The sequence below is a fragment of the Pseudoalteromonas umbrosa genome (assembly GCF_030125375.1).
In the GTDB taxonomy this organism is placed as follows: domain Bacteria; phylum Pseudomonadota; class Gammaproteobacteria; order Enterobacterales; family Alteromonadaceae; genus Pseudoalteromonas; species Pseudoalteromonas umbrosa.
Map to the genome: position 1 here is coordinate 155718 of NZ_JASJUU010000009.1, position 42356 is coordinate 198073.

Sequence of the window (42356 nt, forward strand, 5' to 3'; positions counted from 1 at the left end):
AGTCGCATGATGGATGCTGCGAAAACCGCAGTCTCTTTCACGCCACTAGGCATGATGGCCACCGCAGCAAGTAATTTGTTCAGTTCGGATGACTCTGGCGCTGCAACAGTTACGGCGGATAGCGACAAGCCTTCTATTGCCAGCCGCATGATGGATGCTGCAAAAACCGCAGTCTCTTTCACGCCACTAGGCATGATGGCCACCACTGCAAGTAACTTGCTGAGCTCAGATGACTCCGGTGCGACCAGCTTGACAGCCGAAGGAGATAAACCTTCTATTGCCAGCCGCATGATGGATGCGGCGAAAACCGCCGCCTCTTTCACGCCATTGGGTATGACGGTAAACGCAGCAAGTAGCTTGTTCAGTTCAGATGACTCCGGTGCGACAAGTTTAACAGCCGAAAGCGACAAGCCTTCTATTGCCAGTCGCATGATGGATGCGGCGAAAACGGCTGTCTCCTATACCCCACTAGGCATGATGGCCACCACTGCAAGTAACTTGCTCAGCTCTGATGACTCCGGTGCGGCTAATTTAGCTACCGAAGGTGACAAGCCTTCCATTGCCAGTCGCATGATGGATGCGGCGAAAACCGCCGCCTCTCTCACGCCACTTGGCATGACGGTCAACGCAGCAAGTAGCTTGTTCAGTTCAGATGACTCCGGTGCGGCTAATTTGGCTACCGAAGGTGACAAGCCTTCCATTGCCAGTCGCATGATGGATGCAGCAAAAACCGCCGCCTCTCTCACACCACTTGGCATGACGGTAAACGCAGCAAGTAGCTTGTTCAGTTCAGATGACTCCGGTGCGACTAATTTGGCTACCGAAGGCGACAAGCCTTCGTTAACTAGCCGTATGATGGATGCAGCAAAAACTGCCGCCTCTTTCACACCACTGGGCATGATGGCGACGACGGCCAGCAACTTATTCAGCTCAGATGAGTCAGGGGCAGCGAGCTTAACAACTGAGGGGGAAAAACCTTCATTAACTAGCCGTATGATGGATGCAGCCAAAACAGCCGCCTCTTTCACGCCTCTGGGCATGATGGCAACAGGGATCAACCATTTAATGACGTCATCGCCAGACAGCTCTAACCGTATTGCTGCCAAAGATGGTACATTTTTTAATCCAGTGCTTTCTGAACAAGCTGATAACGGCACACTGTTTATGGGCGACGACTTTCAAAGTAACGGTAAGCTATCTTCATCGACAGCAGTCTCTACAACCGGGTTGAACAACGCCATGGCAATCGCCAATGAAAGCAGCAATGCATTCAATGCTGAACGCTTATCATCAGGTAAAAATGAGTCAGTTTCTGCCATCACACAGCGCACCCTTAGCACACTTAAAAACTCGGGACTGCTTCCCGTTGATGAGCAATCAAATAGCGCCAATATTGCCAGCCGCCCGATCTCAACAGCTCAATATCAGCAGCTTTTATCTGATACGCAAAATAAAGGCTTAGACGCAACAACCGCCTCGTCTAACAATGCCTCCATTACACAACCTACTGTCAACGGCAGTGAGCTGGTAGCGCATGTAGAGTTACCACCCGCACTTAAAGACGCGGCATTGCTCAGTGACACTCTCCTGTCACCCAATGTACAAGCGCAACTCGCTGGCGCAGCAAAAGCACCTGTTGGCAAGGCGAGTAACAATCGCACTGTTTCAGCCTCACGACCTGCACCAGTGAGAACGATGCCAAGAGGTGGCGGTGGACCGAAACCTTCAAGTTCAGGGCAGAAAGGGTCATTTCATGTAGATGATACCGGTATTGCGATAATGAACTCTATACTCTTTGATTAGGAATTGACATGACAACAGAAAATAATACGCTCGATATCGAGGCACTGGCTTCGGGCCAGTTTGGAAATGCAAAGGTGTCAATTGTACTGCCAGAAGCAGCAGTTGCCTCCGGCGACATTGGCACAATCGTTGGGTTTACAACCGAAAACTTTACCATCCAGGGCTCTGCGACATGGGAAGGAAAAGAAACTGGGGAGTCGAGTACGCTTAATGACGTGATCTCAGGTCTTTCAGGCATTATAAACTCATTTGGCGCCTCAATTCCAGGCGGGTCGACCACTTCACGAGCATCAACAGTCCGGCACTGGACATCAAGCGAGCCGCAACAGTTTCCTGTGAGCTTTGTGCTCCTTGCATATAATGATCGAATTGACGTACGTAAAGATGTCAGCAAGCTGTTACGCTGTTTATATCCAACTGGCTCTGGCGGCGAGTTCTCGATATTTGGTGTCGAATTCGGCATTGGTATGAAATCTCCTATGGGATACATTCCAAAGTTTGGCGAAAACACACCATCGGAAAATACCGCCACACTTAAAATCGGTAAATGGTTTGAAGCTGATGGGCTGCTCATCGATGATGTCGCCGCAGAAATGAGCAAAGAGGTGACCCCGTCAGGGAACCCGCTGTACGCGAATGTCACCGTCACGTTTAGCTCTTACCGTATGCTGTATGCTGATGATATCACCAACCTGTTTTATGGCAACGAGTAGCCTCATAACTCAGCCCGCCTTGCTCATAAAATAATACCGTGAGTGAGGCTTCGTGCGCCTTTTGTAATAACGCCATTGACCTGTTGTACAACGATAATATAAAATATAGCCTATTCAATGACTTTACCATTGATCATCTGTTATTTGGGGTGGTAGTTCAGTTGGTTAGAATATCGGCCTGTCACGCCGAAGGTCGCGAGTTCGAGTCTCGTCCACCTCGCCAATAACAGACAATTGCACGTTAAGGACTGGCTTAGTCTTTGTTGCTAAGCTGGAATGCTTAAACAACGACCTAAGATTGAGACTAAAGATGAGCCGAGCAGCGCAATTACTTACCAAATTTGATGACGCAAAAACCATGGGGGACACCACCTCATTGCAAGTGTCTATGACACAACAAAACAACACCAGATTTTATACCACTCAAGTACGTCAAACGCGCTATACACTTCACCAAGGACATCATGGCGAATGGACCGTGCAATCACAGCGTGAACAGCTTGCAACTTTAGATCAAACCCGTGTATTTAGAAACTTAGAAGCGCTTGAGCAAACCATTCAATGCTTACAAGGCATTGCCCAAAAAATTGCGCAATTGGATGCCACAACGCAAGACGATGCGATGGCAGAGGCGCTTGAAATTGAGCAAACAGCATTTGAATTAGAAATGGCGCAAACTCAACAGCAATCAGCACTTTACCAACTACAGCTGATCGCCAAAGCCAAAGGCTGTAAAAAGAGTGCTAAGGCCTTGGTCGCTTTATCAGATGAAGCCGACAGTGAACGTGCTCAGCTGGACGCCCTACACGCTTATTTCAAGCGCGCTGATCAACCCGAATACGCTGCGGTTGCGCTGGCACTGAAACACAAACGTCCAGATTGGGTTTTAATTGCCCTCTTGGAGCTCAATAAACTGCACTCGCAAGATCCTTCGAACGATGCCTTGCAGAGACTATTACACGCAGTACAAGAACCATTACCCAAGCAAACACAGGCATTGGAGCCTGTCACACTCAACGAGCCCCTAGCCAGTATCGTTAATGCGATCCCCGCCAAAGAGAGAAAGGCACTGGTCAGCGCTTGGCAACTCAGATTTTAAGGTACAGATATGAACAAAGCACAACAGATCATCAATAAATACAAAGAACTATCAGCTAAAGCATCTAACCTAGACGAACATAACCAAATGTCAGAACGACAAACGATCAGTGAATTTGTGATAGCCCAAAGCACTAGATTAGATGAACGCCGCATGTTACAAACAAAATTTATTGCAGGCACCTTGCCAAGAGAAGCCGAATTTTGGCATATGCGAATCAAAGATTTACTTCGACTTATGGGCAGTAAAAAGCTACCAAAAGTTAATACTATTCAAGATATTGTACTGTGGGTGACACGCGCCGCAGAAGCTTGGCGCAATTCACTGCAATATGCTGAACTGATGAAAAAAAAGGGATTAAGCCGAAAAGATAAAAATACCTTTGTGTGGGTTGAAAAAAAGCGATAAAAAAGAGCCCAAACAACACCCAACCATTGTACAACGATGTGTTTTTGCGTATAATCCTTCATGTCGATAAAGCCAAGTATGCACTTGGCTTTATTTTTTAGTGATAAACAGGGAAAAGCAAGTAGGACATCACTGTTGTCCCAAAACTCCAACCTGAGTTTTTATTTTGGACCACAGTAATGACGATACCTTTTGTTGAGGCATTGGCTTGGCTGTCTATGGCAGCAGCAATGATTGCATTTTCAACACGTAACGAATTTATGTTACGTTTATTCACTATTTTTGGCTGTATTTCAGGCTTTATTGTCTATGCGGACAAAGCCCTAGTACCCAGTATGATTTTAAATGCCTATATCGGGGGCATTTGTACTGTGTACATACTGAAAGACTTGTATCAGCGCGGCCGAACGTCGCACCCAGATCAAGATAACAGCTAGCTTTGCGCATTGCGTAACCTCATTTTGCCGACTTAGCTCAGCAGGTAGAGCAACTGACTTGTAATCAGTAGGTCAACCGTTCGATTCGGTTAGTCGGCACCATCATCATACAGGTATGCCCTATGCTTGCCCGTCTGATTTGAACAGGTGTGCGCGAGTTCATACTCAACAGCGACCTCAAAGCCGAGTTAGCTCTGTCCCCCTTAACTCGGTTTCTTTTTTATTACCCACCTCCCTTGTACAATACTTTAATGGTAGAATAAAACTAATTAGCGCCAATTAGGCGAAAATAAATTATATGAGACTTGATGTATGTTGAAGGTAGATGGCCTATTCCAGATCAACTTAGTAATAGATGGCCTGGAAGAACTTAAAACGAACCCACTCAATCTAAAGGGATTAGAACTGATTGAAGTTGCAGGTGTCGGCTTGCCTATGTTGCAAGGCGCAATCGAAATCGATGACCCGAATGTGCGTGCCCTATTTCATGAAGGCAATAAAGTGACCATCAGTTACAGCATTGGTAAAGATGATGAAGACGACACCATAGATACCCGTTATATGCTGACTCGCGTCACCACCTCACGAGTAAATCATCAATACTTAATCAGCTTTGCCGGCCTCTATGATGTGCCCGCTTACTTGATCACCCATAAACAACGCGCTTTTTCTAACATGTCAGCTGTAGAAGCGATTTTAGAAGTTGCCAAAGACCATTTCGGACCCGACTACATTGATTCAAACGTCAAAAAATCAGAAGATCGGATGACTTGGCTTCAAGGTGCTATCACAGATAAAAAGTTCATTGCAAATACGTGGATGCACGCAGATTTACCCGACTCATTCCCAATGATAGCCATCACCACAGATGGGCGATTTCGCCTGCGAGATTTAAAAACCATCGTCAAAGAGGAAGGGGCAAAACCAACTTGGGAGTTTCACCAACGCGCCGACGAAGAAGCAGAAGATGATGGCAATAAAATTTGGTATCACGGTGATTACACGGTTGATAATAACTCAGGGTTTATGAACCATTGGCTAGGGTATGGCAATACGCTTGATATGCGCGATCAGGAACTCAGCGAATACGAAGAAGTACTAGAGCAGTCTAGTCCTCAATTGGCGAAGGCTTCCGCATTTCCACGCCATTCCGATGTGCATGGCCGCAAAGGCAAACCGCGTTATGTTAACGATAATATGTACCCAAGGTACTGGCATGCCTATCAACAAAATACGACGCAACTGGGATTGTACAGCACAATTTCTGTCACGTTGAACTATGACAGCAGGCTCCATAAACAAATGCGGGTACTCGACCTCGTGTACTTCTCAGAAGTAGACAGCTCAGCAGAAAAGTTTGATAACCCATTTACCGGACTGTATTTGATCTCAAAATTAAGTCGTAAATTTAGCCAAAACAAGGTGGTCACTACGGTGCAGTTAAGCCGTGAAACCCTATCTGATATTCAAGGGGAGGTGCGATAATGGGCTTACTCAAACAGGCTGATTGGCTGCGCCCACGCCATGAATTACGTGAGCAATTTGAAGCCGAAGTGGTTAAAAACGATGATCCCCGTATGTTGGGGCGGGTGAAGTGCTCTATTAAAGGCCTGCTGGACATTACTTACATTAGCATTGATGATTTACCTTGGGTTTCGCCACAGTTTCCCGCCGAGCATGGTACCTTAGACGATGGCTCAGCCATCATTGTGCCTGAAGTGGGCTCGACGATTTTAGTTGAGTTCCCTTCCCAAGACATCTATCAGCCAATTTACCGCTGGCGCAAGCTCAATCGAAAATCGCGTCCCAAAGATTTTCACTCTGAATACCCTGAGCGTTACGGTCATCAAGACCGGATGGGAAATAAGTTCATCATAAATAAACGCGATGGTCATTCAAGTAAAGAAACACGTTCACAAGATGGCAGCTTGCACTATCACAACACTGTCAATGGCACTCAGTTAATCACAGATCCGCATGGCACCATCATTGAGATAGACCGACCAAATCAGCGCTTGTTCATCAAATTTGGTGGATTAGAGGCCACCGTTAGCCCAGAAGGGGTAAGTATCAATACGCCTTCTTTAACCATCAATGCAGAAGATGCATTGAGTTTGCTTTCTAGCTCCGGCATGGATGTTAACAGCCTTGCCGATGGTCATGGCGTTGGTAGTTTCATTGAATCTATCGCGGAAGCAATTGAAAAAACAGGAGGATAAACACACGATGAAATACCGAATTTTACACTGCCTTAAACACATACTGGCGTGTGTAAATGCCTCCTACAACATGCACCGTATCAACGTTGTTTGGTCGGTGTCTAATGGCATAAAGTTGGGTGATCATGGCACACGAAAATAGACAGCTGCACAGACGTGATGTCGAGAGTGGGGTGATTGACAATAACCCCTACCCTGCCGACCTCAAGCCGCATAAATTGGAGATTGATAGCTCCTTAGACATGATGACCAAGCCCGTTTTAAACGAGGAAGATGGTGATGATGTCTATGCCAGTGAGCGGACGCTTAAATACCCAAGCTATTCAATTCATGGCAAAAGTGGAAACTTTACCGCAGATCAAGATGGGACATTTCGCTTTGTCGGGTGCACATTAAACACCCTCGAGGTAGAGAGCATCTGTACTATTATCTTGGTTAATTCGAGCGTTAGGCATCTCTCTGGGGATGCACTGGAGGATGCCGACAATAACACTACAGGCCAAGCACGCATTATCTTAATTGATAGTAATTTGGAGCGTGTTGAAGATCTGGAAAACTTTTATTTAAGCCTGCACGGACTCAGTGCATGGAATGGCAATTTAAGCGACTGTAAAAAAGGAGTTATTCGACTCCAGCAAAGTAAAGATTGGATTGCCGAGAATAACATTGATAACTGTGAAGACTTGCGCTTTAGTATCGCGCTAACCGGCGGCTGTAAGGTACGCGCTGTGGGGGATTATTTTGCACACCGCAGCGACCGTCTGAGATTCCAGTGGCATCACACGCCGCTGGTCATGACACAGTCATCAGCAGTCACGTTTGATGAATGTACCGAAGTGCTCACCCAGCACCACAACAGTGATATCACCGCCACAGAAAAATTTGCCTATGACGCAAAGCACATTGCTGTGATTTTACACAGCAGTATTTTAAGCTTTGAAACTTGGTTGTTTGATGAGGTTGAACGCCCAGTTTTATCGGCCACGCACTCACAAGTCAATGCAACATCAGACACTGGCGGCTTATTAAACGACCCTGTACAAAGCCGGATCCATCTGGGCAATCAATCAAGTTGCGAAGCCGCAAACCTCATCATGGGCGAGGATGGTGTGTTGTCGTTGCATCGTGCGAAAGTCAAAACAGCTGGCCCCCTCGGTGATGCACAAAAGGCCACCATCCGACTGGTTGAATCTTCCCTCACTTGCGAGGATGGCGGTGCAGCTATCAAACTGCAAAATTGCAACTTTAAAAGCATCAATTCAACGCTCAAAAGTGACGGTATATGCCTTGATGCACAAAACAGTGTCATCGACATTGAACAAGGCAGCTTTGAGGGCAAAACCAGTGTGATGCGCTTAACCAAATGTAGTACTACGTTAAAGCTCCTCACAGCCACCAGCGATAGCGTGGACCTGCACGCCATTGAAGGTTCATTGACCATTGAGGGGGGCTCTTTAGCTAAATCCTTGCAAGGCGCACAATGCGGCCATATCCGTTTGAGTGATGTTGTCATTGGCGGCGACATCAACCTCAATGAGGTGTCTGCCATGGAGTTATATGGCACACAAACCGATGGGAACTTATCGGTGACAGGTGGCCACTTTCAAAGTGGCGGAAACCACTTTGGCGGGTCAGGCAACGTCAAGACTGGGATCAGCACCTTGGGTGGCGACAGCTTTGACGGCAGCTTAAAGGTCACAGGAATTTCCATGGTCGGTGAGGTCAATGCATCCGATACCACCAACGTCGGTTTTATGCTGGTTGAAGGTGGCAGTGGCTCCAGCCACTTACCCAATACCAATCGTGGCTGGCACGTTACTGAGTCAATGGACTGGGTCATCGACAATGATGTTTGGATAAACGTCGGGGCCAACACAGATTGGAAAATCGGGCAAAACCTGACCAGCGATGTGGGTATCGATATGTCTTATACTGTCGGAGGCAATGCCTCATATCAGATAAGCCAAAATCTGACCCAAGATGCCGGCATGAATGTCGATGTCAATGCAGGCAGTAACCTTACTACAAATGCTGGTTCAGTAAATACTGTACAGGCTGGATCTATGGTGGTCATTAGCGCACCAACCATTGCAGAGAACTAAGGCAGAAGATCACTGCCTTTGTCATTAATATGAGACTGAGAGAACGATAATTATGTTACCTTCTATTCCAAATGGGATGTCCCAAAGCTATGCAGCGGCACGCGGCACACTTACGGCAATAAACAACAGCTCTGTTGCTACATGCGGCATGAGTTTGACAGAGCTAGAGCGTTCGGTATCGCAAAGTGAGAACAGCAATACCCTAAGTATGTCAGAATTTGCAGAGCAATTTAGTGATATGAAGATCTTTTCTGTCGCCGCAGGCTTGGAAGAAGACTTTACCGCAAAAAGCTTAATTGGCGGCGTATGCGGCTTGATGAAAGACATCACCAGTGGGGCCTTATTACAAGAGTTCCTTGACGCCATTAATGCAATCGAGCGGGCAATTATGGACCGCGCATGTGATCAGCTCGCCCAGCTCATCGCCGCAGCCACAGAAGCATTATCCGTGTTTGATGAGTTGGTTGCAGGCATCGCCGCAGTTGCAAAAAGCATCGCACAGCTGGCACAAGATATTATGAATAAGGTCAGTAAAGTAATGATGATGATCGGCAGTGTACTTGAGCACTTTACGATGTTTTCTGATTGCTTTGAGGCGGCCGCTGTACATAACCCAGATGTTGCACAAGCGTATGACTTAGCCACCGACCTTGCTGCGGATTTAAAAGCAGGCACAATCCCACGCGGCCAATTGCCCTTTGCCATCCGTGAACAGACCCGAAAGCAAAATCAATTCGCAACCCGTATCAACGAAGCCAAAGAAAAAATGCCGCAAGGCGCTAGCCGCGATAAATTGGAAGAGTATATGGCTCGCTATGATGAGAAACAGCAAAGCGAAGATGACAAGTTAAATGACGGAGGTCTTGGCAATGTAGGTAATGACACACCCGATGCCACGGTCGACCCAGTCGTTGATCACGATTATGAAGCAGACACTTGGTTTGCTCGTCAAGCGACATGGCAATGGCAAGACAACAACTCTGTCGCCATCAGTGTCGACAGTCCCATGGAACGCGGTGTTATAGAACACGACGCGCTAAGCCGCACATCATGGCAAGGAGAGCTGGCCTTTAATATTGCTTCAGAAGCCACTCACCGCTTCGCCGCAGGCATGATCCTCGGAACCTTGGAAAATGGTAACTACCTTTGTATTTTGAAACGTGGAACATCTGGGCTGGCTCGCTTTGAATTTGCCCCAAATACACTGCTGGCACCGTCCGGATATGAACCAGAAACAGACCATAGCAGTGAGCAAGTCTTTCAAACATGGGCAGAGACCAAAGGCGTCGCCATGCGCTTAGTGGCAGATGATACCTTCTTTACGGTGCACGCCGCAGATATTGATGTACCGGATAAGTTTGACACCTTGCAAATTGCTCGCGCGCAACTAAAAACGCAAAACGTTGGATTTATATCACTAGGAAAAGGCATCGCTTTTCATATTGTCTCACGCAGTGACGAAGCGTAAATTAAGCGTGGCAGGTAGCACAGCGCAACCTGCCCACTTCATTGTCACAAGCCATAATCTTGCAGCTGCTCGACATCTAGCTCCAACGCCTGTGCTATTTTCTTCAGCGTGTCTGATTGCACTTGGTTGCCCACTTTTTCCATTTGCGATAGCGCGGATTGACCTACACCAATCTGCTTTGCCAATGCACTTTGCGACAAACCTTTATAACGCCGCCACGCCGCTATCAAACTACAATTATGCTTATCCTTTAGGGCAATTACACCAATCGGCACGCTGGTGTTTTTGTGCTGTTTTGCCGTCATCGATATCCATACATCATATGGCACAACTGCAAATGCAGGCTTACCATCTTGTTTTATTATTTGCACGTCGTCCATTAGCCAAACACCCAATACATAAGTAACGCACCCGCTACGCCCGCTAACGCCCAAAGCACGGGCGTATAGTCTTTTAATTGCATTTTCATTTCACTCACCTCAATCAATAAAAGCCCCCTATAATGGGAGCTTAGTCCATGCTATGATAAGCGCTGCGATGATCCCGAGTACGTAAAACGCCAATCTTATGTTCTCTCGGACTTCGCTTCGGCGCTGGGATTCAATTTCCTGTTCAAGCTTTTGAATCTCCAGCTCCAGCTTTGTTTTATTGAGTTCTTCTTCTTCCATATAGTTCCTTATGTTGTTTAACTGGTACTAATATTAATCTAATATATTAGTTAAGTCAACATAAAAACTAATAAAAACTAATAAAAACATAAAATATTAGTTTAATATTAGATATTAGCTGATATTAATATCATGTCTAATGCTTCCATACCGTGACAAGTCTAAGTTTAGTCCGATGGTTGACACCTTACTACGATCGGTCTATATTCAGACCACAGTCTAAATATAGACTACTCAATTACATTAATTTTGGAGTTCATATGAATATAGCAACCATCAGCGAAATGAAAGCCAAAGCCGCAAGCTTACCCGATGAATTAGGCTACAGCCCCTTGTTTGTTACTCAAAATGGTAAAGAGTCACTGGTTGTGCAAACCCATGAAGCCTACCAACACCAGCAAGAGAGAATGGCATTTATGGAGCTGTTACTACAAGCTCGAAAAGACATTGACGAAGGTAACACAGTCTCTGTTGATGACTTTTTAAACGACATTTAAGACAGGGATTTTATGCGGGTAAATATCGCTATAACCAAACACGCACAAGAACAAGTTAAAAGCGCCATTCGTTTTCGTGCCCGTTCACAAGGTGAAAGCATCGCAAGAGACAGGGTCAAAGCAGCAATAACAAACTGGAAGGTGCAGCTAGAAACCATGCCAGAAAGTGGCAAAGCCTGCGCCTACTTTGATGACCTGCAATTTAGAGAGATGATCAAAGGCGATTACCGATTGGTGTACGAAATTCGTAAAAAAGAGGATACGTACAACATTTATCTCTTAATATTTTGTCATGTTCGTATGAACTATGAGACCTTAATCAGACAATTTAATCAGATCTAAAACAACGCCCTCGTTTACAGGGCGTCTTTTTCCCAAATCACATACTCCTTCAGCAGCTAAATTGCAGCATATTCAACAAGTTCCTTACTAATTGTACAAAGTCCCTTAAATGCGTGCTGTCATGCACCCAAGTGTTGTACAATTGTTCTATTACTAATTGAGACTTTAGGTTAACGCGATGAGCGCAGCGCGATTAGGTGATGCATGGGCTGGCGTATGTTTTGCTCACAAAACCCCAACCCCAATGGTGGGCGTAATTGTAACAGGTGCCGCGACGGTGTCGGCAGAAGGGATGAGCAAAGCTCGCTTTGGTGATGTTGTCGTAGGTGCTTGTGGGCATGCGGGGTTAGTGGTCAGTAGTTCCAGCTTAACCATCACGGAAGGCTCAGGTGCAGCACGACTTGGCGATGCCGTTGCAGGTGCCATGGCGGGCAGTATTATCAGCTCCGCTGCGACGGTATTAACGACCTAATTGATAAAATAGAAGGTGTATATCAATGTCATTATACAGTGATGTTAATCAATCCAACCCCTTTTCAAAAGAACGTGTTACCGATGAAGACAGTGTACAACAAGCGCTGTATAACTTAGTTCGCACGCGTAAAGGGGAAAGGGTGTATCACCCAGAATATGGCCTAGACATAGAGTATTTATTGTTCGAGCTGATCACAGATGATGTTGCTTTAGAGCTCCAAGTTCGGATTAAAACCGCCATCACCAAGTGGGAACCACGCGTTAAAATTGTCCGTATTACGGTTGACCCAGAGCCTGATAACAATACTTATAATTTAACAATGCACTACAAAATTAAAGGATTAGGTGATCGCCAGTTCAGGTTTAATGACTCATTAAGTACAGCCACAGGTGCAGGATAAGGGGTAGAAGATGTCTGATATGATAAATAAAACAAGCTTCAGTTATGAAGAAATCTTAAATGAACTGAAAAAAGTGCTCAAAGAGCGCTATGCCGAAACAGATGCGGCTTGGGAAGACTTCTATGCTTTTGGTACCGGACAAATCATTCTTGAGCTGCTTGCCGGTTTAGGCTCTTTTACCACCTATTCAGCGGTTGCTAACCGACGTGAGTCGTATTTGACTCATACTGTCCTTGCTAGCTCAGCACGCGCAATTGCTGCCCCGCTAGGTTACTCAGCGTATCGCGGTAATAACTCTGGCTTATCTATAGATGTTCACGCCCATGCCCTTACCAACATTAAACGTTTAGACAAAATTGGTTATTACGAAGATGACTCGGGCGTATACGATATATTATCGACGCAGGATTACACATTAGATCCACCAAGCAGCGGTAATTCAATCCCCTCAAAAGTCGAAGCTGTGATTGGTAACTTGGCAACCACCAGCCAAATTTTCAGCAGCCACAAGCCGCAAATACTGCGCTACACTCAAGAAGGGATCAGTGACCACTTTTATCTCAAACTCAACGGAAAAATAGTCCCACACAGTGAGGATGTGATTGATTTGATCCACGGTAAATATGTCTGTCTGACGAATGCCCATGGCTCACTCGATATCATGGCAATGAATGACTACTTAGCGCCTGAACATCGCTTCCAAGCAGGTTATGAGCTTGAAGTCATCTATATCCCACTTAAAGAAATCGTCAAACCTCAACTGGCCAATACCAATATCTCTATTGGCTCATTAGAAAATCTACAAACCGGTCTGCGTTATCAAGACCCTGATACTGTAGAAGAGATCCAAGTAAAAGCTCCACTTCGTCACGAAACAGGTCGAGTCATTCGCGGCCGCGATGACTATATGAAACGCCTTGAGCAAGAGCTACCCAATGTCATTGATGTCAATGCCCGTGATTTGGACTCTGCAAACCTTGCCCTTGCATATATTCTAGATAGTGATAAAGACCTCACTGATGCTGAATTGACAGCGGTGCGCAATAACATTGCCAATGCAGCAAATCGCCCGATGGGTGTCAAACCCCCTGAGCTTTCATCTGGTAATCGAGAGCAAATAAAACTTGATGTTCAAGTTGTGCTACGCAGTTCTTTAATATCCACAGCCTCAGTTGTAGACGATGTCGTACAATCGGTTAAACCGTTCGAGCGAAAGCTGGGTAAGCGCGTCGATTTATACGACATTGAAGACGCCATCCGAAACGAGCTCCACTATGCAAAGGCTGTGCGTGTGCGCATTACGCCAAATCCAGATTTATCCGATGAAGAACTTGAGACATACCAGCCGCTGAACATTGCTTGGAACCAATATTATGAGTTTCAGCCACGTGTACAATTGCTCGACACAGCTCGCGATTTCTTTGAAGAAACCGCCCCACCAGTACAGCCGGTATAATATTTAACGGGATTGAGACGACATGACAGAACGCTTAATTGATATACATGGGTTAATTCCTGAGCGGCTAAGAGATGAGCCACTATTAAAAGATTGTATCGAGTCACTGGAACACGTTTTTTATCGGCGAGAAGAAAACGTTTCACGACAGATAGAAGCTATTCGAGATAAATATACCACCTATCTCGTGTTGGCAAAAACCCCTGCAAAGGAGTCTTTTCAGATCCGAAGTGCGCCAGCAATTACAGAGGTGACCCCCACCCTGTACATGTCTGAGCCGCTCATTGTTCGCGAGCAAGCCGACTTTAGTTTTGCTGTGGGTAAACACCAGTTTTCCTCGCCAATATTATCACTCGAAAGTATCGATGAGATCTTCGACGCCAATAATATTCATAATGCCACCATCAGACAGATCACACCGCTTTTTCGCAACATGAAAGAGGGCTATTTTGAGGAAAACTGTTTTTATGAAATAGAGTGCGAAACCCCTATCGCTTTCTCTTTTAAAGGGCTGCGCCACGGCACACAAGCCCCCATAGAAAAAATAGTTGAACCCCTCTTTGGCTTGACCTATGAAAGTAGCAACCTGCGAGAGTCCGACCTCTATGCACTGGAGCCCGACTTTACCTATCAGGTGCATGCCACCGCAGACGGCTTTGATTGGGGCATAGATGGCCTACGTCATGATCCCGTAGAACTAGACCTCAGTCGCGAACGAAATGCCCAAGTGGTTAATGAATACGGTTACCAGTATTTAATTGATGCACTGGGTATGACGGCCCTTGATGTCGCCTTGATCCGCTCTTTTATCACTGTAATACACCAACTTAAAGGCTCACGTAAAGGCGTCGATTTGATGCTAGATTTACTCAAACTACGGGACTACGTGCAGCTCATTGAGTGGTGGGAAGATGACCCGACAGGCGAAACGGTCACAGAAATGACCTATCGTGCTGAAGTCGACTTACGTAATCAGGCTAATTTCAATGGCAACAGTTTGCAAGCATTGCGCTTGTTCTTACGCCAATACGTCTACCCTTTAATGACTGACTTTGCGTTGATCATCGATTTTGTCAACGAACGTCTAAAAACGGGCTATAACGTTCTGACCCATCAGACTGTCAATGGTACCGTATCTTCACCGCTGGTTATCACCCCAATTATTCGGCCTTATCAAACCATTCATGCGTCTAACGCCTCACCGGTTATGGCTGGCATGAGTGGTTTGACAGAGCGCGAATACAAAGTCAGTTTTAACAGTGTGCAAGAAGATGTCACCTATCAAATGGTCGACCAAACATTAAATACGGGTTTCAACGTACTGCCGCACATGGAAGTCAAAGGACAAACGACCACACAGGTCATTGTCGGTATGACAGGTATCGGCCATACCCGATATCACGGCCATACCAATAGCCCTATCGTCGTCGAAACCAGCGGGTTGGTGGATAGAGAAATCAGTATGGAGTTTAAGCAGGTCGCAACGGAGTCTGCAATTAACTTTACTTTTCATGTTGCCAATGGCACAAAAGGCTTTGTTAAACAGAGTGTGCCAGCCCAAGGCCACTCGCCAATGATGTTGATGATGCGCGGTATGTTAGATCAAGCCTATGAAGGACAGGTTACCGGAGATATTAACGACGCACCATAATATTGTACAATGTTATTTATAATCTAGCGCTGTCACCATAGCAGGCAGCGCTCTAGAAGGGATATCATTGCTATAAACCCACCTCAATCACCCCATTGCATGGTGTTTTTCATTGCTGTGCAAGAGGCACCGTTGTACAATCTTTATAAGTAGTGCGTTTCAACAACGCACGTACATTCTGTGAAATTAATGACGAGATATCAGGGTGGCACGCCTGCCACCCCCTGTACGCTTTGAGAAGAGGGGTAACTACTATATGGCCATTGTAGGCGTTGTCACTAATAAAGGCTTAACTGAATCGGTTAGAGCGTCCAGCAGTAAAGGCTGGGCTATTCATCCAACTCGATTTGGTATATCAGCTGACAGTGGAGAACTACGACCGACTCGTGAAGACACTAAACTAATTTGGTATGAAGCGCCAATTAGTGATCAAACAGTCGTATCTGAAAACACAATCCAGTTTGTTTGTACCATTCCGCCTCAGGTAATTGAGACAGACCAACACATTAACGAAATCTATCTATTTGGTGAAAATTCAGAAGATCAGTCGGAGTTCCTACTAGCCGTCGGTCAACCAACTGAAACCATCACCTACTTCAAAGATGGTACTATCACACTGCGTATGCATGTGACTTTAGCCAATGTGCAAGCGTCTCAAGTATTTGAAATCAAATACGCGGGCCACCGTAGTATTGAAGATCACAACACCAGCGAAGATGCCCACCAAGAACTATTTGGCGCGCTCTCTGATCAGATAAAATCGCTGGGAGACGCCATCTTAGTTGACAACCAAGTCTCTAGTGGCGGTGCAATTTATATCGACCGCAAAGCAGGCACTGCGCAAATTGATGATGCAAAGTTCTACCACAACGGCATTCTAAAGCGCGTACCTGGTGCCAGTTTTGTTATCCCTTTGAGCGGCAAAATTTCTGTTGGTATTTGGACAGGCAAAAACGATCAAGACGAAGAAACGCTTGTTTGGGGTACCCGCTATCACCCAGCAGGTGATGCATACCACGAAGTACACATCATCCAAGATGGCTTCCTGATGACCTTAACCGAAGGGGTGATCAAAGAAGAACCTGTTCACAGCAGCGTGGTACGTTATGATCGTGAAGCCAATGGCAGCTATGTTGTGCATGGGATGAATGTCGGTATTGCGCAAACAGGTGATGACCATTACATCGTCCAAATCGGGGCAGGTAAAGCGCATATCGATGGCAGCGAAGTTGACCTACCAAGGATCACCGAACGCACCTATAATTTTGACCCAGATACTGAGCGCGTTGTCGCTGAGTTACACCGCTTCTTGCCTGATGAGAAGGGCCAAATGGGTGTGGTTGTAGATAACCAACCTATCGCGACACAAAAACCAGTTAAAGTGACCTACTCAAAGCGCTCAACGCTGGGTATACAGCGCGGTAATGGCACAAGTGCCGGTGGTTCTGATTTCTTAACTGAGAATTTATTGACGGTCCATAGCGTCAAATACGGGACTACGACTTTCTTAGAAGGGCGAGATTATCAGATCCGAGGCGGGCTATTAGATTGGTCACCGATGGGCGCAGAGCCACCTCCAGGCTCACGTTACACAGTTGATTTCGAATATATTCAAGAAATCACACTACCAGAAGATCAGGTTCTTGAATCAGGCTTTACATTTGAAGGCGCAATCATCGGCTCTAACTTCCACGTAGAGTACGAGGCACTACTGCCGCGTAAAGACTTAATTGTTTTAGAGCGCGATGGCTCTTTAAGTCGTATCAAAGGTAAAGGGGATACACGTGCCTTGACGGCACCCAAAGCGCCAGCAGGCACCTTAGCACTGGCTGAACTAGGTCAGCATTGGACCTCTGGTATTGACCCCGCGGTTGAGAACACAGGCGTAGTCGCTGTCAGAGCCGATGACCTCAATGCGATGCGCGACAACATCAGTAATCTGTTTGATATGGTTGCCGAAGAGCGTATTGCACGAATGGCCTCAGGGGATGACCCTCGTCCAAAGCGCGGCATTTTTGTCGATGCATTTGTCGATGACAGCCAACGTGACGGCGGTGCAATTCAAACCGCGATGGTGAATGCCGAAGCTGGTGAGTTAACGCTATCTTCTGATGTACATACAATGGACACCAAGGACATCAGCAAAGCCGATGCACCAAATGGGATTGCCATGCTGCCGTATTCACTACGCACAGTGCTTGAACAAAACTTCTCGACATCATCGATGAAGGTGAATCCATACTCTGCTTTTGATCCGATCCCGCCAACTATCAAGCTATCACCAGCACTAGATAACTGGACGGTATCAAATAACTTGAGAACCACTATCACACAAACGCGTACCCGTCGTGAAATGGTGAGAGCCTCAACATTCCGCAGCCGCTTCAACTCCAATGCAAGCAGCATCACTCGTACCACTGGCAGCACCGTACGTCAGAATACGTTAACTCGTAACAATGAGTTACCGTACCTGCGCGAGCTGCGTGTCAGTTTTGAAATCGCAGGATTCAAGCCGGGTGAAAAAGTGACGGATATTCGATTTGGCTCAACGGATGTGACCCCATCATTAGATTCATTTGGCTTACCGCCTTTGGATACCACCTTACTGGTTGGTGACAATAGTGACTTGGATACACGTCCGCTTTATGACGGTGCCAGTGAAGCCATTACCTCTTGGGTACGCCAGTCGTTCCACGCCAATGGACCTCGCCCAAATGAACTGACACCTTGGAGCTTAAAAGGTGGACGCGTCAATTACGGTGCAAACAGTGGCACGTACGTGACATTAACTTCTCGAGATACTTTCGATAACTTTGATACCACAGTGCGTGTCCGCGGCACCAACGGCGATGATGATTGGATAGGCTTAGTCTTGGCTTCCATCACAACCAATGGCCAAACCCACACACTGAGCGCAGTACGTGCTACTCGTGATGGCAAACTCGCTTGGCGCTTGTTAGTCAATGCTGGTCAAACAGGGGCTATCTCATTATTTGAAGAGCAAAATCGCTTTGCCTCAGTAGATAAAAAAGGCGTGTGGTCTACCTTCCCTGAAGGCACCACAATCCGTGTTATTCGTAAAGGCACAAGCTTTAAAGTGCTCACCTCAAAGATGGGAGAGCTTCTGCTAGATGAAAGCAGTGCATATACATTCGACATCGACGATCACGAAGCATTGAAAGTATTTAAATCGCCGTGTGCATGGGGCTTTGTGTCCTATAGCCAACCTTGTTCGTTTGAAGTGCTATCACACACAAACGCAGGCAACATTGGGTAAGATTGAGTAGGTATTAGAGAAATGGCAGAATTTATTGCAGATGAGAAAGGAGCTATTCGCGGTAGCTTCAAAATACCAGCTAAACAACGTGCTGGTACACACGAAGTCCGTGTGACAGGTGAGCTGGGCACAATTGCCCAGACTGCCTTCACAGGTCAAGGCACAGAAGAGATCACAGAAGTCCAAAATATCATTACCAATACGCTGGTCACCTACCAGCGTTATGACCCACTGGCACAGACATTCACGTTCGATCGTGATGTCGACCTAGCTGCGGTCGATGTGTGGGTAAAAGTCAAAGGCGAAACACCGATGACGCTCGATATTCGCACTTGTGAAAACGGCATTCCAACCCCAAATATTTTACGCCGTCAACGCGTTGAATTAGACGAAGTAAGCAATGTTGATAATAATCAGCATACACGCATTAGCTTTGATCCGATCAGGTTACAGCGCGGTGTTGAATATTGCTTCATCCTCATGGCTGATGACGCGCTATGGGAAGTTGAGGTGGCAACGCTTGGCGAATATGACAGACGTAACGATAAGTGGATCCAAGCACAAGCATTCCAAATTGGTACACTGTTATCATCATCAAATGCCTCCACTTGGACACCGCATCAAAAAACCGATATGCGCTTTAGATTGCATGAAGCAACATACACATCACACACTCGCAGCTACGCATTGGGCACATTCGATTTATTTGAAGCCGACCTAATTCACGCGCAGTTTACCGCGGATCGTGTAGATGAACTGACTGATGCCGCAATTGTATTAACTATGCCTGATGGCCGCACCGAATATCGCTTAAAAGAAGATTCGATCACTTCATTGCCAAACAAAATTACCGGTAAAGCCAACGCGAAAATAGAGCTCAAAGGCACAGCAGATAAATCACCCACGGTCCTTACAGGCTTAACGCTAGTCAGTGCCGGTGTTGTTGAAACAGGTGAGTACGTTACAAAGCATATTCCACTTGGCAATGATGTCGATGTCCGTGTAAGCTTTGAAACGCGCACCGGTTTGAACTCAACCGTGAAAGCATTTTACTCTACGGGCGGTGAGTGGAAAGACTTGCCTCTCAGTGGCAGTGTAAATCAAGATGAAGGCTTTATTGAGCGCAGTTACAAGATTGACGAGCTTAGCGGGGATACTATCCGCATTAAGTTAGAACTACAGGGCACAGCCCGTGATTTACCAAGAGTTCGTAAATTTAGAACAGTGATCATCTAATTGTACAACGATAGAGACTGATACTGTATACTTAACTAAGTAATGAGACATGATACGCGTTGTACAATACCAATGTGCAACGCATGATTAGCAGAGGAATGAGCATGGCCGTAATTGGAGTCATAACAAATGAGGGTCTGAGTCAGACCATCAATGCTGCAAACAAAGAAGGTTGGAATATCTACCCGACTAAGTTTGCGATTTCCACCAACAAAGGTTCACTATCACCGAGCCGTGATACGGACTCCGTTGGCACACTGTGGTTTGAAGCCCCAGTCACCTCAAGACGGGTCATTTCAGACAACTCTATCGAGTTTATTTGTAATATCCCACCTAATGCCACAAACGAAGATAAAGAAATCGGTGAGATTTACTTATTTGGTGAGTCTAGTGATGACACACCGCAAGAATTCTTATTGGCGTTGGGCCAGCCTTCACAGGCATTAACCTATTATTTTGACGGCAGTATTTCACTGCGTTTAATCGTCACCCTGACCAATATCAACATCAGCGACCTATTTGTATTCCAGTATGAAGACTCGGTTGATATCGACGAACATAATATGGACCCAGACGCACACCCAAAACTCATCAAAGCGGTGGCTCAATGGGTAAAAGGACTGGGTAACGCCCTGCTGCGTAACGGTCAGCTTTTATCTGGCGGTTCAATTTACACGTCTAAAGACCCACAAGGCGGGGACATTACGGTCAGCGCAGAAGCGGCAGCAATCTATGTGAACGGTGCTGTGTTGTATGTGCCTGAAAAGAAAAACTTTCAAGCACCGGGGTCAAGCGTCATTAGTTGGGGTGTTTGGGTTGATAACTCAGGCGCAGAAGTGGGTGGCGGAGAAGATTTAACATCGCCAGAGGCAAGTGTTAAATGGGGCATGTCAACCGACCCAGACGTTGATAGAGAGAAAAGTACCTTCTATGAAGTCTATAAAATCTCTGATGGCAAAGTCCTAGAAGAAGAAGCCCTGCTCTCTGACGAAGCACAAGAAATCATTGGCCAAATTATGCGCTATGATGTCGATGCAAACGGCAACTATGCTGTGAATGGCTTAAATGTTCGCTTAGATAGCTTTAATTGGGATGACACTCAAGACAATACGGTTTACTCAGTTTCAAGTGGTCGAGCTCACGTTGGTGGTCGAGAAATCAATGTCCTACATGATCACCGTATGCCCGTTGAAAATACAGCGGTGACTTATACCACAAACGCAGAGCCAGTTGCCTTCATTCCCGATAGCGAAAATAAAATGGACGTAGTGCTGGATTTTGGTCCAGTTGAAGAAGTCATTGAAGTTATCGCTCCTGTCAAAGTAACAGGCCTTAAGTTAGAGCGAAGATCAACCTCAGGCTCACTACTTGGCGATGTGAATGAAAACCCGTTAGGCGTGTCTTCTGTACAGGCTATAACCCGAGTATACAGTGGCGACGGTAGGGAATTTTTAAAAGGCGATGACTGGGATTACAAGCAAATAGGTAACAGTGTCGTAGAGTCGGTGCTTGTATGGCTCTCAGATAGCCTACCTCAAGGCTCTCAGTTTTATGTCGACTTCATTTACAATACCGAAGTGACTGACGCCATTACTTTAACTGGCGATAGAAAAGGCTTTAGCATTCCAGAAACCATCACACCTGCTGATAGCCCTAATAACATGCAGGTCAAAGTTGCAAAAATCGATGAGTTGCAAGGCGACCAACTATACATGGATGTAGACTATAGATGGCGTATCCCGCGCATTGACCGTCTATATCTGGATGCCGAAGGGCGTTTAACGCACGCGCGCGGTGCGGCAAGACCATTCTCTCAGCCAAAAGCACCTAGCTTGCCAGACAAGTCGTTGTCACTGGCGGAGATGTACCACACTTGGTGGGAAGGCCCTGACGTCAAGTTAGACGGTGTTCAAGTGGTTAAAATGTCAGACTTGAACAAGATGCAGCAAAGTATTTATGACCTATATGATCTGGTAGCACTAGAGCGCTTAAAGAACGATACCGCACGTGGTGCCCCAACCGCAACGCATGGCTTATTTGTTGATCCAATGCTGGATGATGATATGCGCGATTTAGGGGCTGAAGCAGACTTTTTGAAAGAGAACGATGATGTCAAAGTCAGCGCAACTATCAACCCTGCACGCGAAGAACTGGTCTTGCCGATACAGATGTCCCCAAATAGCTTGAACCAGAGCAAGGAATCCAGTCCATGGACATTGGAATATGAGCATACTGTTCTAACAGATCAGGGCAACCCCGTTGAGCAAACCAAGATGACAGGCTCAATGAAGGTGAATCCATATGCGGCATTTAAGCCAATTCCAGCTAAAATGACGCTGATCCCAGCTGTTGATATCTGGACTGAAACCAAGATGAACTTAAAGTCTGGTGGTTCAATCAATTCAACCGTAGTGAACCATGGTGTATTTGGTTTTAGATTCCGTGGTAACGTAAGCTCAGCAAAAATTGGAGAAACAACACGCACATTAGAATTCCTTCGTGCGCTGGACATAGAATTTACCATTGAAGGGTTTATTCCAAATACCACTATCCAAGAACTTAAATTTGATAATGTACCAATTACACCACAGCCAATCGATGGTCAGACAGAAGTCAAAGCTGACCAAAATGGCGTCGTTAAGGGGATCATCCCAATCCCAGGTGATACCTTCACGGCAGGCCGTAAACTGGTAGAAGTTACTGACTCAACAGGACAAATTACCGCACAAGCCAGCTTTACTGGTAAAGGCACAGTTACAACTGAAGAGTGGCAAACTAAGTTTACTGGCGGTTTCCAACGCTGGGACCCACTTGCACAAACGTTCACCCTAAATCAAGACCACTATGTTGCAGGTGTGGATATTAAGATGACAACCATAGGAACAGACCAAATTGTGGTTCAGCTAAGAACGACATCGGTTGGTATTCCTGACAAAACCATCGCTGAAGTGCGCCTGAATCCTGAAGATTTATTACTGTATGAAACAGAAAAGCACAATCTTCAAGATCCTATGGTAGACGGAAAGCCTGAGTCTTATAAAAACCCTAACAAGTTTGGTTGGACACGAATTGAATTTGATCCAACATTTGTTGAGGCAGGTACAGAGTACGCATTCGTTGTACTGACGGACGACCCTGATCACGAAATGGCCATCGCAGAGCTAGGTGGTGTCAGTGAAGACGGTGAAGTGATCAGTGCACAGGCTTACCAAATCGGGGTGATGCTATCATCTTCAAACGCCACAACATGGACACCGCACCAGTCAGCTGACTTAACTTTCCGCTTGCTCAGTGCAGACTTCGTCAACACGGAACGAGAAATTGACTTAGCAACCTTAGACCTTGATAACGAAGGTTTCTCAGATGCTATGGTCGTTGGAGGTGCATTAAGGCCAAGTAATGACAGTGATGTCGTGATTACCTTTACTGATCAGGACAATATCAGCTACGACATGACAGAAAATGCACCACTGCGCCTAACTGAGAAAATCAAGGGGACAATTTCTGTTAAAGCGAAACTTAAAGGCAATAAGAGAATATCGCCTATAGTGTGGCCAGAGCTGCTCATGATGATAGGTAAGCAGCAAGACAAGGCCATATACTGTACCCGTACTTTTGCCGCAGGCAGTGATAACAGTACGCTGTCAGTGAAGTTTGAAGCCGAACTTCCTGGTAGTGCAACTGTACAGGTATATTATCGTACTAAAGTGAGTGGCAAAGACGAGTGGGTTGAGATGATCAACCCAGAGAAAACTCAACTTGATACCAATGTTCATGACTGGGAATACAAAGAAACACAGCTCAGCGATGAATCAACACGTATCTTGCTCAAACTCTCTGGCGATGCCTTAAACCGCCCTGTCGTTAGAAATTTAAGAGCCATGGCATACTAAGCTTTGGCCTTTAAATTAAACCTAAACGGGAGGGGTAAGCCAACTTGCTTACCTCTTCCTTTTTCCATCTTAGAACTCATTTAGATAGGTTTTTAATGGCATTATTAAGTGATTTTCAAATATCCCGTAACGGTGGTGGCAGTGGTGCCGCGTACCGGCGTGAGGATAGATTTACAACGGGGATCATTTACCCAAAGCAGTACGAACGCTTACGTATGTCCATGGGAAAATCGATCACCCTACTCAAGCTCAGTGTGAGCGAGCCATGTTTAGTCAGGGTGTTCAGTACCAGTGATTTCTCAGATGTAAATCCCTTTGAATTTTTGGCTTACCCAAATTATTTAAGCTACGAGGGTGGAGTATTCGATACACTCGGCACTGTGTGGGGCAACAACCGCCACCCAACTCTTGCAAACAAAGATCGTTTTCCAAACGACCAGTTTTATTTTGAAATCGCCAATCCATACGACCAACCAATAGAAGTCAGCGCAGAGTTAGTGTGGTTGGTATTGGAGGACTAGATATTGTTTTACATTGATATCAACAAACAAACTGAAAAGCGTTATGCGCCTGAAAAACTGATCCGCTTCGACACCGAAGGCGCAGTTTATGACATCTTAGACTCCCACTTTCTGGTTGAGTTAAACAAGCTGCCGATGGCAGGCACGTACGTCATCGTTGAAGATGAAGGCCGCCCTGATGTCATTGCATACAAGTTATTTGGTTCCACTGAATATTGGTGGATAATCATGGCTTACAATAACTTATTGATGCCAAGTCAGTTAGTCGCAGGCGCTGCCATCAAATATCCCAGCATGCAACGTATAGAAACACTATACGGTAAGCTCGCCGCACAAGAACGCCACGTCAATAACAAACTGATTGAAGCCAATGCACCTGAAACGCGCAGTTTAATCGGTGATCCTGATAGTTTAGGCAAGGTGATCCCAAGCGGTGATGGCGAGACCAATGCCATGCTATTGCGCGCCTATGCCTCGTATGCCGCGCAGCGCTTTAATTTGGATTACGCTGTCATTGATGACTTCCAGACCACCGAAGGCATTAATATTGAGCGCTCAAAAGGCTTGCAACATGCGCCATTTAGAGTCGACCTCACCGCCGGCGGTACTGAAGCGCCTATCCTCACAACCATAGAACACAGGTTGTTAGAACGCACGACAGCCAATGCAATTCATGTTGCTATGCTGCCAGATACCAACAATTTAAACATTGAATACTCTTTAGATGGCGGAACGCGCTGGGAGGGGTTTGACGGCGGTGTCATATTCACCAAAGGCAGCGATACCATCACATTGCGTTTTATTTATACACCAGCGCAAGGAGACCCAATGCAAAGAACATTTAATGGCTATGTTATCGTGCATAACTAAAGTAGGATTTTTACAGTTTGCGGCAGATATTCGGTAGCTTAGCGCAACGCAAACGTTGTACAATAGATTGAGTAGACTTTACTGTTCGGTATAAACCGTCGTGACAGCTCGGTCTGCAAGCTGTAAAAATTGTACGAAACTGATGAGACATCGAGAATATTGAGACATGACCATAAATAGAAAAACCGTTGTGATCCCAGCAAAGGTGGGCAGCCGTGACCACCGTCATGCTAATCAACTTACCCTCGATAGTCTAGACTCAGACGCGAACGACCAACTCAGGTTTAACGGCATACCCATGGTCGATGCTAAGATGCTTGAAAAAGCAATGGAAAACAGAGATTTACTGCTTATACCTTACCTTGTATACAGTTATTCAACTTATGTTTCCTTGTCATCTGGGCTACCGCTACTAGAGCTCATTACATTTGAGGATCAATCAATGTTGGACCTCAATGAAACTCATAATTGTACAATAGAACCTTATAATGCCACATTGGACACCTCAACAAGCCACGCAGAACTTGTGACGCAGCGCCTTGGGGTAACCAGTAAATATTATCGGGATAACAAGCCGCGTAGGTTCTGGATTTCAACCATTCCTAACTACGAAGACTTAATGGTAGAAGTACGCTTAGACAATAGCGATACATGGTACGGCATCGAGGCAAACAAAGCCATCAATGCCGCAGACGGTTTTACCAATATACAGCTTCGACTATCACTACCAACTGGTGCAGGCACGAGCGACACAAAACGAAAACTTTACGGGATTTATATCCTGTATAAGTAGTGAGATTGAGGGCGATATGCGCCAAGGTCACGCAAAAATGATTGCGCGTAGTAAATGTGAAAGTGAGACGTAATCTTTTTAAACCGAATTGAATTGAAGGAGCCTTTTATGGTGATCAGCACACATCGTCTTGGCCTTGCGGCGTATATGAAAATGCAAGGTTGTGTATTACTAAAATTTGAAAACAGAAGATTCTTTTTTGAAACAGAAAAAGACCTAACAGAGTGGGAAGTTGCTTACTCTAACTCTTGTTGTTACCGCCATGACTTGGAGCTATGCGAATTACGCAAATTGTATCCTAGCACACCGCGCGGCTAACCTTTGAGAGATCGGGCTGCCAAAATTGGCAGCCCACAATGATGATTGAGAGCTTTGATGATGTGACCGCTTTGGCAGTCACTTAACAAACAATGAGAGATAGTGAATGGCAAGTTTAGATTATGGTTCAGGAGGACTAGATAGCTTTGCGGACTATGAATGGAATGGTCAGCACTATTTTGCTTTTGATTCCGATGTCATCCTTGAGTTCAGTGTTGACATCCAAGACCCTGTCCAAGCTCTACGTGCGGTTAACGCAGGCACAGTGGTCTCTTACGTCGATAGTCAATTCTCGCAACTGCTTGGTGCGGGTAGTAATGTCGGCTTTCAAAGTAAGGTTAACTTTTCAGGACAAGAGCGGGTAAGCTTTTCACTGAGTCCAGTCATAGCAGAGACCTTCTCTCTATGGGATATTGATAACCTTGCAACTTGGCCTGATCAAGTACAATTAAGCTCCGCAGCGACCATCGGTGATGTAAAGGATTATGTAGACCAAAATCTAACCTTTGCAGTTGAGTACATAAAAAATACCACGCAAGAAAGCATACTCAATGAAGTTCGCATTCAGCTACCGATAGCACTACCGAGTTTACTGAACGAACAACTTACACCCCTTTTAGATACATATTCAACCAATAGCTTACTGCCAGAAATAGATAGGCGGATCAGTGCCGCACTGAGTAATGGACAAGGCCTAACATTTGAAGAAGTGAATGGCATCATTGATACCCGCCTACCCCTTGCCATAGAAAGCTATGCTGATAACAATATTTACCCCAATATTGGCAGTATCGCAGTTGAAGCGGTCAGCCCTGCACTGGACCAGCTCTATAATGCTGTGCGCCAAGAGCTCACAGCGCAAATTGATGAAAAAATAGCAAATATAGGCGCAGGCGGCTTAACTGAAGATAACGTAGTCGCGTTGATTAACGCAATACTGCCAACACAAGTAACGCAGTTGCTAGATGCACAGCTCCCAGATAGTATCAATACCCTAACAGGGCCTATTGTAGATGCTCAGCTCGCTGCACAACTCCCCACCGCGATTCGCACTGGGCTAGAACAAAACAGTGAAGTAATCTTAACGACCCTCGCCCCAGCAGTCACTCAAACAGTTGAAACAACACTCGGCGAAACGCTGCCCAGTAGTGTCAATAGCGAGGTTAGTAACCAACTGCCTTTGGCAGTCAAGAATCATCTAGATCTGACGTTTGAGGACACAGTAAGTGGCTATCTAGATGCGACACTCCCCACGGCGATCGACGCAGAACTCGATCTGCGCATTACCTCTGACAGTGTATGGCCGCTCGTTCAAGATCAAGCAGATAACCAGACTCACGCTATTCTTGGCCAATATTTTACAGGCAGCACACTTTGGCCACTCGTATCAGAACAAGCAGGCATTCAGGCTTTAACCATCTCTGCTTCTGTTGTTGGGGAAACCGTCACCCAAGAAGGGATCTGGAACTTAATTGAAGGCGTAAGCGCAACACAGACCGATGGTCAAATTAGAGCTGCGTTAGCTGAATTTGAAGCCAACTTAGGCAACCTCAATCCAGATACAATTTGGACAGGTATAAATCAACATGTACAAACCGCCATTGATAGCTCGATTATTGAGGCTTTTCCGACTTTAGCCCAAGATACCATTCTTGATAATCTAACCGGCAATGTCACAAATGAACTACAGCTACAATTACCCACATTAGTACCTGAACAAGTTCAAAATGCGCTTGATAATGCGCTACCAGGGCGTGTTAGAACCGAGTTTTTAACCAACTTAAATGACGCGTTAACTGAAAATGGGCAAATAACAACAGCCATCGATGCCAGAATTGATGGTCGCGTTGACGCAAGAGCTGAAGAGGTGATCACTAATACGCTAAATACTTCCGTATTACCACTGATCAACACTGAAGTGCAAAATACGGTTGCAGCGCTGACTCCGCCTATAGTCGAGCAACAGATCACAACGCAATTACAAACCGTTATTCCAGCACTGGTTGAAGACTCAGTTAATGAAACAATGCAGCTTGAGCTGGATAACTTAGTAGCCACAACCATCCCTAATATCGTCAACATTGAGATGAGCTCAACGCTCGATACACGATTGGAAGAAGCATTGCTTGCTTGGTTTGGTGACTCGCGTCCACCTATTCACCGACGTTACCATTTTAACTCACCTCAACAATTTTGGGTTATAGAACATGAATTCATAGGTGCATCATTCACAGAAAGGTTGTACAATAGTTTGGGTATTCCTATGTTTGCTTCTATCGAAGTTGTCAATGAGACGAGTTTTGTGGTTAAGCTCACCGAAGCATATTCCGGGTGGGTAGACGTTGAGTTTTATGTTTAATTTGACACCGCAAGGATCTACTTTATTATGACATACCCAATTTATCATGGTATTACGCTTGCAGCACAAGCTGCATTTGAAAACCTCGTTATTGAAAACTTGGCAGCCGATCCGGTTGCGCCTGAAGAAGGTCGAGTTTGGTACAATGGTACTGAAAAAGTGTATCGCATGTCTGTTACAGACGACGGCGGTGCACAAAAGACACTTACGTTCCAAGATAAAGAAGCTTTCGCTGAGTTTTTGACACAGTTAAGCTCAACAGTCGCTGAGAGTTCTGGTGCAAGCAAAGTGGGCTATGACGGCGCCACAGGTACTAATACACTTTTTTCAGTTGAAGCTGGCCAGTTAGACAAATCTCTAGATACGATCGTACAAGCCATCGATGATGAAAAGCAAGCACGTACCGTTTTAGAAAGTCAGGCTGACAACGAAGGCGCTATCAAGGTTGGTTATCAGGGTAAAGCAGGTGCCAAGGGTATCTTCAGCATTGACCGTGGTACCCTCAAAGACGCCCTTGATAAAATGGTCGACCAAATCGACTTAAATGCAGAAGCAAGCTCTGTATCATCACAGGCAATTCAAGATGAACTTGACGCTACTCAAGCCGCAGCAGGCCTTGATGCAGCCGGTGCTTATACGCCAGATGAAACCTCTAATTACCTTAAAACAGCTGACTTTACAGCGGCAACGCGCACAGCGAGTTTAAAAGATGCCGATGCACTACTAGATGCTCAAGCTAAGTCTATCGATGATGACCTACAAGCATACAAGACTGCAAACGACACAGCGCTGACAAATTACCTGTTAAAAGCAGGTGATACCATGTCAGGCAACCTAAATATGGGCGAGTTTGCTGTCAAATCAGCTTTTGCACCACAAGATGCAAACGATTTAACAAACAAAGCCTATGTTGACTCTGTAGCAACTGGCCTTGATGTTAAAAACTCTTGTCGCGTTGCATCTGTCTCTGTTATCAACAACCTTGCTGGTGACTTACAAGATAACGGCGATAGCACTTACCTATTAGATGGTATCTCATTGGTTGATGGCGATCGCGTACTGGTTAAAAACACAGCATCAATCGATGGTGTTGAAGCCGCTTCAGCCATTCATAACGGTATTTACACTGTTGCATTAACACTAAACGATAGTGGTACTGATGTCACAGCTGTTTTTACACGCGCTACTGATGCAGATACCGACGCCAAAGTCTCTAGCGGTATGTTCACATTCGTTGAAGAAGGCGCTGTCGGTCAAAACAATGGTTATGTATTGGTCACTGATGGTGTGATTGATATTGGTTTGACAGAGCTAAACTTCGAGCAGTTCTCAGGTGCAGGCCAAGTAATTGCAGGCGCAGGTATTTCAAAAAATGGTAATGAACTATTTTTGAACTTTGGTGCAGGTATCACTGAAACACCTGATGATGAAATAGGCATTGACTTTGGCGCAGGCTTATTCACGACAGAAGATGGTGTTACAGACTCTACCGGTGCGGCGGCTAAGCTTGAAATCAAAGTTGATGGTAATACCCTCGTAAAGTCAGCAACCGGCTTAAAAGTTTCTGATGACATTGTGAATGCAACTGGTAACGCACAAGCTGAGCTTGACCTAACGCAGGCTGGTGCTGGCCTTAACGACCAAGGCAACTATGTAGCAGCTACTGCGGCGAACTATATCGCAAGTGAAACAAGCATCCATGGTGCAACAGTTAAGCTAGACACTGAGCTTAAGGGTACATCAGACAGACTTGATACGGAAGTTTCGAACCGTGAAGCGGGCGACACTGCACTTCAAACAGAGTTAGATGCTGTTCAAACAGGCGCAGGTCTTGAAGCCAATGGCGAATACATCGCAGATCCAACAGCAGATGTCATCAAAACAGCACTGTCATTAAAAGGAGCAGATAAACTACTTAATGACAAGGCGCTAGAAATTGATGGCAAACTTAGTCAGGAAGTGACTGATCGTGCTACAGATGATACTGCAATTCGCAACGGTGTGGGTCTCCTTGTTAGTGGTGCAATGCCAGACGTATCTGCAACAAATTATCTTAAAGATACAACTGATATTTTTGCTGCGCTTGTTTCATTGGATACGGCAGTAAATGCAGGTTTAACTAAAGCTTCGCAAGATACTGCAAACGTAGTTACACAGCTGAATGCCAATAAATATGTCTATGATTCATGGAACAACGCAACTCAAAAGTCTGAAGCGCACGTTATTGAGCACAACTTAAACTCTGAGCATGTCAATGTGACTGTGTGGGTTCAACGTGAAGATAATGGCAAATTCTATAATGACTTAGCATTGGTTACGCAAGACAGCAACAACCAGTTGACCGTCAACTTAACCGCGCCGTTACGCGTAAAAGTAGCAATTGAAGCGATCCGTGATTTCACAGATCCAACGGCTTAAGGTCATGTTTGACCTATAAGCTTTAGCTATCGTATAAGGGGCAGGTGCGCAGGTGCCCGTCCCTTTTTATTATGAGATTAATTGCACAATGATAATGTTTGAGTTCTACCGCAAGCCCATATCACGCTTGCGTACAAAAAGTGAGGTCTTACACGCCCTTGGAGAAGCTTTAACTGAAGTACAAGCAGCCATCGTGGCCGGAGATGTGACCTCTGCTGATCTCTCAGAAGCGATGACATTTTTAAAGCGCTACTATGAAAGGCTGGAGCGCTTAGTCCTAGGGGAAGGTCAAATCGATTACGCCAAAGTTCTTAAACTACAATCGAAAGACCCAGTACTGCAACAGGCAAAACGCCGCTTCGAACGTCAACATCAGCAACTCAATACGGCTAAGGCGAGACCTTATGCTTAGTGAAACTAACTTTAAAAATCTGCAACTGTCAGGTTGGATAAGCCAACTAAAAAAGCAATTTGAGCAATTTGATCACGATTTGGCAAGCCCAGATATTCAGCAACTCTCATTAGAAGAACAGCTTATTTTTATCCAAAGGCAGTATGAACTGCTCAACCTAATGTATAACGTGGCTGTAGGGTATGACGATAGAGATGTTGTACAACAGATACTTGGTGTTGATGCTGAACTATTCCAAAACACGGCGAACACAGCAAACTTGGCTGCTCCAAAAGATGTGAACTGAGCCATGAGAACTTAACCCTAATTTTAAAATATTTCAATAGGAACAAGATGTTATGTCAGCGCAAGAATTGATTGTACAAACTCATATGCGGATGCATAAAAATTCTGCATTGAGTTTTGATGATATGTCAGAATTTCCAATTAACCCCTACCCAGGTCAATTTGCACTTGTAGAGGGTATTTTATACATTTATGCAGCTTTAGGCGGTCTTGAAACTTGGTTTCCACTAACTAACCGAAAGTCGTCACATGTGCACTATCAGGCCGTACCTTCAATTCAATGGAGAATTGCACATAACTACGGTACCACAGATCTCATATACTTTGTGTACGACCATACCGGCCGATTGATGCCCGCCAATGCCGACTTTGTTGACGATAACCACTTTGAAATCAATTTGGCGACATCAATGAAAGGAAAAGTGGTGGTATTTGCACACTCAGACCTCTGGGTTCCACGACTTGAAACCACCGATGGATATGCTGAAAAGCTCATGCTAAACCAGCACCTTAAGGTGTCTAATGAGCATGTTATCCTCGATGCGTCAGGGGTCACTGTTGGGGGCACAAACCTCAGTACATGGATCCAGCAAAACACCGATCGTATTGGTATTTTAGAATACGCGCTTGAAAATAACGTGGACCCTGCAATTACAGCCCAACGTCTTGCTGATTTAGAAGCAAAACTCACCGAAGTACATTGGCGTGACATCATTGATGCCCCCCCTATTGAAGATCTGCAATCACATCCGGCACAAAGCTTTACCAATGTTGAAGTCGCCAACCTGCGCAGTGGTAAAAGTGCAACAGGTGAAAACCTTTCTCAAACCATTGTGTATGGAGGTGATGATCAGCCCAATGCCGAAGTGGCAGGTGTCAACGATATCTGGTTTGATACCAGTGGTGATTCAACCGTCGTCAGAAAGAAAAATGCTGATAGCGGAGAATTTGAATTTGTCGCACAAATTGCATCCGAAATGATCATGAAGCACTCAAATGTTGTCTATGTCACAGGTGAGTCTGACAAAACACATACTTTTACATCAAATGATATTAATGGTTTACCAGAAGTCATTGTGATTAAGCCAAACTTTGTGACCGTGTACTTAAACCGTCAATTACTGCGTAAAAACGAATACAAGATCATTGACCAAAATACCATTGAAATCTTGGTTGATCTTGCTGCGAATGACGAATTAGAAATCGTTACCGCTTAATGTTTTTAAAGCGTTTAACCTAGGAGACAACATGTCTGTAATTAATAAGCTCAGAGATTTATTCGTCATCCGAAAAGGTGGCGGTAAGACACAACTTGAAGCGGGAAAGCGTTATGCGCTAACCCGCTCTGGCGCGCTTAAAACAATCCCCAACAACAACACAACCGAATTTAACAACTATGTAGACGACAAAGATGCATTGGTCCTACTTGGTGATAGAGGGGATTTGAGACAGCTAGAAACCATCACGCGAAATCTATCCGTGTTATTTAACAACACCGTGGACCAAAATGAGATGTATACGGTAACGCCCGTTGCCACCTCTTCTCAGGTAACTGCTGGAGCGGTATATTCCGTCGGCGGATTAGCATATTGCTCGCAAGTAAAATTGATTGGCAGCCCTGAACAATCCGTCTCATTTACGCTTTATGGCAGTAACGATAATGTCGATTTTGAACTCATTGGCGAAACCATCTCCCACACGTTCACTTCTGATAGGCCAGAAACCATCGACGTAGACAGATCTGCGCCTAAATACCGTTATTTTAAAATTGAGCAAGGTCCTTTAACCCCACCACCAGAGCCTGTAGAAGGAGAGCCACTCGGATCAGGGGTTAATGAGGCACCGATAATCGGCGTTATCTTTATCCTGCAAGATATCTCTGTTTCGAAGTTTTTTGAAAAGGACAAAGCCGGTAACTTAGCCAGCTTAGTATCAAAAGAATATGATCTGAGCCTGTATGCTGAAGGTAAGCTCGACTCAGACCAGTATTTATACGTGTTTGCAGTCCCTAAGCAACTCAAGATTCGCAATAACTTTGATGGTTTTCTTTTTAATACGCGCATACCGCCCAGCGCCGATTGTATTTTATCAATCAAACACAATGATACCGAAATAGGCACCGCGACCTTACAGCCAAACGGCTCTGTGGTACTTAGCCCTATTGAAGAAACGTTTATCGAAGCTGGAGATTGGCTGTCACTGCAAGCCCCGACAACACCTGATGTGGCGTTAGAAGATATCTCTGTCACATTAAGCTTTGAGCGCACTGATACAGTCTAAGGAGACACTTATGCCTGGCAATCACAAACTCCATGAACTGTTTTTGATGGGTAAAGATGGTGTCAAACGTATCTTAGAGCCCAAAAAACGCTACATCATGACAAAACAAGGCGCCTTACGTGAATTGCTTGGCGCCGGTTTGAATAACAATGATGACAAGGCCTTTGATGAGCAAATAGGCAATAAAAACAGCTTAGTGCTCAGCGGTGATCGTGGCGACCTCCGTCAGATAGAGACGGTGATCCGAAACATGTCATCCATCTACTCTAACGCCGTGATGAAAGATGACATTTTCCATTCAAACGAAGGACAACCGGACGGAGAGCAGAGCTGGGCCGAAAATACCGTCTTAAGCTTTGACGAGCCAAGAGTCATAAGTTACCTCGGCGTCAAACACAATACGGTGATCGAAGAAGACATTGTCATCACATTGCAAGGCAGTAATGACAACAGCACATGGGAAGATATACAAACCATTATGGTGCTAGGTCGCGCCGCCGCGCCGTTTGAAAATACGAAGGTACTGCCATCAGCTACCACGTACCAATATCTTAGATGGAGTAAATCCGGAGAAATACTGCCGGACAGTGTTTTTATCGGACACACATCGGTCTTATATGACCGATTTCTAGGAGCGGCTGAGGGCGATCGCCTCAGCGAACTGATCGGCGAGTCTTATGATTTGTCTGTTTTTATTGATGGCGGTATTCCATCAGGTGAAGAGCTGATAAGTTTTAAAGCACCGCAGCGCTTGACCCTTAAGGCAAACTTTCAAAACTGCGTCGCCAAGGTGATAACGCCACCAAATAGTGCATCCGGTATCACCTTATTAAAAAATGACACCCCTATTGGCGTTATTACGCTCAATACCAACGGCGCGGTGACGGCAAGTTACCCTGAGACTGTGTTTGAAGAAGGCGACCGCCTCATGCTTAAAGCTGGTGACATTGCAGATCCGCTCCTGAGCGATGTTGCATTGACATTGGTTATGGCCAGAGGCTAAACCAGTAAACAGCCATAAGGGCACAACACCTTATGGCCCTATCGCGAGGGTTCACCAGTGTTCGAAGAGATGTTAAAAGCCCTACTGGGCTTCATTTTTAAACCTAACGCCGCCGGCGAAGTCGAGATGCAAATCGATGTATTATTGTCTTGTATCACACTCGTCGCTTTTGTTGCGCTATACAGATTCAAGCTCGTGCCATTATTTAAAGCACTTGATGAAGCGCTACCCGCTTGGCAACAACGTGCTACAAAACTGGACGACACTTTTGTCACCATCAGTCACATTCATGCCATTGTCAATGACGTAAAAATGCAGGTTGAAAAACTTGATGTTGGACGCGAAGACAGTGAAGAGTTAATGCGTGAATTGCAGGCTCAGCTTACTTTAGCAGAGCAATCAGTACAGAGTATCTCAAAGTCTTTGCACTCAACCACACAACGCTCAATTTTAGACTGGCTAGAGCGCTCAGAAGATCGCATGGCTGATCCACTCAAAGAGCTGTCGGTGATTCAATCTGAGATCCGTAACTTGTCTACTTTACTCATGGCAACATCGGTTTCTCGCTTCAACAAGCCTCTGAGCTAAGGAGAGACGCTATGGATAAAATAGCGTTTAGTCTAACCACCAGTAAGTGGTTAGAAGCATTTAAAGCACACCAAACATTTGCGATTAATCAAACCATGCGGGCTGATTGTCCATTTCAAACAACCAGTCAGGAGATTTTATTAACCGTCTACGATTGCTGGTTTACATGGTTATTAGCACTTGAAAAAAAACTTCGCCCTGAGGGGGTACTCAGTGCAACGACCAAACAAGCCCTGATACAAAATACCACAGATGTACAAGCACAATGCCTGGCATCACTGGCACAAGATCCTCTGCTAGACAAAAAGCTCAAACTCTTGTGGACCAACGCATACAAACCAGCGCATGAAGCATATATTCATTATGTCATGCGCTTGGAAGTAGGTCAGGACTCAGGCGTCGTTTACTCACAGCTTGCCAACCAGTTAATGTCGTTCATGCAACATACGCTTTTCGTGCTGCATGAAGTTGATGGCTTACTGTATAATCCTAATAAGAAAACATTTATCTCTGTTGACGATTTTGTTTGTGACGTGTACAACCAACAGGGTAAAGATTTATTAGGCGAACGACTTCGCTTGTACAAAAGTACCCAAGCCGCACCAGAGGGAGCCGATTGGGAGCTAAAACGCTATACAGAACATCACCTACCGGATGGTTTGCGCGCACAGCTTCGCAGCCATTTGCCCGAGGTATGTTTGTAGTTCAACTCAAGGAGTTGTTTATATACAGCTCCTTCTTTTAAACCAGTAATCGAGACTGAGATATGGTAAACCACTTTGTGGCCAATGTGGCCAAAGCTTTAGAGCTAAATATTGAACATGTTGAAACGTATTGGAAGAATGCTCAAATCATCGCACTTACCAAGGGCAAAGACAGTAATGCCCCCGACTTTTATGCCTATGTCACAGGGATTTTCAAGCGAATGTTAATCGACAATGAAAGCGTAAAAGTGGATGCACAGGGCAAATTAATTTTACCTCGTGCCGAGTCCATCATGAACCGATTGAATATTCAACAGCAGCGCATACTCAATGAACTAGCACCGATAGTCGCTCAAGAAGAGACACCACCAGTCAAGTCGGCCTCACTTGCTCCTTTACCTGATGATGACTCCACAGAAGCACAAACGGTATTAGCTCGTGATCTGGCCGAACTATACAAAGAAATGCTGATCCGTTGGGAAACTATCAGTGATGAGGCCAGTGCTAATTTGGATATAACTGACAACACACAATTTACTTGGCACCCTGAAAACCCTTATGGCACACTACCTGCGGTCGTACGAGAAGTATTGCAAGCTGGGGCTGCACTGCACTTTAGCTCGTTGTCAGATGTGCGTGATATTGCCAAAAAAGCCATGATGAGCTGGCAAGCAACACAGCCAACATTATTAGATGACATGAAAGCGCTGACAACACTGCCGACTATTCACAGACGCGCCCTACTGCCACTGATTAAAGCGCTCGTAAAGCAAGGAAACTTGCCTGAGTCAGTAATAGAGTTAGTGAAAAAAAGTTTGGATAAAAACGCCAATAATTGGCTCAATGTGTTTCCATCTTTACTGGCCAGTAATGCAGCACAGTCACCTCATTTTAGCGAGCATATATGCAATGCGGTGACCGACACTTTAATCGAGTGCTTACTCAACTAAATTATATATAGTGTACAACGATAATTTAAATTTTTGTTGTACAACACTTCACACAAACCCTTGTTTGTGCGATAGTATAACTTCTGAATTACTAGATAGTTATGTGCTTGCAGCTAAGTTATCAGCAAGCCAAATCGGCGACGACACAGATATAAATGCCCTATTTAGTCATCACTAAACGATTATTCATGTATACATAGAGGAATGAGATGATGTCTAAGACAATCATTGGTCAACTATTAAATAAATACGCACTAATTGATGCAGCAGATGCTGTAGAAACAGACGCTGAACATACAGAAGTAGAAACGGTAAATGCCGTAGAGTCAGACGTTGAGCACACAGAAACAGAAGCAGTAGATACGTTGAACTCAGATGACGCAGAAGCAGACGCTGAAGTTGCACACGATGCAGATCTAGAAGACCTTGATGATGAGGATTCGTTCATTGATGAAGAGATTGAAGCCCTTGACCAAGAAATTTCTGCACTCAATGCCGAGATTGAGCATACAAATACAGAAGAACAGAAAGGTGCTTTAGAAAGCAAAAGGGATGCACTTATCGAAAACCGTTATAAGAGACAAAGAGCATATGATAAAAAAGTAGACAATCCATCTTACCAAGCCGCTAAAGAGAAAGCGGATAAATATAATGATAAAGAGGGGGAAGAGCTGTATACAGTGCAGGTTGACCGTCGCAGGAAAGGCAAATATGTGGCTAAAAAGAAAGATCCAAAAAGATCGAGAATAGCTAAAAGAGCCGCTGTTGGGCGTAAAAAACCCACTAGAAGATAATCTTTCCCCCAAATAGTAGATGAAGGCTCGAATTGACGAGCCTTTTTTATATTAGTATATAACGAGACGCAGACCCCTATGAAAGCAAAGCAATTACGCGCGTTATTTGAAACCTTCAGCGCGCCAGCCAAGCACGAGCATTTTAGTAGTCATCTACCAAACCAAGGCACCAACCTAAATGAAGCAGTGATCCCACTGTTACCAACAAGCACAGTACGCGATTTTTGGGAAGTCTCCTTGGATGTGATCACCACAGAGTTTGGCATCATTAAACCCATTCGAGTAATCGTCGAAGCGGAAAGCAGACAGGATGCCAGCGAGTTCGCCAAGCTCAACTTACTCTCACTTGAACCACATCTAGGAGCACAGCAAGCAAACCTTGATACCATTCCTTCATCAACCGTGACACATATTGAGCATTGTGCACAGTTACGTATTGCTGATACCCCATTTATTACTGCCAAAGCGGCCACGGAGTTTGCTCAGCAACTGGGTAAAGAAGCCAGTAGCCTGTTAAGGAAAAACAATGCACTGCGTAAATCAAACCCAAGTACACCGCATCACCTGATTTTCGTTCACACAGATGAGCAAGGTGGTTACCAGATCAAAAATGCGCCCATTTGGCATGCACAAGACTTTTTGGCTGACGGCTTTAAAGTATACGGTTCAAACGCCGCACGTGAACCACTTTACCTTTTTGATAAATAAATTGAGGAATAAAAATGACAACACGTATCGAGCACGTTTTATCACTTTTTGATTCAATCGAAACTCGCAGTCTAAACGAAGCCAAAATGGCAGGTAAACGTGAACGTCGCAACTTTTACACAGTGACATTCCCAACCTCAGAGGGCGATAAAAGCATTATTGTGGAAGCGCCTAAAAAATCGACTGCAATCAGAAATGCTGTGATGTTAGCAAAAGTGACAAAACCAGAAGAGCACCACTTGATGGCCGCAGCACAGGGACACGCGCAAGTCACTTATTACAGTCACTTCATCCCAGCTCAGATCCCTTATATTGAAGACAAAAACACCCATAAAGATGACCCAAAAAAATGGATTTTCCAATCTAGTAAAGCAAAGCTACTTGCAGCGGCAAGAATCAACAATAAAGAAGATTACATCATGCCACAAATTGCCATGACCCACCCTTCTAAGAATAGCTATTCATTAGTTCATGCCTATGAAGTAGAAGAGTATGTAAAAAAAGGCTTTAAAGTACTCGGCAAAGATGGCGCAAGACGCCGCCAAGGTCGCAGTGAAGCCCCATACGGAAACTAATTAATCTAGTAGCTAAAGCCCTAAATCAGTTTAGGGCTTTATTTTTTCTATCAAAAAACATCGCAAACTAAACACAATCCCCCCTCTCATATTATTGTATTATGTTCAATTGTTGATAGTTGTTCTCGCACAGTACATTTAGTCTAGGGCACAAATACACAATCCCGCCTATTTAAGAGCCGCATCTGCATAATGAGTACTTATTATTGTCGCTTTAACAATTGTGACCAAAATTTAAAAAAGCTTTAACGCCTCGAAAATATACTCAAGCTCGGTCTAGTCCAAAAAAACAAAATTTACAAGCTGTATCATATAGATACATATAAAATTCATAGTATAAAAGTACAGCCTAAAGCATCTTAAAAACTTAACTTAAAAATGAAATACAGTGCGTTCCGATATAAAAAAAGCAACAAAACCAAATTTGACACCGTCAACAGAGTGATAAAAAACACTCTCTGCTTTGTCACTAAAAAGTAAAGTGTATACACTCATAGTTTGTGCCCTCGGGTCACAAAGTCCTATGTGGAAAGTTGAATATCACTCCCCTCCCCCATTATCAATAATACAATGTGACCTCGGGGCATGTGCTCACTTTGCCCCTTCGTCAATATAATCCTTCACCAGTCTCATATCATAATAAAGAGCCCACACTTTGTAATAACACAAAGTAAACCCACCATACTGCGGCTTTGCAGTATGCAACATGCGATCTGTAATCCATCAACAGCAGTCTCAATTTTCGAAAGCAAGTTTAAAAAAACCATTGAGCAACGCACAGGACAATTTTGACCTTAGCGTTCACAAATCTAAACTTTAATATTTGCATGCCCTCGGGGCACAAATATACCTTAAGCCAATGTGACCCGAGGGCACAAAGTAAAACGAATACAGAAAATCTCTAAAAGCGTAATAGTACATACATTATAGTAAAACTTGATATCACATTTATTAGTACAGAGTATGGAATATAAAACCACTTTTAGAATCCATGCTATGAGTAAGATTCTCTATACTCAAACTTTATAAAGTGGGTATGCAAATTTTTATCAAGATTAGAATCTAGTATTTTCAGATATAGTAGGATGTAAAAGCCATTCCTTAATCAATATTATTTTTTTCATTTACATGCAAAGTGATAGTCTGCAATAGAATTAAAAGTGATATTAAAGTGAACTGCCAGTTAGAGGGTTTGGCTTAAGCACCATGAGAAAGGCGCTCTGCGCATCGCCAAATAGGACTGTTCGCATTAGACACATGACGACATATAAGAGTGTGACCCGGGGGCACACTAGCACGTAAATTTATAATAGTAAGATGGTTAAAAGGCATTACAGGCAGAGGCTAGTAGAATTTAGAATATGCCAGCAGCAGGCAGGGAAGCGCAGTTAAGAACGATAAAAAATACAGGGATTCCAGAAGCGCATTCCGGATAGAGATACCGCCTAGGTTGAAACGCACCATATAAAACATTTAATAACAGCAAGATAGGCTAATCAAGAGCGCATTCTGATAAGCGCCCAACCAAATTGTGCCCCGAGGTCACACATCATCGTATAAGATAAATAAGGCGTTACTCTAGCTAAGATTGTAAAAGCGAACCTTGTGACCCCAGGGCACACACTACGCACCCACCCCAAACTAAGCCAGCTCTCATAGGCTACACAAAACCTAACCACCAGATAACAACACGACCTTTCGGCTACTCTTAGTGAAAGCGCCCCATTAAAACTCACCTTAGTCAGCACCCTAAATTAAACCACTTAGGCGGCCAAGCCAGATAGCATAAGTGAGCAATGTATTGAGATATGATAGATTGAAAACTAGTAACCAACTTAATAGAGTTATCAACTAATATATAAATATTTACCCCTAGCACTAATGTAAAACGAATACTTATATTCTAGGTGTACTAATTTAAACCTGCTACGGCACAGAGTAATATTACATTTGATGTAAATTTATAAGCGTTTCGGATGATCTTTTTGATGATGCTAAAGCCATAAAAATAGAGATATAAAAAGATTAAAATATTTTTCTTGATACAATCTCAGTCAATGAAAAAATATTCAGACGAACAACTAAGCACCTGCATCACAACAAAGTGAGGAGAATTAAGCTAAGACTGGCTGCACTTATAGACCGCTTTGCCTACCACAAATGGAATACATATAGGTACACATAATTACCTGTCTAGCAGGGGGAAAACTCAAATAGCATTCATAAGCATGTAGTGTATTACCTGCAATTAACTTACAAAACGGTTTCAGCTAATGTGACCCAAGGTCACACATCGCACGCCCTAGCAATTAAGTAAACCATTGCGCCACAAGCGAAGAAGCGAACATCTCACAAACATAGCTAAGATTTTGAGTGCAAGAAGCAGACTAATAGGTATGTAAGTTTTTCGCCTGTGCGGCAGGCGTATTACTCAAACAGCGCCAAGGACCACCACTGGTGAACAACTTTACACGTAACCATGAGAAGCATCAGCGCCACCTATATTGAGTGACCTATATTGAGTGACCTATATTGAGTGACCTATATTGAGTGACCTATATTGAGTGACCTATATTGAGTGACCTATATTGAGTGACCTATATTGAGTGACCTATATTGAGTGACCTATATTGA

Annotated in this window: 37 protein-coding genes and 2 tRNA genes; 37 read left to right on the forward strand and 2 right to left on the reverse strand. The window is 44.7% G+C overall.

Annotation, left to right across the window (positions count from 1 at the left end; all coding sequences use genetic code 11):
- The 11 genes from QNM16_RS23770 to QNM16_RS23820 form a co-directional block, all read left to right on the forward strand.
- On the forward strand, positions 1-1803 hold a 1803-nt coding region (locus QNM16_RS23770), incomplete at its 5' end, for a hypothetical protein (protein ID WP_284022729.1).
- A gap of 8 nt (positions 1804-1811) precedes the next feature.
- Complete coding sequence (locus QNM16_RS23775) at positions 1812-2516, forward strand: hypothetical protein (RefSeq protein WP_284022730.1); 705 nt, start codon at positions 1812-1814, stop codon at positions 2514-2516.
- Positions 2517-2662: 146 nt separating this feature from the next.
- Positions 2663-2739 (forward strand) — tRNA-Asp (locus QNM16_RS23780).
- An 87-nt stretch (positions 2740-2826) separates the two neighbouring features.
- Positions 2827-3615 carry a hypothetical protein gene (locus QNM16_RS23785; protein WP_284022731.1) on the forward strand — a complete coding sequence of 263 codons (789 nt, stop codon included), beginning with the start codon at positions 2827-2829 and terminating at the stop codon, positions 3613-3615.
- Between the two features lie 9 nt (positions 3616-3624).
- Positions 3625-4023: a hypothetical protein gene (locus QNM16_RS23790; RefSeq protein WP_284022732.1), complete on the forward strand. Its 399-nt coding sequence runs from the start codon at positions 3625-3627 to the stop codon at positions 4021-4023.
- 179 nt (positions 4024-4202) lie between these two features.
- Entirely contained in the window at positions 4203-4460 is a 258-nt protein-coding gene (locus QNM16_RS23795; RefSeq protein ID WP_284022733.1) for a hypothetical protein, read from the forward strand.
- Positions 4461-4486: 26 nt separating this feature from the next.
- A tRNA-Thr gene (locus QNM16_RS23800) sits at positions 4487-4562 on the forward strand.
- Between the two features lie 210 nt (positions 4563-4772).
- Positions 4773-5945 (forward strand): hypothetical protein, encoded by a 1173-nt coding sequence (locus QNM16_RS23805; RefSeq protein WP_284022734.1) that lies wholly within the window; start codon positions 4773-4775, stop codon positions 5943-5945.
- Positions 5945-6679 carry a phage baseplate assembly protein V gene (locus tag QNM16_RS23810; protein WP_284022735.1) on the forward strand — a complete coding sequence of 245 codons (735 nt, stop codon included), beginning with the start codon at positions 5945-5947 and terminating at the stop codon, positions 6677-6679. The genes QNM16_RS23805 and QNM16_RS23810 overlap by 1 nt, the downstream gene beginning before the upstream one ends.
- A 125-nt stretch (positions 6680-6804) precedes the next feature.
- Positions 6805-8781 carry a bacteriophage T4 gp5 trimerisation domain-containing protein gene (locus QNM16_RS23815; RefSeq protein ID WP_284022736.1) on the forward strand — a complete coding sequence of 659 codons (1977 nt, stop codon included), beginning with the start codon at positions 6805-6807 and terminating at the stop codon, positions 8779-8781.
- Positions 8782-8833: 52 nt separating this feature from the next.
- Entirely contained in the window at positions 8834-10249 is a 1416-nt protein-coding gene (locus tag QNM16_RS23820) for a hypothetical protein (protein ID WP_284022737.1), read from the forward strand.
- 44 nt (positions 10250-10293) lie between these two features.
- Here the strand turns inward: QNM16_RS23820 and QNM16_RS23825 are convergent, their stop codons facing one another.
- Complete coding sequence (locus QNM16_RS23825) at positions 10294-10629, reverse strand: helix-turn-helix domain-containing protein (RefSeq protein WP_284022738.1); 336 nt, start codon at positions 10627-10629, stop codon at positions 10294-10296.
- A gap of 117 nt (positions 10630-10746) precedes the next feature.
- Entirely contained in the window at positions 10747-10917 is a 171-nt protein-coding gene (locus tag QNM16_RS23830) for a hypothetical protein (protein WP_284022739.1), read from the reverse strand.
- 260 nt (positions 10918-11177) lie between these two features.
- Here QNM16_RS23830 and QNM16_RS23835 point away from each other — a divergent pair, with 260 nt between their 5' ends.
- The 26 genes from QNM16_RS23835 to QNM16_RS23960 all read left to right on the forward strand — a co-directional run bounded on the left by QNM16_RS23835 (position 11178) and on the right by QNM16_RS23960 (position 39722).
- Entirely contained in the window at positions 11178-11414 is a 237-nt protein-coding gene (locus QNM16_RS23835) for a type II toxin-antitoxin system Phd/YefM family antitoxin (RefSeq protein WP_284022740.1), read from the forward strand.
- A gap of 12 nt (positions 11415-11426) precedes the next feature.
- Positions 11427-11756 carry a type II toxin-antitoxin system RelE/ParE family toxin gene (locus tag QNM16_RS23840; protein WP_284022741.1) on the forward strand — a complete coding sequence of 110 codons (330 nt, stop codon included), beginning with the start codon at positions 11427-11429 and terminating at the stop codon, positions 11754-11756.
- Positions 11757-11934: 178 nt separating this feature from the next.
- A complete protein-coding gene (locus QNM16_RS23845; RefSeq protein ID WP_284022742.1) occupies positions 11935-12228 on the forward strand; it encodes a PAAR domain-containing protein in 294 nt (97 codons plus the stop codon).
- Positions 12229-12253: 25 nt separating this feature from the next.
- Positions 12254-12631, forward strand: coding sequence for a GPW/gp25 family protein (locus QNM16_RS23850; RefSeq protein ID WP_284022743.1), 378 nt, complete (start codon positions 12254-12256; stop codon positions 12629-12631).
- Positions 12632-12641: 10 nt separating this feature from the next.
- A complete protein-coding gene (locus tag QNM16_RS23855; protein WP_284022744.1) occupies positions 12642-14087 on the forward strand; it encodes a baseplate J/gp47 family protein in 1446 nt (481 codons plus the stop codon).
- A gap of 22 nt (positions 14088-14109) precedes the next feature.
- Entirely contained in the window at positions 14110-15738 is a 1629-nt protein-coding gene (locus QNM16_RS23860; protein WP_284022745.1) for a phage tail protein, read from the forward strand.
- 256 nt (positions 15739-15994) lie between these two features.
- Positions 15995-19015, forward strand: coding sequence for a DUF4815 domain-containing protein (locus tag QNM16_RS23865; RefSeq protein ID WP_284022746.1), 3021 nt, complete (start codon positions 15995-15997; stop codon positions 19013-19015).
- A 21-nt stretch (positions 19016-19036) separates the two neighbouring features.
- The gene (locus tag QNM16_RS23870) at positions 19037-20251 is read left to right on the forward strand and encodes a hypothetical protein (protein WP_284022747.1); all 1215 of its coding nucleotides are present in this window, start codon (positions 19037-19039) and stop codon (positions 20249-20251) included.
- Positions 20252-20355: 104 nt separating this feature from the next.
- Complete coding sequence (locus tag QNM16_RS23875; protein WP_284022748.1) at positions 20356-24144, forward strand: DUF4815 domain-containing protein; 3789 nt, start codon at positions 20356-20358, stop codon at positions 24142-24144.
- Positions 24145-24239: 95 nt separating this feature from the next.
- Positions 24240-24665: a hypothetical protein gene (locus QNM16_RS23880; protein WP_284022749.1), complete on the forward strand. Its 426-nt coding sequence runs from the start codon at positions 24240-24242 to the stop codon at positions 24663-24665.
- A gap of 3 nt (positions 24666-24668) precedes the next feature.
- On the forward strand, positions 24669-25535 hold the full coding sequence (locus tag QNM16_RS23885) for a hypothetical protein (protein WP_284022750.1): 867 nt from the start codon (positions 24669-24671) through the stop codon (positions 25533-25535).
- A gap of 166 nt (positions 25536-25701) precedes the next feature.
- Positions 25702-26328 (forward strand): hypothetical protein, encoded by a 627-nt coding sequence (locus tag QNM16_RS23890; protein WP_284022751.1) that lies wholly within the window; start codon positions 25702-25704, stop codon positions 26326-26328.
- A 108-nt stretch (positions 26329-26436) separates the two neighbouring features.
- Positions 26437-26646, forward strand: a complete 210-nt coding sequence (locus tag QNM16_RS23895; protein ID WP_284022752.1) for a hypothetical protein — start codon at positions 26437-26439, stop codon at positions 26644-26646.
- 106 nt (positions 26647-26752) lie between these two features.
- Positions 26753-29005: a hypothetical protein gene (locus tag QNM16_RS23900; RefSeq protein WP_284022753.1), complete on the forward strand. Its 2253-nt coding sequence runs from the start codon at positions 26753-26755 to the stop codon at positions 29003-29005.
- A gap of 27 nt (positions 29006-29032) precedes the next feature.
- Positions 29033-31423, forward strand: coding sequence for a hypothetical protein (locus QNM16_RS23905; protein WP_284022754.1), 2391 nt, complete (start codon positions 29033-29035; stop codon positions 31421-31423).
- Positions 31424-31511: 88 nt separating this feature from the next.
- Positions 31512-31835, forward strand: a complete 324-nt coding sequence (locus QNM16_RS23910) for a hypothetical protein (protein ID WP_284022755.1) — start codon at positions 31512-31514, stop codon at positions 31833-31835.
- Entirely contained in the window at positions 31828-32121 is a 294-nt protein-coding gene (locus tag QNM16_RS23915; RefSeq protein ID WP_284022756.1) for a hypothetical protein, read from the forward strand. Before QNM16_RS23910 ends, QNM16_RS23915 begins: the two co-directional genes overlap by 8 nt.
- Before the next feature lie 52 nt (positions 32122-32173).
- Positions 32174-33337, forward strand: a complete 1164-nt coding sequence (locus QNM16_RS23920) for a hypothetical protein (protein WP_284022757.1) — start codon at positions 32174-32176, stop codon at positions 33335-33337.
- Positions 33338-33368: 31 nt separating this feature from the next.
- The gene (locus tag QNM16_RS23925) at positions 33369-34400 is read left to right on the forward strand and encodes a hypothetical protein (protein ID WP_284022758.1); all 1032 of its coding nucleotides are present in this window, start codon (positions 33369-33371) and stop codon (positions 34398-34400) included.
- Positions 34401-34410: 10 nt separating this feature from the next.
- Entirely contained in the window at positions 34411-35403 is a 993-nt protein-coding gene (locus QNM16_RS23930) for a hypothetical protein (protein ID WP_284022759.1), read from the forward strand.
- A gap of 57 nt (positions 35404-35460) precedes the next feature.
- On the forward strand, positions 35461-35991 hold the full coding sequence (locus QNM16_RS23935) for a hypothetical protein (RefSeq protein WP_284022760.1): 531 nt from the start codon (positions 35461-35463) through the stop codon (positions 35989-35991).
- A gap of 11 nt (positions 35992-36002) precedes the next feature.
- A complete protein-coding gene (locus QNM16_RS23940) occupies positions 36003-36695 on the forward strand; it encodes a hypothetical protein (RefSeq protein ID WP_284022761.1) in 693 nt (230 codons plus the stop codon).
- A gap of 62 nt (positions 36696-36757) precedes the next feature.
- Positions 36758-37645, forward strand: coding sequence for a hypothetical protein (locus QNM16_RS23945; RefSeq protein WP_284022762.1), 888 nt, complete (start codon positions 36758-36760; stop codon positions 37643-37645).
- 209 nt (positions 37646-37854) lie between these two features.
- Complete coding sequence (locus QNM16_RS23950; protein ID WP_284022763.1) at positions 37855-38439, forward strand: hypothetical protein; 585 nt, start codon at positions 37855-37857, stop codon at positions 38437-38439.
- A gap of 78 nt (positions 38440-38517) precedes the next feature.
- Complete coding sequence (locus QNM16_RS23955) at positions 38518-39147, forward strand: hypothetical protein (RefSeq protein ID WP_284022764.1); 630 nt, start codon at positions 38518-38520, stop codon at positions 39145-39147.
- Between the two features lie 14 nt (positions 39148-39161).
- Complete coding sequence (locus QNM16_RS23960; protein ID WP_284022765.1) at positions 39162-39722, forward strand: hypothetical protein; 561 nt, start codon at positions 39162-39164, stop codon at positions 39720-39722.
- Positions 39723-42356: the final 2634 nt, after the last annotated feature.

Bases quoted from the DNA above. Each gene is read 5' to 3' on its own strand.
- QNM16_RS23775 (WP_284022730.1), top strand. From the start codon at position 1,812: ATGACAACAGAAAATAATACGCTCGATATCGAGGCACTGGCTTCGGGC.
- QNM16_RS23785 (WP_284022731.1), top strand. From the start codon at position 2,827: ATGAGCCGAGCAGCGCAATTACTTACCAAATTTGATGACGCAAAAACC.
- QNM16_RS23790 (WP_284022732.1), top strand. From the start codon at position 3,625: ATGAACAAAGCACAACAGATCATCAATAAATACAAAGAACTATCAGCT.
- QNM16_RS23795 (WP_284022733.1), top strand. From the start codon at position 4,203: ATGACGATACCTTTTGTTGAGGCATTGGCTTGGCTGTCTATGGCAGCA.
- QNM16_RS23805 (WP_284022734.1), top strand. From the start codon at position 4,773: ATGTTGAAGGTAGATGGCCTATTCCAGATCAACTTAGTAATAGATGGC.
- QNM16_RS23810 (WP_284022735.1), top strand. From the start codon at position 5,945: ATGGGCTTACTCAAACAGGCTGATTGGCTGCGCCCACGCCATGAATTA.
- QNM16_RS23815 (WP_284022736.1), top strand. From the start codon at position 6,805: ATGGCACACGAAAATAGACAGCTGCACAGACGTGATGTCGAGAGTGGG.
- QNM16_RS23820 (WP_284022737.1), top strand. From the start codon at position 8,834: ATGTTACCTTCTATTCCAAATGGGATGTCCCAAAGCTATGCAGCGGCA.
- QNM16_RS23825 (WP_284022738.1), bottom strand. From the start codon at position 10,629: ATGGACGACGTGCAAATAATAAAACAAGATGGTAAGCCTGCATTTGCA.
- QNM16_RS23830 (WP_284022739.1), bottom strand. From the start codon at position 10,917: ATGGAAGAAGAAGAACTCAATAAAACAAAGCTGGAGCTGGAGATTCAA.
- QNM16_RS23835 (WP_284022740.1), top strand. From the start codon at position 11,178: ATGAATATAGCAACCATCAGCGAAATGAAAGCCAAAGCCGCAAGCTTA.
- QNM16_RS23840 (WP_284022741.1), top strand. From the start codon at position 11,427: ATGCGGGTAAATATCGCTATAACCAAACACGCACAAGAACAAGTTAAA.
- QNM16_RS23845 (WP_284022742.1), top strand. From the start codon at position 11,935: ATGAGCGCAGCGCGATTAGGTGATGCATGGGCTGGCGTATGTTTTGCT.
- QNM16_RS23850 (WP_284022743.1), top strand. From the start codon at position 12,254: ATGTCATTATACAGTGATGTTAATCAATCCAACCCCTTTTCAAAAGAA.
- QNM16_RS23855 (WP_284022744.1), top strand. From the start codon at position 12,642: ATGTCTGATATGATAAATAAAACAAGCTTCAGTTATGAAGAAATCTTA.
- QNM16_RS23860 (WP_284022745.1), top strand. From the start codon at position 14,110: ATGACAGAACGCTTAATTGATATACATGGGTTAATTCCTGAGCGGCTA.
- QNM16_RS23865 (WP_284022746.1), top strand. From the start codon at position 15,995: ATGGCCATTGTAGGCGTTGTCACTAATAAAGGCTTAACTGAATCGGTT.
- QNM16_RS23870 (WP_284022747.1), top strand. From the start codon at position 19,037: ATGGCAGAATTTATTGCAGATGAGAAAGGAGCTATTCGCGGTAGCTTC.
- QNM16_RS23875 (WP_284022748.1), top strand. From the start codon at position 20,356: ATGGCCGTAATTGGAGTCATAACAAATGAGGGTCTGAGTCAGACCATC.
- QNM16_RS23880 (WP_284022749.1), top strand. From the start codon at position 24,240: ATGGCATTATTAAGTGATTTTCAAATATCCCGTAACGGTGGTGGCAGT.
- QNM16_RS23890 (WP_284022751.1), top strand. From the start codon at position 25,702: ATGACCATAAATAGAAAAACCGTTGTGATCCCAGCAAAGGTGGGCAGC.
- QNM16_RS23895 (WP_284022752.1), top strand. From the start codon at position 26,437: ATGGTGATCAGCACACATCGTCTTGGCCTTGCGGCGTATATGAAAATG.
- QNM16_RS23900 (WP_284022753.1), top strand. From the start codon at position 26,753: ATGGCAAGTTTAGATTATGGTTCAGGAGGACTAGATAGCTTTGCGGAC.
- QNM16_RS23905 (WP_284022754.1), top strand. From the start codon at position 29,033: ATGACATACCCAATTTATCATGGTATTACGCTTGCAGCACAAGCTGCA.
- QNM16_RS23910 (WP_284022755.1), top strand. From the start codon at position 31,512: ATGATAATGTTTGAGTTCTACCGCAAGCCCATATCACGCTTGCGTACA.
- QNM16_RS23915 (WP_284022756.1), top strand. From the start codon at position 31,828: ATGCTTAGTGAAACTAACTTTAAAAATCTGCAACTGTCAGGTTGGATA.
- QNM16_RS23920 (WP_284022757.1), top strand. From the start codon at position 32,174: ATGTCAGCGCAAGAATTGATTGTACAAACTCATATGCGGATGCATAAA.
- QNM16_RS23925 (WP_284022758.1), top strand. From the start codon at position 33,369: ATGTCTGTAATTAATAAGCTCAGAGATTTATTCGTCATCCGAAAAGGT.
- QNM16_RS23930 (WP_284022759.1), top strand. From the start codon at position 34,411: ATGCCTGGCAATCACAAACTCCATGAACTGTTTTTGATGGGTAAAGAT.
- QNM16_RS23940 (WP_284022761.1), top strand. From the start codon at position 36,003: ATGGATAAAATAGCGTTTAGTCTAACCACCAGTAAGTGGTTAGAAGCA.
- QNM16_RS23945 (WP_284022762.1), top strand. From the start codon at position 36,758: ATGGTAAACCACTTTGTGGCCAATGTGGCCAAAGCTTTAGAGCTAAAT.
- QNM16_RS23950 (WP_284022763.1), top strand. From the start codon at position 37,855: ATGATGTCTAAGACAATCATTGGTCAACTATTAAATAAATACGCACTA.
- QNM16_RS23955 (WP_284022764.1), top strand. From the start codon at position 38,518: ATGAAAGCAAAGCAATTACGCGCGTTATTTGAAACCTTCAGCGCGCCA.
- QNM16_RS23960 (WP_284022765.1), top strand. From the start codon at position 39,162: ATGACAACACGTATCGAGCACGTTTTATCACTTTTTGATTCAATCGAA.